Genomic DNA, 57671 nt, shown 5'->3' with positions numbered 1-57671 from the left:
GCAGGCAGAAGCACTGCTGGCTGCACGCAGGACCGGGCTGCAGCGAGCATTGTCCAGACGATCAACCGACCTGAACCGACTCAATCGCCTAATGCTGCGACCAGCAACTTCAGAGATCGATATTGAGCAAGAGCGACATGCATTGATTCACCTGCCATCGATGCAAAAAGCAGTGGAGCTGGCTGAATTTCACAGACCCGAACTACGGGTATTACAAGCACAGATGGAAGCAGCTGAAGCACGGCTGAACATGGCCCGCGAAACCGATGATGTGCAACTGGATGTAGTAGCCGAAGTAGGAACCCGTTCGCTTGATACCAGTGCTGCGACTGCTGCCGCGCGCGGATTTACCCCCCGCAATCATTACGCTGCCCTGTCACTGGAAATGTCCGATGTTCTGATGCGTAACAGTGTGAGTGCTGGCATACGCAAGGCAGAACTGCAACGTCAACGTATTCAGTCTGAACGCATCAGCAAACTTGAGACAATTAAAAGTGATCTGTCAGCCGCCATGACCGCTATTACATCCGGCCGACCTGTTCTCGAAGTCGCCCGCTTTCAAGCCAATGCTGAAAAACGTAAATACAATGCAGAGATCAAGCGCTACAGGGCCGGTCGCTCCAATACTGCAACGCTGGTGCAATTTGAAGGTGAACTGCGCAATGCAGAACTCAATGCGGAACTTCAGGCACTGACCCTGCAGCTGGCCGCACGCCAACTGGCATGGGCACAAGGCACACTGCTCAGTGATCTGGGCTTAAGCGAACAGCAGACAGGCCAATAATTATGAAGAGTATCATTGCATTTTTTGTTAAACGCGGCGTACTGGTTAACCTGATTTCCATCATCCTGCTACTTGGTGGCATCTATGCTGCCATGCAAATGCAACGTGAAGCATTTCCCAGTGTTAACTTTGATGTAATCGCTGTCTCCGGTGCTTATCCCGGAGCTGCTCCCCGGGAGGTTGAACGACTCATGGTGGCTCCTATTGAGCAGGAGCTGAAAGGTATCGATGGCATCAATGTCATTCGCTCAACGGCTTATTCCGGAACCATGCAGATCACCATTGAGGTTGATCCAAACTTCAAGGACCGCTCACGACTGGTATCCGATATCCAGCAAGCCATCAATCGCGCAGACCTGCCGGTAGATTTGCCTGCTGACCCGATGATTATGGAAGTGAAATCGGAGCAAACACCTGTGCTCACCTTCTCTATTTTCGGCGACTTTAAAGAACTTGAACTCAAAAAACTGAGCAGCAGCATTGAGGATGATGTGCGCACCATCAGCGGTGTTGCCAATGTGTTTGTGCAGGGAGATCGAAAGGAAGAGATTCGTATTGTCCCGAATCCTGAGGAAATGCGCCAGAATCGAGTCTCCATTAATGATGTCGTAGCGCTGATCAGAGGCTGGAATGTCAATGCTCCGGGCGGTCGCCTGAAAGCACATGATGGCCAGCGTATCATTCGCATCACCGGTGAGTTTGTATCTGCTGAAGATGCGGGCAACCTTGTCATTCGTGCCAATGAACATGGTCAGGCCCTGTACCTGAAAGATGTCGCAGAAGTTACACAGACCCTGCAACGACCATACCGTTATGTGGCCGCCCGTGGTGATCCTGCCATCACCATGATCGTCATCAAAAAAGGCGATGCCGATATCATTACGCTTGTGGATAGAGTACGTTCTTATCTGGACACCATCCCTGAAAAATATGGTGAAGGCGTACATGTCAGTGCCTATAACGACTTCTCCACTATCACCCGCCTGCGTCTGGGTGTGTTGACCAACAACGGCATGATCGGACTTGTACTGGTACTGGCCCTGTTGATGCTGTTTCTGCGCCCGGCTGTGGCACTTACCACCGCCTGGGGACTACCGATCATTTTCTTCTCCGGTATTGCCATACTCTACTTCTCCGGTATCACCCTTAACCTGCTCGTAATGTTCGGCTTTATCATGGTGCTCGGCCTTATGGTGGATGATGCGATTATCATCGGCGAGAACGCCACCTATCACATGGAGCGTGGCCTTTCGCCCGAAGATGCTGCCATCGAAGGCACTTATGAATTGATCGGTCCGGTAACAGCCACGGTTTTGACTACTATCGTGGCCTTCCTGCCTCTGATGTACATGGATGGTATCATCGGTAAATTCATAGCCTCCATTCCCATCGTTGTCATTGTACTGCTGGCCTTTTCGTGGTTCGAGGCGATTTTCATTCTGCCCAACCATATCCGGGATGTTGCCAACCCGAACAAACATCCGAAAGAACGTGCCCTGTTTATCTGGATTACAGGCATTTACACCTGGATTCTCGAAAAGGCAGTCAAACTACGATATCTGACCATTCTGCTAACCATCGCCGGATTGCTCGGCAGCTTTGCGCTGGCCAGTACAATGAAATTTCAGCTCTTCCCATCGGGTGCTGAGACAACATTTTACCTTCGCGTAACCACTCCTACCGGCACCACACTTGAAGAGATGCGGGACCAACTGATCAAACTGGATGTTGAAGTTCGCAAGCGCATTGATCCTTCTATTCTTGAAACAACCACAATGATTGCCGGTGAAAACAGTGCTGACCAGCGCGAGGCACTGAAACAGATCGGAGATCGATTCGGCTTTGAACGCATCATCCTGATCCCATTCACCCAGCGTGATATCAAAGCCTATGATGTCATGAATGTGCTTGAAAAAGAGATTCCTCCGCTATTTCCAAATATGGAAATCAGTTTTGCCATGCAGAAACCGGGCCCTCCTGTTGGCCGCGCCCTGCAGGTTGAAATAACAGGTGGTGATGAGGCGACAATGACAGGTGTGGCCCAACGCCTTATTGCCTTACTGGAAAGTGTAAAAGGCGTGTATGCGGTAGAGAGTGACCTTGAACCCGGTGACCCGGAAATTCGCATTGTCATGGACCGCAAACTGGCCGCTTATGCAGGTGTCGACCTGGCCACTGCCGGCACCCATATTCGTGCAGCTTTTGATGGTCTGCGCGTATCCACCATTAAACGCGGCAAAGAAGAGATCGATGTGACCATCCGCTATCCGGAAAAATCACAACGGGACATCAACACATTGATGAAGTTGGAAATCCCTAATAAACGCGGTGGTTTGGTACCTCTGCATCGCATCGCGCACCTTGAAAACAAGCCGGGCACCAGCAGCATTCGTCATAAAGATGCACGCCGTGTCATTAATGTCTCTGCTGAAGTGGACCAAAAAAACATGACCTCGAAAGAGATCAATGAAATTGTAAACCAGCGCAAGGCCGAATGGCTTGGCGAGGATGCCAGGTTTGTCAGCATTAACCTTGGCGGTGAAGAAGAGAAAACACAGGAGTCAGTACGCGGTCTGATCTTCAGCTTTGTCTTCGCTCTGCTTGGTATTTTCGCCATTCTGGCTGTGCAGTTCAATCGCGTCGGTTATCCGATTCTGGTCATGCTGGCAATCCCGTTCGGAATCATTGGCATCGTTGTCGGATTTTTCCTGCACGGGGCGCCACTATCATTCATGGCCATGATGGGCTTTGTCGCACTGACTGGAGTTGTGGTCAACTCGTCACTGGTCATGGCTGTGTTTATTCAAAGGCAGATTCTTGATGGTGTGCCATGGCGGGAAGCCATTGTTGAAAGTGGTAAACGCCGTCTGAGAGCCGTACTGCTCACTGCTATCACCACTGTGGTTGGCCTATTGCCAACTGCATATGGCTGGGGTGGCCATGATCCCTTTGTCGCACCGATGGCACTGGCACTATCCTGGGGCTTGATGTTCTCCACTGTAATCACACTGTTTTCAGTACCGGCAGCCCTTGGTATTGCCATGGATATCAAACATAAACTACAGCGACTATTTGGAAAAACGGTTACAACGAACTGACCTGTTCATAGCTTTCCTGCTTCGCCAGTCGTTTTCGAATAATACGGCTCAGGAGGACAGGACACACTCAATGGCTTATTGTAATAGCAGTACATTGTCCTGCACGCTGGCTCTGGCCAGCGTGCTCTGTTTATCATAACCACTCATAAAAATGACCTTTGCATACGGATCAATATCCATGATACGCCTGGAAGCATCGAAATAGAGTGCACACAGGAAGATCAGAGTCGGTACAAGAGCAACAACAAACACATCTTTATAAAAAGTACTTCTCTCCTTTTCGTCTTCTGTGCTCTCTAGCATTCGGAGGCTCCATACTGGAAAACAACAACTCGTCTGAGTGCTTCCCCGCATCGTCCATAAAACATGTATATTGATAAGGCTCAAGCAAACTTCTAGCTAAACAGTGATGCAGCCACTCACCCCTGTCGTAATACCCGAGGGAAACAGTGGGTTATATTAAAGATTATTAATGAGCCGTTCACCAATGCCTAACAGGCAAGATATAAACTTACGCATGTCTGGTGTCACCCTCCTCCCCTCCCTCCCACGGCATCAGACACTGTTCAATAAAAAGGCTCCGCTTATGCGGGGCCTTTTTGGTAAGGAGTCGAAACAACATGATTACCATCACAGCCTTAACTGATCACCCGCTCATACCAAGCGCTGCATCATCAAGGAATTAAAGTCCATCCGTTCAAAACCGATAGATTGGCATTAAGGTTGCTTATACAAGGACTAGAAAGCAGAAGTGAGTACTACGGAGGTTAGCATGCAGGCGTATCTGAAAATCGAAGAAAGTTATGCTACGCAAGATAATTCACTGCGTTCTGACCTGATGGGAGTCTCATTATTGGCCCTGTTTATCTCACCCTGGGCAATTATTGGCTTGGCACTGTCAATTTTTGGAGTCAGCTTTGTGACACCTGTCATCGTAGCTGTCTGTATGGGCATCATTATTGCCGCCATCCCACAGGCACTGCAGCAGTTCCATCCCAATCCTGAAAAGGATATGATGTAAGCAACAGTTAGATCTGGCACCTCCCACTTCCCACACTTCCCCACAGGGTGTCGGATCTAAAAAAGGCCCTGCATAGCAGGGTCTTTTTCGTATCTACGGATTAGATCAACGTCGAAGCATCAGTGATGGCCACCTTCATCTGCAAGTTCCTGAGAGAATTCGGCCTTATTCTTGCCAATAACGCCTAGCAATATGGCTGAATAGATAAAGGTGGAAAGCATGATCACGCCAACCACAATGGCCTTGAACATTTCCAGGTGCTCAAAACCAGCCGGAATCATCATCAGCATCACAACCGAGAGGCCACCCTTGATACCCGCAAAGGTCAGCACACCCCACCAACGGAAATTTACATTAGTCATTTTATCTGTCTGATTGGTAATAATTGCAAACTTGGCCATCATTGCAGCGCGAATGACTGTCGTGGCCAGGAACATTACCATAATCTCGGTGCTGTATTTCCATAGCAGATCAATATCAACAATTTCAGCCATTGCGACAAACAGCATGGTGTTCGCAACGATAGCCAACAACTGCACATCTTCTTTGGTACGCAAATGACGATCACGCTCTTCTACAGTAGCTTTAATTTTCTGGATTGCAGTATGCACCAGAGAGCGTGACGTTTTTTCTGATGCCGATTCACGTTCCAGATACTGCTCCTCCTTTTCCAGACGCATATCATCATAGGCAACCGATTTGGATAAAAAGTGGTGCACTGTCACAGTTGAAAAAATACAGGCCAGAATACCGGACAGATGCATATGGGAGTGACCACCAAACAGATTAAGAATCACGTAGAAATGTTCAGAAAGTTCAAAAGCTCCATAACCAGTCAGGATAAGTACCAGCAATTCAGCAATACGATTTTCAGTTGTTTTCATCGCCATCAGACCGATATATCCGACCAGCACACCTAACACTGCCGAACCGCCAACCACAACCAGACTGGTTTGCGCCACGTAACCAAAGGTAATGTCTCCACCATCAAGGGCATAGAGTCCGATAAATACAAATACAATCAGTGCAGTCGCATCGTTAAACAGGCTTTCGCCCTCACAGAGAATTTTCAGCCTGTGCGGCAGTTCAAATTTGGAAAAGATACTCACAACCGAGACCGGATCTGTGGCCAATACCATGGCAAACAGCAGAATAATGGCTGCAAACGACAGATCATACTGACCAAACAGTGTATCGCCAATCAACAGGGCAGTTATCACCGATAGCGAAACAGCAACTACAGCCAGATAAAACAGGCTTAAACCATGCTCTTTCAGATCTTCTACCTTAAGTTCCAGCGAATCCCCGATCAGCAGTATGGGCAGTAACAAAATCACCAATGCTGCGAAATGCTCAGCATCGCCAGTGAGCATAAACAGGTCACCAAAGAGAAGATGAAAAGCGAAAGAGAGTCCGATCAGTCCGACAGGCGACGGGATTTTAAGCTTATCCTCACACTGCAACGCCAAAAATAAGATGGCACAAATCGATAACACAGTAATAATCATACACAGCTCCTCGTGTGTTTCATAACTGAAAACATTGTAGAATATAGGTATAAAGCAAGTCTCGGGCCAGCAATCTTCATACAAACTGGCGCTATGACTCATATCCTGTTGCAATACGGCAATGGCTGTATCGGCAGATCAATTTCACTCCGCTTCAGATGCGAACAGGGTCAGTAAATGGCAACAGCATCTGTCTCTGCAATTGCCCTCCTCTCAAAGCGGCTGCATCTGGCTACATGCCTGTTCTGTCGGGGAAGTTGCTTCGATTGCACCCTTATATAAAAAGCTGGCCGAGCAAGGCTATTCCATGCATTTAACTGTCGTTACTGCTACTGGTTTTGCACATGCCAAACGACTACTCGGATCAGATATATCAATCTCATACCTGCCCTGGGACATTCCCGGCACCATGGCCCGACTGGTAAATAAACTCAGACCCGCACTGCTGCTGCTTGCCGAAACCGAATTCTGGCCCGGTATGCTACTGGCCTGCAATAAGCGCAATATCCCGGTCATCGGCATCAACACCCGTATTTCAGACCGTTCTTTTCCGCGTTATCAGGCTACACGTTTTTTCTGGTCTCGCTGTTTGAAACCTGTAGCCATGTTTCTCGCCCAGAGTGCTATCGATGCAGAACGACTTGTTGGCATGGGTGTATCAGCCGACCGTGTTCGGGTGGTTGGCAACCTGAAATATGCAGTATCAGCCCCCACAGTAGATGCCGGAGCTTTACGCCTGAAAATTGACAGCAGCTGCAATCGACCAATTCTACTCATCGCCAGCACGCATGAGGGCGAAGACCGTGCTATCCTGAATATGTGGCCAGTCTGGCACGCAGTATGCCCTGATCTGTTGACCATCATTGTTCCTCGTCACCCTGAACGCTTTGATCAGGTTGCCAACCTTATTCGGGAGCATGGACATGGACTATCGAGATGGTCGCAACATGAGCAGCATGATAGTGACTTCATACTGGTCGATGCCATGGGCATACTGGGCGAATTATATAGTGTCGCTGATGCCGTGATTATTGCCGGCAGCCTGAAAAATATTGGCGGGCATAATCCGCTGGAGGCAGCCGTATGTGGTCGCGGTGTAGTGACAGGCCCCTTCGTGCAGAACTTCCGGGAAATCATGGATCATATGCAGCAAGACAATGCAGCGATCATTGCAGCAGATAATCAGGAACTCGAGCTGGCCATCTCGCGCCTTTTGCAGCACCCCGATGAGTTAAAACAGCTGCATGCGCATGCGGCCCTGTTCATTCAGAATAAAGCAGCTGTGCTGGAATCCACGCTGGAATTCATTTCGGCCTATCTTCCTGACTCCAATACATCCGATGTCTAAACTACATAGTAAAATTGAGAATATCTGGTGGTCAAAACATCAACCGCCCCTGCCTCTACGCCTGATCGAACCCGTATACAGCGCAATTAGCAACAGGCATCTCAGGCAACGTGCTGCACAAACTGTCCAACCTCCATTACCATTGATTTCTGTTGGCAATATCACTGCCGGCGGCAGCGGTAAAACACCCTTTGTACTGTGGCTGGCTGCTGCATTGCAAAAAAAGGGTTTTAAGCCGGTTATTATCTGTCGTGGAGATGGCGGCAATAATAGTAAGCCCCGTATTGTAGAAAGTAACATGTCGGCCTTAGACGTTGGCGATGAAGCACGCATGCTTGCCGAGCTTGCCAGTAATACGGTAATTGTCGGCTCTGACCGCGTCGCTGCAAGCCAGATAGCAAAAGATTTCGGTAACATCATCATCCTTGATGATGGTTTTCAGTATCGCCACCTCGCTCGTGTATGTGATATTGTACTTATCCCTGCCGAAGGTATCGGTAACGGCCACAGAATCCCTGCAGGCCCCTTACGTGAAGCCGTCACAGCTTTGTCCCGCTCTGACCTGATTGTACGAACAGGCAGCAGAGCAGCCCTGCAACAGTGTGAAAAAATAAGCCCTGCACAAGAGTGGCACTGGTTTTGTGAAACTGGAGATCTTATTGATGCCATGGACAGTGGTGCAGAACCTCCGGATACTGTGTATGCTGCAACATCTATCGCCCGCCCTGAACGCTTCCTGAACAGCCTGTCTGCCAGCGGTCTGAGAGTAAGTGGTCACGTTATTTTTCCGGACCACCACCAGTTCACTCGTCAGGAGATCGATCAACTGCAAACCAAAGAGCATGTAGCAATCACAGAAAAGGATGCGGTTAAACTGAAGCCTTTCTGGCCCAAAGATAAACCATTGTGGTTACTAAAACTCAAGGGCTTTGGCGAAAGCGGCTTATTGGATGCCATTATCGGGAAACTTCCCCGGCCATAAAAAAAAGCCGCCCTCTCTGCTATCAAGCAAAGGGAACGGCTTTTTTATCGATGTGTTGATAATCTAGAAAAGAGACAGGGCCTTTTCATTCGTAGTAACTTCATAACCTTCGCGTACTGAACTGAGCCAGCGGGCAAAACGTACCTGCCCCTTGGCCTTCACAGCTTCTTTGGTGATGGCCTCTTTCTGAGTATTGTAATCATCCTCGGAGGGTGCAATCACCTGATCGACATGTACTACAGCAAAACCTTGTGGCACAGCAATGGATTGATCTACCCAGCTGCCCTGAGCTGCTTTGAATCCATTACCAAGTACAGCACTGGTCAACCAGGCTGCATCATCACCAACGCCAGTACTACGTACAGGTTTAGAGATAAATTTTGCCTGACCAAACTGCTGGGCCAGTTCATCCAATGATTTTCCGCTCTGTTTGCGAATCTCTTCAGCCACTTCGAAGGCTTTTTTATTGGCAGCATCCTGCTTGGCATCTGAATAAACCTGACGGGTTACTTTGGCAAACGGCAGCACATCGGGGTCAATACGCTGAACAACTTCAATCGCGATAAAACGCCCGTCATCAGTTTCGATAATCTCGACAGCCTGACCGGGCAGCGTTGCAAATGCTTTCTGTCTGATCTGCTGGTCTGACAGTCCCGGCTCAACAATTGCTTCATCCATGCTTACTGCTTTTGAGCTCAGCATTTTCAAATCTACTGCTTCCGCAGCAGCTTTCAGGGAGTCTTCCATACCCAGTGCTTCATCCAGATCCTGTGACAACTTATAAGCTTCCTCAGCACCTTTTGCCAGGAGTAGCTCGTCCTTGATTTTACCCTTCACATCTTCAAAAGGAGTCACTCTCGCTGGACGAATATCATCGATTCGAATCAGGTGATAACCGAACTCAGTTTCTACAATATCACTGGTGGTACCCTTATCCATGGAAAACACAGCAGCATCAAATGCAGCAACCATCATACCCTGTTTGAACCAACCCAGCTCGCCACCTTTTACAGCCGTCGCCGGGTCAGCCGATATCTCTTTGGCGATGGCAGAAAAGTCTTCTCCAGCCTTAATGCGCGCCTGAGCCGCTTCAATTTTTTCACGTGCAGCAACCCTCAGCATCTCGGAATCCGACTCGTTAACGCGCACCAGAATATGACGGGCTTTACGCTGTTCCGGCTCAGAGAACTCGGCTTTGCGTTTTTCGTACTCTGCAAGAAGATCTGTCTCATTAATTACTGCATCAGCAGCCAGGGTACGAGGGTTGATTTCAACGGTATTCACCTGAACACGCAGAGGTGACTGGTAGCTGGCTTTATTGGCTTCATACCAGGCTTTAGCAGTCGCATCGTCCACTTCCACTTTGGACAGCAGGCTAGCAGCATCAACGACAATTGAAGACAGTACGCGCTGCTCAAACTTCTGGTTAAAAAGATCACGAATTTCGGCTTCACTAACGTATGAAGATTGAATAAGTGATTTCTCCAACGCATCAATCATAATGGTCATGCGCACATCATTTTCATAATCCTGCGACGAGCCAAAACCCATATTACGGGTTAGAATCTGATAACGTTTTGGATCAAATTGCCCTGCTGACTGAAATGCAGGGTCTGTCTGCACAGTAGCCAGAACAACGGATTCCGGTGCTGCCAATCCAAGTTTGGCCGCAACATCCAGCATGATTTTACGATTTATCATCGTCTGCAGAGTCGTCTCTTTCACATTCAACGAATCCAGCAACTCACGGGAATACTGCTTACCCAACATTGAGCGATAGGCATTGAGTTGGCGCTCGTAAGCAACATAGAACTCACTGCCATCAATCGGCTTCTCATTGATTGTAGCGACCGGCTCAGCATTGCCGCCAGTAAAGTAGTCACCCACTCCCCACAGTACAAATGAAAGTGCGATACCGGTAAGAATGACTTTTGCTATCCAGCCTTGCGCGTGATTACGCATCGATTCGAGCATGATAAACCTCTGTATTTAGAGTCAGGGAATACGGAACGTCTTGTAAACTTTCCCCATAATTTCAAAGACTGGGGACGCTACCGAAGCAAGCAATTTAGAGCAATGGGGTTGCTCTAAATTGTGCGATAGTGCAAGTAGTCCAGGGCAATGGGTGTTGCCCTGTTTAACGCGATAGTGCTAATAATCCAGGGCAATGCCTGTCTCCCTGTTTAACGCGATAGTGCAAATAATCCAGAGCAATGGCTGTCGCCCTGTTTGACTCGATAGTACAAACAATCCAGAGCACCAGAATCACCCTTCATAGTTCGACAACAAAAAAAGGCGGCCCAATCGGGCCGCCCTTCTCTATACATCAGTAATAAACGACTGATATAAAACCAACTCAGAGGAGTGGTTTTACATACCCATGCCGCCCATACCACCCATGCCACCCATATCAGGTGCGCCTGCGGCTGCACCAGCAGGTTCAGGGATATCTGCAATCATTGCTTCAGTTGTGATCAAAAGGCCGGCAATAGAAGCAGCATACTGCAGTGCAGAACGGGTAACCTTGGTCGGGTCAATAACACCCATCTTCACCAGATCGCCGTACTCTTCTGTCTGCGCGTTATAACCGAAGTGACCTTCACCGCTAGATACTTCATTCACCACTACAGACGCTTCACCACCACCGTTGGTAACGATCTGACGCAGAGGCTCTTCAATAGCGCGGCGAATAATCTTCACACCGGTATCTTCGTCATGGTTGATTCCGGATACATCAGCCAATGCAGTGCGCGCACGAATCAGTGCAACACCACCACCGGCAACGATACCTTCTTCAACAGCAGCACGGGTTGCATGCAACGCATCGTCAACACGGTCTTTCTTCTCTTTCATGGCTACTTCAGTTGCTGCACCGACTTTGATCACTGCAACACCACCAGCCAGTTTGGCCAGACGTTCCTGCAATTTTTCTTTGTCGTAGTCAGAAGTGGAGTCTTCAGCCTGCTTGCGAATCAGCGCAACACGAGCTTCGATGTCTGCACTTTCGCCTACACCGTCAACAATGACAGTAGCATCTTTGCTGATCTTCACGGTACCGGCAGTACCCAGATCTTCCAGAGTCACATTTTCCAGCTTCAGACCAAGGTCTTCAGAGATAACCTTACCACCGGTCAGGATAGCCATGTCTTCCATCATCGCCTTACGACGATCGCCGAAACCAGGCGCTTTGACAGCAGCAACATTTACAACACCGCGAACCTTGTTCACAACCAGAGTAGCCAGCGCTTCGCCTTCGATATCTTCAGCGATAATCAGCAGAGGTTTACCGGTACGTGCAACAGCTTCCAGAACCGGAAGCAGTTCACGCATATTGCCGATTTTCTTCTCAAACAGCAGGATGTACGGGCTGTCCAGAGATGCTTCCATACGCTCTGTATCAGTTACAAAGTAAGGAGAGAGGTAACCGCGGTCGAACTGCATGCCTTCAACAACGTCCAGCTCTGTTTCCAGGCCTTTCGCTTCTTCAACAGTAATGACGCCTTCTTTACCAACCTTATCCATTGCATCTGCAATGATCTGGCCGATTTCGGTATCACCATTGGCAGAGATAGTGCCAACCTGAGCAATCTCTTCCTGATTCTGAACTTCGTTGGACAGCGATGCCAATTCAGCAACAACAGCAGTCACCGCTTTATCGATACCGCGTTTCAGGTCCATAGGGTTCATGCCGGCAGCTACAGCTTTGATGCCTTCTTTGGCAATGGCCTGAGCCAGAACGGTTGCAGTCGTGGTGCCGTCACCTGCAATATCCGCAGTTTTGGAAGCCACTTCTTTTACCATCTGTGCGCCCATGTTTTCAAACTTGTCTTCCAGTTCGATTTCCTTGGCAACAGAAACACCATCTTTAGTGATATTCGGTGCGCCCCATGATTTATCCAGAACAACATTACGACCTTTGGGGCCGAGAGTTACTTTTACTGCGTCAGCGAGTTTGTTTACGCCGGTCATCATCTGAGCACGTGCGTCTTCGCCAAATTGAATGTCTTTAGCCATTCTTCAATCTCCTAATTCATCTATAATCTTAAAACTTTATTTATACCGACTATCCTTCCATACATGGAAGGTAGCCTTCGATAATTATTGAAGCTGAAATCAGCCTTCAATCACGCCGAGGATGTCGTCTTCACGCATCATCAGGAATGCTTCGCCATCAAGTTTGATTTCTGTACCGGCATAAGTTGAGAAGATGACAGTATCTCCCTCTTTCACGTCCAGCGGACGCACTTCGCCATTTTCCAGGCTTTTGCCTTTACCAGTGGCGATTACTTTACCCTGGACTGGTTTTTCTTTGGCAGAATCAGGAATGATGATACCACCGGCAGATTTTTCTTCCTCGTCCAGGCGACGGACGATTACGCGATCATGTAAAGGACGAACCTTTGTTGTCATCGTTGTTTCTCCTTCAATATTAATATTGGAAACTGTTATATAGGAACCGGATCAAACCGATTCAAGTCCCTTTATGGGGCCGAATTAAATGCTATTCAACCCCCCTCTGTATTATTTTTTAGCACTCTGACAGAGGGAGTGCCAATAGTGGGAAGAAGCCCCTGGCTGTCAACCGTTCCGGATTTATCAGGATGCTCTGAATAAATCTATGCATCAATCTGGCGCAAAAGATGCTATGCTAGTTAAGAAGAAGGAGGTGCTTAAATGCTGAAACATCCCGGACCATTGGCTCCGCTATGCATGACCGCCGCTTTCATCACCCCACCTGCATGGGCAATCTGGTTTCTGATTGCCGCCTGTCTGATTATCACCATCGTCATTTTTAAGCTGATTGGCCTGCCTCACTAAGAGAGACCAAATCGCCAATAGAGTTGTTAAAGTGTCGCTGCGCCGTAGATGGCCAGTACTAGTGTCATAAGTACGGAAAACCCGACTACGCCGATCACTGCCCATTTGACATATCGATACCATGTAAAATCACTGAGTTTCTTGCCTGTTTTTTCCTGCCAGTTGGTTACAAGCACCACAGAAACAAGAATGGCAAATACGAGAAAAAGACCAATTGCATTATTCATGGGCCCACCCTAAGCAAAACTTCGAGCAGTGGAAATGCTAAACATTCAAAGGTTAAATATTCTTAGCAAACGATTCATCTACACTTAAGTCAAACTTTTTAACCTATCTCCCCATTGAACTGAGGAGTGTGAATATGCCGCAATCAATCAAAGTATGGGACATACTGGTGCGACTGTTTCACTGGTCACTGGTGCTGTTCTTCATCCTTGCCTATCTTACAGCTGAAGGCGACCTGGAAACCATGCATGCATGGGCAGGATACACGATTGCCGGGTTAATCGGATTTCGCCTGATCTGGGGGCTGATCGGCACAAAATATGCCCGCTTCTCCAACTTCATATACCGTCCTGCCGAAATCAGGACTTATCTTCGCAGCCTCATGACACGACATTCGAAGCATTATCTTGGCCATAACCCTGCCGGTGGTGCCATGGTTGCCATGATGCTGGTTGCACTCGTCCTGGTTACATGGACCGGACTTGAAACTTATGCGGCTGAAGGCAAGGGACCGCTGGCAAACAGCAGCATCTCATTGCAGATACCTGCAGCTCATGCAGACGGGTGGGAGCATGGTGACAATCAGAGCGATGAGTTCTGGAAAGATGTGCATGAATTCACCGTCAATATGATGCTGATGCTGATCCTGATACACATTGCAGGCGTGCTGGTTTCCAGCCTGCTGCATGGTGAGAACCTTCCGCGTGCAATGATCACCGGCCGGAAATCAATTCAGGATTCTGATCAACAGCCCTAGAAGAACTGCTCCAGAAGCAGCTGGTAACGCTTGCATGTTTGCTTATCGAAACAGGCAAAAATAATCTGCTGAGGCTCACCATAAACCTGCTGGAACTCCGAACATGTTTTGACCGCAATGCGTGCAGCACGCTCAATCGGATATCCATATACACCGGCTGAAATTGCAGGAAATGCAACTGAACGTGCATCTTTTGCACATGCCAGTGTCAGGCTATTTAGGTAACAACTAGCCAGTAATTCCGCCTCACCGCGATCACCACCATGCCAGACAGGGCCAACGGTGTGCACTATCCAATCAGCTGGCAACTCATAAGCCGCAGTGATCCTCGCTTCACCGGTCGGGCAGCCACCAACAGTGCGGCACTCTGCAAGCAACTCAGGGCCGGCAGCGCGGTGAATCGCAGCATCAACACCGCCACCACCCAGCAGACTGGAGTTTGCCGCATTGACTATCACATCTACCTCCATGGTCGTGATATCAGCCTGAATCGCTCTCATGCTATGCATAAACCCAGTTTAGCAGTTGTAGCCGGATACGAAAGTCACTCGCAATGATTCCTTGTCTGCGTATGCTTCCAATCTAACTCTATACACCAGCACTTGCTCAGGAGGTACACATGCAGCTTGCACTCAGCACTTGGCAAGAGATCGAGGCCTATCTTGAACACTCTACCGGCATAATTATTCCGATCGGTTCAACCGAACAACATGGCCCCAATGGGTTGATTGGCACGGATGCAATCTGTCCGACCCGCATCAGCGCTGGCATTGAAGAGCAAGCAGATATACTGATCGCCCCGACTATCAACTACGGCATGGCTCAACATCACATGGCCTTTGCAGGAACGGTAACACTCAGACCATCCACACTGATTCAATTGGTAACGGACGTGATCACATCGTTACAGCAACACGGATTCACCCATTTCTATTTTATCAATGGCCACGGCGGCAATATTCCACCAGTGACCACGGCCTTTTGTGAGATCTATCATGCCGCTGGAAAAAGCGTTGGCCCTGCGCCTCGCTGCCGTTTAGCCAACTGGTGGCGCAATGATCACATCACTGCACTGGCAGCTGAACTCTACGGTGATGCTGAAGGACATCACGCCACAGTCAGTGAAGTGGCTCTAAGTTATTTCGCCCACCCTGAAGCAGTAAAAAATGTATCCATGAGTCCTGACATTGCACCCAATGGCGAGATTTACGATGCGGCTGACTACCGGCTCAAGTTCCCCGACGGGCGCATAGGCTCCAATCCTGCTTTAGCTACCGTTGCTGATGGTGAACGTTTCTATCAGCTTGCAGTCGATGCCCTGCTTGCTGATTATAAAACATTTATTTCTGGAGCAAGCTAATCAGAGCAATTGCAGTTGCTTTAATGAGTGCGTTAGTAATAAATTAAGAGTCCATCACTGAAACTATTGGAGCTGAATCGCTCCGGATTACTGGAGAGTATTATGAAATGGCTGGATGAATTACCCTGGATTGCCCTGCTCGCTATTGCCGTACTCATGGCCATGTTGCCATTTCAACCGGAACCTCACCTTGTCGAAAAGCTAAGGATGTTGGCTGATGGCTCACTTGCCAAACCACTGGATATCTTTGATCTGTTCTGGCATCTCCTGCCTTCCATCCTCCTGGTCGTGAAATTTGTTCGCTCCAGAAAACAAGTCGATTCATGAGTGGATGGGGTTGCCCGCATGAACAGAACGGGCAATGCAAGCGTGTGCCGGGCAAATCGTGTGATCCAGGCATGAAAGGCTGTACGCTGTTCGGTAAATTCACATTCAGCAGTGAAGCAAAGAATATCTCTCGTCGCATCCGGGATGGTGATACCGACAAAGCTGACTAACAGCTTATTCCTTTTCAGGGCCGCGTGCCGTCAATTTAAACAAGTAAGGTTTCAGCCGTGCTTTGAATGCCTGATAGAAAGGTTTCCCCAACAAGAACAGGCTGACAATAAAGCTGACTTCGGCAACCACCAGACATGTTGTGACAACGATCGTGATCGTGGCTGCATCTGTATCAAGCACAAATGGCACAAACAACATAGCAGCCCATAATATCCATGATGCCCAGAACAGAGAAAGCCCCAACACACGTTTAAACTTCAACATTGCAGGCCCTTGTTACGCGTCCAGCTCCCGTCCTGAGTCGAAAAGAACCACACGCACAGGGTTATCCAGTCCTTCCAGTGGCAACATCGTTTCATAATGAGCCACTCGATCTCGTTTGGCATTGGTTTCCGGATGTTTGGCAATCAGAAACGAGCATATATCACAGTACTCTTCAACAGAGATATCATAGGTACCAATTCGGCGTCCCAGCGCAACAATCTCTTCCTTATCAGCTCCAATCAACGGGGAGAGAAGAGGCAAATCAGCAGCATCATAAATCGCGCTGATATTGGCCAGTGTCTGACTTGCCACCTGCCCCAGTGAATCACCCGTCACCAAAGCCTGGCCTCCCTGCTCATGAGCAATTTTGGCAGCAGAGCGGATCATCTCGCGCTTGTAGATTATCATACGATACTCTGCTGGCACATGGGCAATAGCATGGCGCTGAAACTCTTCCAGATCGATCAGATAAAGTTTCACCCTGCCCTGATAGCGTGAAAGTTGACGGGCCAGATCCCTGATTTTAGCAAAATCACGATTGATCGTGCTGTTGTAGAGATGAACCAGAACTACCTGCATACCTCGTTTCATCATGGAATAGGCAGCGACAGGCGAATCGATTCCGCCGGAAAAGAGTACAACACCGCGCCCGGAAGTCCCTACAGGCAGGCCGCCGATACCAGTGATTTTGCGCGTATAGATATATGCAGCATACGCACCCACTTCGACCCGTACATCAATCTCCGGAGCATCCAGGTTCACTGTCAGGTTCAGCTGGTTCTTCAAAAAACCACCAACCTCAAAGTTCAATTCCGGTGACAGAATCGGAAAACCCTTATTGCTGCGTTTGGATGTAACCCGGAATGGTTTACCCGCAACATCAGGCCCGAAATCAGCGAGTACAGCAGCTTTTGCTGTTTCCTGCATAGCTTCCAGATCAAGTGCACACTCATGTGCCACTGAGAAATTACGGATGCCCGGCAACAGGGCCAGAAGATCAAGTAATTCGTCACTGATGGATTCAAGGTCGGCTGTCATGCGGCCATGTTCGCGATGAAAACCGCCGGGCTTAAGTACAGGTTTAACCACACGTTTGATGTTTTCAGCCATACGGCGCTCAAACGTGGCACGGTTTTTGCCTTTTAAAGAAAGCTCTCCGAAATGAAACAATAGTTTTGGCATGGCGCAGAAACCTAGCCGGTTGAATTAGAAGATACAGTGATTTGATGAATCATCTTTTGCTGGAAGAGAAACAGGAGTACAAGTGATACTTGCCGAGACATACCATATCACGCTTGTAGTGGTATCCATTCTGACAGCTATCGGTTCATCCTTCGTTGCCCTGTCCACAGTGCCGCGCATTCACTCAGCGATTTCCAGCAAGCACTCATTCGCCTGGATTGCTATCTTTGGCTTAAGCTTGGGGGCCGGTATCTGGGCCATGCATTTCATTGCAATTCTGGCGCTGCAGTTACCAATCCCGGTACATTTTGACATTACACTGACCATATTCAGCCTGTTGCTGGCCGTGGGTGTCACTGCTGTTGCTATCTCTCCACTGAGATCGGGTGGCAGCCTGCACCTGTTCAGCCCGAAAACCCTGTTTATCGGTATCATGATGGGCCTGGGTATTGCCGGCATGCATTATTCCGGTATGGCTGCAATGCGTTTGAATGCAACCATGCAGCATCATTCACATATTATTTTACTGGCTGTAGTGATCGCCATTGTTGCCTCAACCGCTGCGCTTCTGATCGCCAATCAGCTGCGGGATACTCGAATATTCAATCAACTGGGTGTCAAAACTATGGCTGCCATAGTGATGGGTTTCGCTGTATCTGCCATGCATTACACAGCCATGTATGGCATGGACTTTATAGCAAGCGATACTCTGATTCATTTTGAATCAGTTATTGACCCCCTCATCCTCGCCATATTTATTATCATCATCGCTTTTTTGATACAGGGCGGCATCATTATTGGTGCCCTGTTTGATGAGGCCTATGCCATGTCTGAGGAAACAGCCTCCGAAATGAAGCGCAGGGCAGACATCAGCAAGGCTTTGTCAGACATCCTCTCTGTTGCCATGCATAAACAATCACTGGAATCGATGATGGAGAGGGTATTGGACATTATCCTGTCCGTCGAATGGCTCGCACTTGAAAAGAAGGGTTCAATCTTTATTTCCGACAGCCGAACAAATACCCTGTCCATGCTTACCCAGCAGCATCTTCACCCTGAATTATTAAAGCAGTGTAAAAAGATACCATTCGGACATTGTCTATGCGGCAAAGCTGCGGAAACCCGCAATCTGATCTACAAGAACTGCATTGACCACGAACACGTTATCCGCGTGGATGGAATGACCGAGCATGGACATTACTGCATTCCTGTTATGTCTCAGGGAGAAGTACTGGCCGTGATTAATCTCTATCTGTCACCCGATCACCAACAGTCTGCGGAGGAAATATCATTTCTCAGCACAGTTGCCGATGCAGTAGCACCCATGATTCTGAACCACCGCCTGGAGGCTAAGTCACTGAAAATATCCTCCGCCATTGACCAGGCAGGAGAAGCTGTACTCATTTCTAATTACAACGGTCTGATTGAGTATGTGAACAAGGCATTCACTGAGATTACCGGCTATAGCATGCAGGAGGCCCTGGGCCAGAAACCTTCCATCCTGAAAAGCGGCAATCAGGATCAGTTATTTTACAAGCAGATGTGGGACACCATCAAATCAGGAGAGGTCTGGCAAGGGGAAGTGATTGAGAGGCGTAAAGACGGAAGTTTTTATCCTGCGATGCTTACCATATCTCCAATCCGGGACTCTGAAGATAAGATTACCCACTTCGTTGGTATCCATGAGGATTTAAGCGAGCACAAGAGTCTGGAAGCCCAGTATCGTCAGGCACAGAAAATGGAAGCGCTCGGTACTCTGGTCGGAGGTATTGCACACGATTTTAATAACATGCTGGCTGGTATGATCGGCAACCTTTATATCATCAAGGGCAAAGTGAAAGAAAACCCGGACATACTCGAAAAGGTTGAACGGGTAGAAAAGGTCGGTTTTCAGGCGGCAGATATGATCAAGCAAATGCTGGTTTTTGCTCGCAATGATGATGTGGAGCGGCATAAGCTGTCACTAAGTTCGTTCATCAAAGAGGCTTTCAATCTGCATCAGATTGTCATTCCGGAAAACATCCAGCTCAACAGAAACATTAGTGGCTCCAACCTCTTTGTGTTGGGTAATCCTGCCATGCTTCAACAACTACTGCTTAATCTCGTGGGTAATGCTGCTGACGCGCTGGCTGGCGTTGAAAATCCAACGATTAATTTCTCACTCAATGAACTAAGAGGCAGCGAAGAACTCTGTCTGAAACATGCCAAGGCCAAAGCTCACAGTAATTATGCATACATCCATATCAGTGATAACGGTGCTGGTATAGAAGCCGAACATATCGAACATATTTTCGACCCATTTTTCACCACCAAAGAAGTCGGAAAAGGAACCGGCCTTGGTCTGGCTATGACGGCAACCATTATCAGCTCACACAATGGTTTTGTTGAGGTGGAGAGCGAACCGGGTCGTGGCACGGATTTCCATATTTATATCCCACTATGCAATCATGAGGAACAGAAACCTTTAGCCGCGGACTCAGCAATGATCGCTGACAGCAAAGGAGAAACACTCCTGATCGTCGATGATGACGAAACGCTCAGAGACACCACTGCTGAAACATTACAGCTGCTGGGTTATCGCACACTGGTCGCAAGTAATGGTCGTGATGCTGTTGAAATTTTTCAGGCCACTGCTGTTGACGCTGTTATTCTCGATGTGGTCATGCCTGTCATGGGTGGTCCGGATACAGCCAGAGAAATGTTAAACCTTAACCCTCATACAAACATCATTTTCGCCACAGGGTATGACAGGGAGAATGCACTAAAAGATGCCAAAGACCTGGAGAATACTCCAGTGCTCTCCAAACCATTTGAAATTAATGAACTGCACCGCACCATTCGTTTACTGCTGGATTAGAATCATAACAGGTGCTGATGATTCGGGGCCTGTTTACACTAATGATGATAACGTCGATTCGGGGCCGCAGCGACAACACCCGAATTAGCGTAAACAGCCCCCTAAACTATGACTGCCTGAACATGCATCCAGTCATAGTTTTTTGTACGGCCAAGGCTCACCCAACCTTCGGCCTCCCAGAACTCCCACCATTTGTCATATTCCGAACTGGAAAATGAAGCTCTGTCTCGCCCCCACTTCAATTTATTATTTGCGGAATCATAGTCGAGAGCAATGCCCCAGCTATGTGTTGAGTAGCTGCTACCACCACGTTTTTTCCGAACATTCAGACAACCACCCCAGAGATCGAGCCTGAGTCGTTTGATCTCATCCATGCCATAATGATCAAGCACTTGAGTTAGTACTCTGCACAGACTGTCCCGCACCTTTTCATGACAATAAAAACTATGAATGACTTTTCTTTTATCCCAGGCAAGGCGGTGCGGATACGGTAGTTGAAGTCTCACCTGATTTTCACCGACTTTTCCGTAAAACTGGTCCAATTCGCTCTCAGCAGGCCAGTTGTTTGGATTCCTCTTTTCTGGGTTTTCGTTATCGCGCCATGGGGAGGGTAATTCACCAAATTGAATGACATGTTTAAGCTGATCAAATGCAAACTCGGTTTGTGGCCCCCAGTAGCCATCCACTTTGCCTACTTCAATGCCCTTGTCCCGACACATAATCTGGATAAAGGCAATCACCTTCCTTGAATTCGGCCAGCCTGTGGAAACCCCATCAATTGAATTTAATGCAGTCTTAGTTTTGGTTCCGATGATACCATCAACAGTACCGACACTTATTCCACGCCTATTAAGCTCCGCCTGAACTATTTTAATTCTATCTTTCATCAGTCCCTCCCCAAGTATTTATGGTTCTTGCCTTAGGTAAGCAGATATATTGGAAGTAGGGTATCCCATAAATATGGGACAAGAGAATTATCAGCTAGAAAGTGCTTCCTGTTTTGCTTCAAGTTCCTGCCAGCGTTCGTACGCCGTTTCCAGTGCTGGTTCGAGTTCACTTAAACGCTTTTGATCATTCTGGAAGGATTCAGCATCGGTGGTGAAATAGTCCGGGGCACAGAATCGCGCCTCGATTTCTGATTTCTCGTCTTCCATCGCTTCGATTTGGACAGGCAATGTATCAAGCTCGTTCTGCTCTTTATAGGTGAGTTTGGTTTGTTTCTTCGTAGATTTTGCAGGTGCGACACTTGTAGCCTTTTTCGCATCCGTTTGTTTCTGAACCTCCTGCTCTTCCAGACGGCGTGTTTTCCAGGCCAGATAATCGGAGTATCCGCCTTCAATTGGGATGATCTGACCATCACCTTCAAAGGCCAGAACACGCGATGCCACACGGTCCATAAACGCCCGGTCATGACTGACAACAATTACCGTACCATTATATTTCGCCAGTGCCTGCTCCAGCACCGTTAAGGTACCAATATCCAGATCATTGGTCGGCTCATCCAATACAAGCAGGTTGGCTGGATCCAGTAACAATTTGGCCAACATCAAACGACCACGCTCCCCACCGGAAAGTGCTGCAACAGGCGCATTCAGACGTTCTTTATCAAACAGAAAGTCCTGCATATATGAGATAATATGACGCGGCTCATGACCTCCGATATGCACATAATTGCCACCCTGTGGCAACAGAACCTCTTTCAACTTCAATTTTTCATCCAACTCCCGCATCTGGGTCAGAAAAGCCGGTGCAAGACGCACGCCATGGCGTACACGGCCACTATCGGCACGCAACTCACCAAGCATCATCTTCAACAGTGTGGTTTTACCAATACCGTTAGCACCGACAAAACCAACACGATCACCGGACATTATCTTGTGACTGAATGATTTGCAGATCACCGTATCATCAAAGCTGTGTGACAGTTCAACGGTTTCGATCAGCATCTTTCCGACTTTAACTCCGGATGAAACGCGCAGTTCCACATCACCACTTCTCAGCCGTCTGCCGGCACGTTGTTTTCGCAGCTCTTCCAAGCCGCGCACGCGACCTTCATTACGGGTACGACGTGCAGGTATCCCCTGCCTGATCCAGCGCTCTTCACCAGCCAGCATTTGATCAAATTTACGACGCTGACTCTCTTCCACTGCCAGCATCTCTGCCTTTTTCTCCAGATATTCTGCATAGGAGTATGGAAAATGGGTCAAATGCCCGCGATCGAGTTCGATAATCTCTTCGGCTACAGCATCAAGGAAATATCTGTCATGGGTAATAAATATAACTGAACCCGGGAATGCAGCGACAAAATCCTCTAACCATTCAATCGATTCAATGTCGAGATGGTTGGTTGGCTCGTCCAGTAACAATACATCCGGTTCAGCCACCACCGCACGCGCCACCGCCACCCGTCGCAACCAACCACCGGAGAGTTCTCCCACATCACGGTCCGGGTCCAGATGCAACTTAGTGATAGCAGTTTCAATGCGATTGTGGAATTGCCATGCTCCGGTTCGCTCCAACTCAGCCTGCAGTTCATCAATCCGTTTCAACGCATAATCAGAACTATCGGTCTCCAGAGCATGCAGAGCCAGATGATAATCTTCCAAAGTTTGAGCTATGGCACCCAAACCTTCCGCCACCACATGAAACACCGATTGACCTGCAGCAAAGTGCGGTGCTTGCGGCAGATAGGCAACCGTCACCCCTGTACGCAGTGTCACCTGCCCTGAATCGCACTCCACTTCACCCGACATAATCTTTAACAGGGTCGACTTACCTTCCCCGTTTCGACCAATCAGACCGATGCGTACACCACGCCCAATACTCAAACAAACCCCATCCAGCAGCACCTGAGGTCCGAAAGCTTTATCGATATGGTTTAAGGTCATGATTGGCATGAGCGAAGCATAACCGTGAAATGAAAAAAACGCCCTGCAATAATACAGGGCGTTTCATGTCATGGCATTGCCTGTGCCGGTTGAGTCGTTCAATTTAGGAAACCCTGAAAAACTACGTCCATATAGTTTTTCAGCAGGCCATGCGTGGACTGCAAGGATTCACTGAATTTCTCTGAGAATCCTTAATTATTGCAACGACCTGATCCAGGACCACCGCGTCCAAAGCCACCTTTTCCTCCCTTGCGGAAGTTTTTCTTCAATTCGGCAGCTTTTGTGCGCTGTTCCGGTGTCAAAATCGCGTGGATTTCAGCACGTACTTCAGCACGATGTACAGTCATCTGCTTCACCAGATCGGCTTTTTCATCGGCCAGTTTTGCCACCTGCTTGCTGTACCCCTTAGCGCCCGGATCAAGTTTCTGCATTGCATCACGGTTATCCTGCATTGCATCACGAATGATCATACCGGCACCGCGATTATCCCGATGAATCTGCTTGAACTGCTGTCGTTGCTGGTCGGTCAGATTCAATTCATCGGCCATACGCTCCATTCGCTGCATGCCGCCACCGCCACCCGGAGGAAATGCATACGCCATATTGGCAAAGCTCACTGCCAGCATGGCTGCCACAGCAAAGCTCAGTACAGTTATCCAGTTTGATGGTTCTTTATATGTTTGGGTCATGATCTACTCCTGATGTATTTCTCTGCACGTTTCTCACCGCGCAGATCGAATGCTCTTCTTTTCTCTGCAAAGCGGATCACAGGATTTGAAAAAGATGTGCCTGAATATGTAAAGAAAGCGTAAAAGCGGCTTCCCGCAGGTCATTTTCGTGGCAATATAGCGTTATGACGATTCTGTTAATTGATGACGACCGTGAACTGTGCGAACTAATGGGTCGTTTCCTGAGCTCCGAAGGCTTTGAAGTAGAGGCGGAGCATGATGGTCTGTCCGGTCTGGAAAGACTGAAGCAGGATAGCTTTGAACTGGCCGTGCTTGATATCATGATGCCGGGTAAGAACGGCATGGATCTGCTGCGTGAACTGCGTCAGTTCTCAAGCATGCCGGTGATTATGCTCACCGCTCGCGGTGAAGAGATGGATCGCATTATCGGGCTGGAACTCGGAGCCGATGATTACCTGCCCAAACCGTGTAACCCGAGAGAACTGGCTGCGCGTATCAGAGCTGTATTGCGCCGTAGCAGTGAACAACAGAACAGCGGTGATATACAGGACAATCGATTCGGAAGCATTGAGTGGCAAGCACAGTCACGCACTGTGTTTGAAAATGGACAGGCTCTTGAACTCACTGCAACGGAATACAATATCCTGGCGGCACTCATGCAACATGCCGGTGAAGTGGTCAGCAAACATGAATTGAGTCAGACCGCACTCGGAAAACGCTATGGCCCGTTTGATCGAACACTGGATGTACATATCGGCCACCTGCGAAAAAAACTTTCTGAGACAGTTAATCACGAACCGCGTATCAAAACAGTTCGCGGCATTGGCTGGTTATTTGTTCCTGAGTAAGTCATGAGACTATACTGGAAAATATTTTTTCTGCTCATGCTCACCCTTCTGGTGACTGCAGGACTGTCCGGCTGGCTGAGTCAAAAATGGCTGATGGAAAATCAGGCCATTGAAGCACGCCTGAATACACTGACAAGCATGGGTGAAACAGCTGTCAGCCTGTATGCAGACGAAGGTGCTATTGCCTATCGACAATGGCAAAGACATGCCTCGCGCAGCCAGCATTTCCAGGCTGTGCTGATTGATGCTGAAGGCAGACATGTACTGAACCGCCCAATCCGAAGACCTCTACAACCTCTGCTGGAACAGGTGCAACGTGAGCAAAAGAAAATCACCATGATTAATCCACCCAGACTGGGGGTCGCACTTCCGATTATGCATGAGGGACAGCAATACTACTGGCTGGCTGGCACCCACCTCTCTCCGGACATCATGAAACAAGGTGGCAGGCAGATGTTGCTGATCAGAGTCGCTATTGCCCTGCTGGTTATATTACTCATCAGCTGGCTGTTAACGCGCATGTTCACACAGCCCATTCGTCAGTTAAAGCAAAGTGGCAAACAACTTGCAGCAGGAGATTTTAAAGCCAGAGCTCCATCAATTGTTTCCAGTCGCAAGGATGAACTCGGCGATCTTGCAAGAAGCTTCGATCATATGGCCGAGGCGCTCGGCAGCCTGGTAAACAGTCACAAACAGTTGTTACGGGATATCTCGCATGAATTGCGCTCACCTCTTTCCCGTTTGCAGGTTGCTCTGGAGTTGGCCCGCAATGAAGCTGATGACAAGGCAAGTGATGAACTTGATCGTATCGAGCTGGAGGCTGAAAGACTTAATGAGTTGATTGGTGAGGTATTAACACTTGCCCGTTTTGAACAGGGTGCGGTACAGGCTGAAAACAAACCGCTGCAATTGCACGATCTCATCCAAACCGTTCTGAGCGATGCTGCATATGAAGCAGAAGCTTCGGATAAACAAGTTTCTCCGCTTCAAATCGACACATGTATAGTATCCGGTGACCCGTTATGGATTGGTCGTGCTCTAGATAATGTTATTCGCAATGCCATCAGACATACAAGGGAGCATGGCAGTGTTGAAGTTGCATTGCTGTGCCAGCCCACTGAAGCTGTGATCACTGTTCGTGATTTTGGTGAAGGCGCTGATGAATCGGTATTGTCAGATCTCTTCGAGCCTTTCTTCAGGGCTTCTGAAGCGCGAGAACGTCATCATACGAGTAGCGCCAGCGGTTACGGCCTCGGTCTTGCCATTGCCAAGCGGGCCATTTCAATGCACCACGGCACAATACATGCCCGGAACCATCCGGAGGGAGGGCTGGAGATACAAATCAGCTTACCAAAACTATAGAGGCTTCTGCACTCAGAGTTTTTCAACCGGTAATCCTGCAGCCATATAGACATACGACCAGAAGCAAGACTCTCGAACAAAGTAATGCGTGTGTTGGTGATAGCGAACCAGCAAACCTCCACTACAAGATTTTACCATAAAATTCAGGTTTCCAGCGAAGCGATCTGCGATTCTTTGTGCACGGATGCTTTCCATAAGCACCTCCTGCCGGGGATATTTGGCTCCACCGGCCATTTCATCTCTTTGTAGTTATATATCGCATAATTCGTGCCACATATAAGTCCTCATTATCAATTAGTCTGGAGGATCCTGGATAAATAACAGTGATACTATTTCCTATGCAATGGAACTATTTACCATTGCATAGAAATATCTCCAATCTCTGTAAGCATTTGCACTATAAATCGACCATTCACTGTAACGGGCATCCGGTCAGCCTCCTTTCCCCCTCCCTTGACTCTGGCCGGATGCCAAGGGTTTGCACCAACAAAAAGAGGAGACCATCTGCTACAAATGGCCTCCTCTTTAAAGTCCTGGGATAGTTAGACAGCTAGACCAGTGAACTCAAACGTTTGATACCTGCCACCATCTCATCTCGTTTGGCTTTGGCCTCGTCAAGATCAAGCCTGACCTTGGCAACTACCGCTTCCGGCGCATTCGCGCAGAATCGTTCATTAGCGAGCTTGCCTTCGTTCATGGTGATATCTTTATCAAGCTTGGCGATGTTCTTCTCAAGCCTGGCCGTCTCCTCAGCAACATTGATCAGCCCTGCCAAAGGGAGGTAGACCTTTGCCTCAGCCAGCGGTGCAACAGCAGCGCCTTCAACTTCCGTATCAGCATCCTGCCATGCCACCGACTCCAGCTTGGCCAGAGAGATCAACAGCTTCTGCTCAGCCTCAAGATCGGCCCGAACTTCAGCATCACATGCAATGACCGCAGCGATGCGTTTACCCGGATTCACATTCATCTCACCACGCACAGAACGGATCGCAGAGACCACCTCCATCACGCGGTTCATACGCCTTACAGCCTGATCATCAGAGACATAACCCTGTGCCCAGTCATCGGTCACCAATCTTGCATCCGGACCGTGAAGCTCCTGAAACAGGGTTTCAGTAATGAACGGGCAAATCGGATGCAGCAGACGTAACCAACCATCCAGGGCCGTCAACATCACGACCTGAGTCTCGGCCTTGGCCGCTTGATCATCACCGTAAAGTGCAACCTTGGCCGCCTCCACATACCAGTCGCAGTAATTGCCCCAGATGAAGTTGTACAGCGTACCAGCCGCCTCATTAAAACGGTAATCTATCAGTGCTTTCTCTACATCTGCAGCACAGCTGTTGAGTTCACTGAGGATCCAGCGGTTCACATCCAGTTCCGGCTGAATCGAGGCATCCGGTTTGGCATCTCCCCGATTCATAAATACGAAACGAGCGGCATTCCAGATTTTGTTCATGAAGTTACGGTTGGATTCAATGCGTTTGATATCCAGCTTCACATCGCGACCCGGTGTTGCCATATGCGCCAGCGTAAAACGCAGCGCATCAGCGCCGTAATCACCGATAATCTCCAGCGGATCAATCACATTCCCCTTGGACTTGGACATCTTCTGTCCCTGCGCATCACGAATCAGTGCATGAATATAGATATCCTTAAACGGAACCTTATCAGTGAATTTCATGCCCATCATGATCATGCGGGCAACCCAGAAGAAAATGATATCAAAACCGGTGACCAGCACATTGGTCGAATAGAACTCTTCCAGTTCTTTGGTGCTTTCAGGCCAGCCCAGAGTGGAGAATGGCCACAGACCAGATGAAAACCATGTATCGAGAACATCTTCATCCTGACGGATATTTTTAGATCCACAACCGGCACAGCATTCAACCGTTTCACGACTTACCGAAATATGATCACAGTCTTCACAATACCAGGCAGGAATCCGATGACCCCACCAGAGCTGACGGGAGATACACCAGTCCTGAATATTGCGCATCCACTCAAAATAGGTTTTTTCCCAGTGTTGCGGCACAAACTTGATATCACCGTCTTCTACGGCAGCAATGGCAGGCGCTGCCAATGGTTTGATATCCACATACCACTGATCGGTCAGATACGGCTCAATCACAGCATGCGAACGATCGCCTCGCCCAACCTTGTGCGTATGCTCTTCAATCTTGTACAGCAGTCCCTCTGCTTCGAGGTCAGCCACCATACGTTCGCGTGCTTCATAACGATCCAGACCGTGATACTGCTCAGGGATGAAATCTTCCTTAGCAATGTGGGCACGATTGGTAAAAATGTTCAGCAACGGAAGATCGTGACGTTTACCGACATCGTAATCGTTAAAATCATGCGCCGGGGTAATCTTCACGCAGCCTGTACCGAATTCGGGATCGACATACTCATCAGCAATCACAGGGATCGTACGATTACACAGTGGTAGAATCAGCTGCTTACCGATCAGAGCTTTATAACGTTCATCATCAGGGTGCACTGCAACCGCACCGTCACCCAGCATGGTTTCAGGACGTGTGGTTGCAACAATCACGTGCTTGGATGGATCGTCCGCATGCGGATACTGAATATGCCAGAAGTGGCCCTGTTCCTCTTCATGTTCAACTTCAAGGTCAGAAACTGCTGTCTCAAGTACCGGATCCCAGTTTACCAGACGTTTACCGCGATAAATCAGTCCCTCTTCATACAGACGTACGAAGACTTCACGAACAGCATCAGACAAACCTTCATCAAGTGTAAAACGTTCACGACTCCAGTCACACGATGCACCTAGGCGTTTGAGCTGCGAAACGATAGTTCCGCCGGATTCTTCTTTCCACTCCCATACCCGGTCAAGAAAACGCTCACGTCCAAGATCACGGCGGTGTACACCTTCCTTATCGAGAAGCCGCTCGACAACCATCTGTGTTGCAATGCCGGCATGGTCAGTACCCGGCTGCCACAGTACCGATTTGCCTTTCATACGTTGCCAGCGAATCAGCATATCCTGAATAGTAAAAGTGAATGCATGCCCCATATGCAGGCTGCCAGTCACATTCGGTGGAGGAATCACGATGCAGTATGCATCGTCGGATTTGTCTCCGCTGATGGTTTTCGGGCGAAATGCATCCGAATTCAACCACTGGTCATTGATTGCAGGTTCAACCGCCTGCGGGTCGTAAATTTTAGCAAGCTCGTGCTGGCTCATGGAAAATCCTCGGTACCGGTTACAGATTAGACGGCCATCCTACGGTCTGCTACCCATCGGGCAACCAGTGAATATCCGTTTAAAATGGAACCCGCTGTGCTTTACAGAGAAATGCCATGAGTGAGCGACCAGCTTTGAAATAGTCGCAGACGATATCTGCCAGATCTTCCTGCTCAATCAGGGCCGGTGCCAGATCACTGATTCCGATAAAATCTTTACGTTTGATATCATCAATCACCGGATGCGTTTTATCAAAACCACGTGGTGCGGTTTTCAGGCTATCCCCCACCAGATTGAACCAGCGGCTGAACTGGGCGTCATCACGAGCATGCAGCCAGAGGTCGGGCTCATTGGCCATCAGATCACGGATTTTATACAGGGCCTCCGATGGCGGATGCCAGGTGCCGACACCGACAAAACATTCAGCAGCACTAATATGCAGATAGTAACCCGGGGCGTGTACGTCCTTGCCTGCTTCGTGACGAAACTGGATCCCAATATTGGTTTTATACGGTGTTTTATCTTTGCCGAATCGCGTATCACGATAAACCCGCATCAGCGAACCACCCATTTTTCTCGCATCGGCTCTGAAATGCGGTGAGATTTCCGGCAACTTCACACCCACAGCCTCGATCAAGGCCAGTGCAGGACCGCGCACCACTTCTTCATAGCGCTGCTTGTTATCATTAAACCAGTCGCGGTTATTGTTCTCGGTAAGCTCTTCCAGAAAAGCGAATGTTTCAGTAGAGAAATAGTTCATTCAGGCTCGCCCAAAATCAGCTGCAAATTTTCCAATCCACTCAAGTGATGCCTCCTCGAATGAGATATTGCGTCCCTCTTTCGACTGCTGTTTCTGATAATTCTTTATATGACACACCTGCTGCACCATTTTGATACGGAAAGCTGTCTCTTCATCACGAAACATCACACCAACCTCAAAACCCTTACCGTTTTCGAACGGCCGTTGCCAGCACACCACGCAAGGTGCATCGAATGGAGGATCAACATAGGGAATCCTGACTCTTAATACCTTACCCGCCTCGATAAACACATTGGTTTGGAAAGAGAGGCCGCCCTCACTCAGGTCGGACATCGGTGCATACTCGGCAGACTCATGCTGTGGATAAACCTGAATCGGTATATCGATCGGATGGCGGTAATACTGCCTGCGCTCGTCATCCATACTCAAACTGCTCACGATTTCTTCCCCAGATATTTAGGATCCAGACCCATCTGCCTGTAAGTGCGAAAACGCTCACGTGATGCCTGTTTAAGGCCTTCATCCCAAGCATCAACAAAATCAACCAGGTGAGCAAAGCCGGAAATATCAGGAGGCACTTCCAGGCCGCCGTTTATTATTACTGCCGGCTGGTTATCACGCACAATCGATGTTGCCAAAAGAATTGGCTGGACTGCATTTTTTTCAACATCAGTGTCTGCCAAACCATGGGCCAGAAAAGATTCGGGATGTATCGTCCACAAACGTTCATTGAGTTGGGCGGCAAAACCGTCATTCGGACAAAGAACGAGTACAGACGGTGTTAGCCGGCCTCGTCTGAGAAGCAACTTTGCGATGCCTTCAACACGATCCGGCTGCTCAAGTAGTTCAAAGTGAACCTTCATCTCATCACTCATCTGCCGACCTCTGTTTCCATACCTGTGCCAGTATCACTAGCGAAGCTACAGGTAAAATCAATGCCAAAGACTGCGCAGTAGCTGGCTGTACATGATAGCCCAGGCCGAGCACAGCAGCCTGAACCGCCACGATCACCGCCGGAACCTTCCATGCCCATGCTGATTCCAGCCATGTTTCAACAGGCAACCTTTCAGATGCCTTCCAGCACAGCCACATCGTCACAACACCAATTGTGAGGCCCGTAGCAACATCTACGGGGAAATGTACTCCGCCATATATTCGGCCAATCGCCGCCAGGACAAACAGTATCGCAACACTCCAGCTGCGCCAGTCAGCACGACTCCAGATGAGAAAAGCCAGCAAGACCATCACGCCATCGGACGTTGAGTGGCCGGAAGGAAAGCTGTGCGATGTCAGACTATGCCCCAGCACATGCACATTCTCGAGTACTGCGGGTGGGCGTGGCATATCAAACAGACGTTTCAGCAGCTGTGCAAACAGGCCTGAAACAATAAATGCAACCACAGAAGCAATGCCCAGCCTCAGCCGGAACAGCATCAACAGTGAGCAGAGCAGGGAAATAACCAAGCCATCACCCAGGCCGCTGATGGTGCCGAAAAATATATCACCCAATGGTGAATGGGCGTCATTAATCAAACGAAATAGATCATGAGAATCTGTAGCCTGCTGCATCAGCAGGAGACTACTCATCTCTGTCTGAGGATTCTATAGAGTCATGTGAGAAGGAGTGGTAATCCGGGAAAACCTGACCAAGGCACAATCAGAGGCTCCAGGTCACATCACTGAGTAGATAAAATCGTTGTAATCGATGATGCCTTCAGCAGCCATCTTCAGGGCTGATGCTGATTTCGGCTGCATACCGCTTTCCACGGCAACCTTCTGCAGGTTCTGACCAGTCACACCATCATGAATGGCCTGCCTTACCCTCTCGTTGACCACAAGAAACTCATAGGACATCACACGTCCGGCATATCCGGTCTGATTGCAGTGATCACAACCCACGGCTTTATACAGCTTTTCAGGCACTTCAAAACCAAGGTCTTTGACTACAGTAAATGCTGGATCGCCCTGATCCAGTTCAGCCCGGCAATGCGTACACAGCTGTTTAAGAAGATTTTGACTGATCACCCCTAGCAGGGCTGGCGCAATCAGGTAATTCGGAATGCCCAGGTCATTCAGACGGATAATCGTATCCACTGCAGAGTTGGTATGCAGAGTGGAAAACATCAAATGTCCGGTAAGGGCTGATTCAATACCGATTTCTGCCGTTTCCGGATCACGCATTTCGCCAATCATAATAATATCAGGATCATGCCTGAGCACATTTCGAAGGATGCGGGCAAAGGTCATGCCGATTTTGTGATTCACCTGGATCTGATTGGCCCCCTGAATTTCAGACTCGACAGGATCTTCAATGGTCAGAATATGTGCAGGCAGATGAGAAATTGACTTCAGTACGGCAAATAGTGTGGTGGATTTACCAGAGCCCGTCGGACCGGTTACAAGCACCAATCCATAAGGCTTCCGCGCCATACTTGAAAGTTGTTTCATATCATCGTCGCGCAAGCCCAGAACATCAAGTTCAACAGCCATATCCTTATTCAATACACGCAGGACCAGCGACTCACCGAATGAGTTGGGAATACAGGACACACGAAATTCGTAACTCTGCTTACCATCGCGCAATATCAGTCGTCCATCCTGAGGCAGGCGTTGTTCAGAAATATCCATACCGCACAAAATCTTGATGCGTGCCGCAATCTGTTTATGCAGACTTTTTTCCAGCGCATTTTCTGACAGTAACTGCCCGTTGAGGCGATAAGCCAGCGTAATCTTTTTGGCCTGGGGTAATATGTGAATGTCAGATGCTTTTTTATGCAGACCGTTTCTGATGATACGATTAACCAAACGAACAATCGGGGCATCTTCTGCTGACTGGGTCATCTGTAGTTCAGAAACAGGCTCATCTTCTTCCTGATCATCATGATGCAGGAATTCGCAGGCCAATTCATCTTCCACCAGTTCCTCTTTCAGGTAGTTATCCAGATAACTCTTCAACTGCGACGCCTTAGCCAGCACCTCATGCACTTTTTTACCCGTTTTAAAGCTAATAGTGTCATATGCTTCCAAGCCCATAGGGTCTGAAAGGGCAATCGTCAGAGCATGATCGTCAGTTTCAACCGGCAAAATCCGGAACTTTTCAATGACATCACGACCAATTTCCATACCAGCCATGGGATTAATGTCATAATCATCCAGATCCACGGTGGGTAAACGAAACTTTTTAGCCAGGGCAGATAAGAGCTGATCCTCGGTAATGACCTGAGAGCTAATTAGAATTTCTCCGATTCTTGATCCACGTACCTTCTGTTCTTCCAATGCATATTGCAGGTCTTGTTCATCGATCAAACCTGCCTCAATCAATAATTCCCCAAGTCGCATCTTGCGTCGGCTCTGCATTTTCAGTGCAGAACTGATATCCGAATCCTTGACCTTACCCTTCTCCATCAGGATATGACCGATCGGTTTATCTGTCTCACCCAACTGGTGTTCGAGAGCCTGCTCCACGTCTTCTGTGGTAATCAGATCCTGATCGACAAGCAGGTCACCCAACTTCATCTGTTGTAATTGCTGCATTTCCAGCGCCTGGTCAAGCTGATCTTCATTCAACTTGCCCTGCTCTTTAAGGATATTTCCCAGCGGCATCATTGATTCAGCCTGTTTGTCCAGTGCTTGCTGAACATCCTCGGCTGATAAAATTTCCTGATCGATCAGCAGGTCACCCAGGCGCTCGGGCTTTTCCTGATAGCGGATACCCTGATTATAAAAAAAGATACGCTCATACGGAAGGCTGCCATCGCTGCCGATAGCAAAAAAACCGGGAGCATTAGACATCACCGGTGAGGCGAGAACATGGAATGTTTCAAGATTTACCGTAGTGACTTTCAACTCATCCATATGCAGTAGTTTGGATGGGTGGTCAGGCGTTGCATCAGTGCCATGATGCATCCCGATATACACTATTTTACTGGCGTCCAGCTTTCTGGACACATCATTCGGCTGATCATGCTCATGAAAGTGCAGTCGTCTCATAATGGGGGAGAAACCGAGAAGGTCTCCTTCCAGAGTCTCTCCGTTAATCAGGTTGATCGTTACCCGCTGATAACGACTGCTTAATGCTTTAGCTTTATCCACTGGCTATCTCCTGACACCGGTCATTATTCATTTGCCATGTTCCTCAGCACTTCCTTCACCAAAACAGGCCTGCCAGACATGCGTTGGCAACAGGTGACAAAAACTTTCCCATCGTTTTTTGTCCGATGATTCGCTCATACTATTGATGAGATCATTTCTATCTTCAATACGTCCGGTCTCATGATACAGCTGAGCTCGAAGTATAGATATGCGCAGAGAATTTGGTGCGAGAGCAACGGCCTCATCCAGCAAGCTTTCAACCTCTTCGTATTTACATTGGCCGAGACACTCTTCAATTTTATTGATTTTTGAATCCACTGCATCCAGTGCCTTGTTCGGTACAGGCTGTAGAGGCTGAATTACATCCTCATTTTCTTTAGCACTCTCTTCTTTCACCTCTGACTTTTCAGTTTTCTGACGATGCTCAACAGGGCTTTTCTGTTTTGATTTTCGTATAAGCATGCCGATAATCAAACCGGCCACAGCCGCCAATAAGAGAAAGAATGATATCATCCAGAAATCATCAGATGATTCTTTGGGTTTCTGCGCATTGAGTTTGAGAAGTTTCACATCCGCTTTGATTGACTTCACATCTGCCTGTAAGCCATCCATGGATTTACCCAATGTCGCCACGGTTTCATTCAGGTTATCCATCTGCAGTTGACCAGACATCATCTGCTGATGAATAGATTCGAGTTTCGCATTGGATGCCTTACTCACTTCATCCAGAATCTGTTCAGCCATTTTCTGGCTTGTCGCAGCATCCGCCAGATTGATTCTTCCGGAATAGTGAAGTTCCTCTGTTTGTGCCGCTACTTTATCGCTACCAGCCGGTATTTTTGCAACAGGTGGGGCAGACACAGCAGCTTTCGGTTTGTGTAACAATCCAGCGAGTTTTTTCATTGCTGTAGCTGATGCATATTTTTTAACAACTTCTCCCGATGGAACTGTCAGCCACGCACCCTGTTTCAGATGGTTAATATTGCCACCGAGAAAACTGCCGGGATTCTGTTCATACAGGGACAGCATCACCTGCCTGTTGGAATAGCGCTTATCTTTTCTCAGTCGGTATGCGATTTCGCTGAGATTATCTCCGGCACGTACAGGGCCGTATCGCCAAATCCGGGTCCAGGCTGAATCATCAACAGTTTCCTCAGAGCCTGGTAAAACGGATGTCTGCAATTCCGGCAAACGTACGGGCAAAACGCTCGGCAAAGATCTGTTCATCGCAGTCATTTCAACGGGATCCAGCAGTAGTTGATAATGACGAAAATAGGTACCACGCCCTGCTTTATTAGCCTTCAGAACAATGGAAAGGATGGGCAAACGAATGACAGCAATAGAACTCAGGGCAATAACGGGTGATCTCGAATGTTTATTTTCAATCATCACCTTGATCAGATCATAACTCTCATGCCACGGTAAGCCCATCTGACGATATTCAGAACCTGATGCCAATTCAACCTTGATTTGATCTATATTTTCGGAACCTGACAACACAATGGGAACCTGGGCTTTTAGCCTCTCATTCAGATGGCTGTTTAATTCAAGCGTGCCAAAACCGAGCGCATACGCATGGACCGGAAGAGCAAACAGCACAACAGCAAACAGCCATTTCATTGACCGGGCCACATGCTTCAATATCTGAAAGTTCATCCGTCTTCTGAACAACTCGAATCTCCCATACCACCCCCTTCCCCTGAATGGATATCATCATGCCATACCGGCAATCTTTATTACGATACGCAAAAACAGTGCCATTTTTTATGGCATAATTTTGACTTCGCTCCAGACACAGTTGTTCAATGGGATAAATACAGGTCGCTAAAAGGAAGACTCCGATCTTCCTTTTGTTATCGAATGGTCAGTTGGCTTTCCGCTGCAGATAATCAAGCACCAGCCGCACGCCGGCACCTGTGCCGCCTTTGGCTGAAATCTCCGTACCTTGCATATTCCAGGCAGTACCTGCGATATCCAGGTGAGCCCAGGGAATATCATCAACGAAACGGGAAAGGAAACATGCAGCTGTGATGGTTCCCGCTTCACGACCGCCTATATTTTTAATATCAGCTATCTCGGACTTGATCTGTTCCTGATATTCATCATACATGGGCAGTTCCCAGACTCGGTCATAGGTATAATCACCCGACAGCTTAAGCCCCTTCTTTAACTTTTCACCGGTGCCCAGCAAGCCTGTTGCATGAGAGCCGAGTGCAATCACGCATGCGCCGGTAAGTGTCGCAAAATCGATAATTTCAACAGGTTTCTGCTCCGCAGCATATGCCAAAGCATCGGAAAGAATAATACGTCCTTCTGCATCTGTATTAAGTACTTCGATATTAATGCCTTTATAACTGGTGATAATATCACCGGGTTTGTATGCCGCAGCACCAAGCAGATTTTCAGTGGCTGGAATCACGCCAAACAGATTGATCGGCAGATCCATATCAGTGACCGCCTTGAAAATACCCAGCACCGCTGCAGAACCGCACATATCAAATTTCATCTCATCCATCTGTGGTCCCGGCTTGATTGAGATGCCCCCGGCATCAAAAGTCAGCCCCTTGCCAACGAGTGCAACCGGCGCGTCATTCTTTTTACCACCCTGATAATCCAGCACGATAAAACGAGGCTCTTTCGCCGAACCCTGATTAACAGCTAGCAGTGCAGTAAAACCGGCCTTCTCAATCGCCTTTTTATCCATCACATTCACTTTCAGCTTTTTATGTGCCATTGATGCTGCCTGATCACCGAGGAATTCAGGCGTACAGACATTACCCGGTTCATTTGCCAGATCGCGGGCAAAGTTTGTGCCTGCAGCAATGGCACGTGCGCGTGCAACCGCCGATTCTGCCGCATCCAGATCACGGCGGGATGGCACCATTAAAACTAGAGAGCGCAGTGCGCGCTTGTTTTCATCTTTTTTACTCTTGTACTTATCGAAAGTGTACAGCCCCAGCCATACCCCTTCTGCAAGGGCCTGTATTTTTTCTGTGATCGATGCACCACGCACAGCCAGTTCCGGAAGATAAAGGGACACATCCCTTGCCCCGCCCTTGTTCAGTTCACGTGCGACTTTGCTACCCAGGACTCGCAACTTCTGCAGCGTCAGCTTCTTTTCATCACCAGCACCGACCAGCATCACACGCTGGCTGAATGTACCTTCCACATCATAGAGCAACTGGCTTTCGCCAAATGCACCGGACAGATCAAACTTGCGCAGGAATGATGGTAATGTTTTGTCTGTAGCCTCCTGCAGTGCCCTGCCGGATTCAGTCAGTTTACGCCCATCCAGAAGTGGCAGAACTACCGCATCATCACGCTGTTTATGGGCATGCCCGGCTTTAACAGAAATTTCAATCATGAAGAACCTCTTGCTTAGATATATGTATGCTTACCGTTTTGAATGATTTGGTCGAACTCTCAATCTCTCCAGAACTCCGGCACCAGCAGCACGAAGAAAGTATAAATCTCAAGGCGGCCAAGAACCATGCCGAAGATAAGCACACCCTTGGCCATCTCCGGCAAGTCTGCATAAGTACTCGCAGGCCCCACCTGACCGAAACCCGGACCAGTGTTGGTAATACAAGCAGCTGCTGCAGTAAAGGAGGTCACCATATCCACGCCTGTAAAAGCCAACAACATGGCAATGATGATATAACAGACGAGAAACAGGACCGCAAAACCCCATAATGCTTCAGTAACATTCGATGAAATGCGTTGGCGCCCCATCTTGACATGGATGATGCCATGCGGGTGCACCAGTCGATGGATTTCACGCATACCCTGGCGAAACAGCAGTAGAATACGTACTACTTTCATGCCACCACCGGTAGAACCCGCACAGGCACCGACAAACATCGTCATCAGCAGCAGCATAGTCGCACCGGGTGGCCACAGGCTGTAATCACTGACAGCAAAACCGGTTGTTGTTGCAATGGATACAACATTGAACACTACATGTATGGCCTCATCCTGCCCCGTCCAGACAATCATCGCGCTGATCACTACCACCAGCACGATTATCCAGAGGATATACGTCCTGAACTCCTCATCCTGAAAGTAAGCAGACAAGGAGAAACCACGCAGTGCGGCAGCAAAATGAAGGGTGAAGCTTACACCTGCCAGAATCATAAACAGAATTGCTACCAGTTGTAGTGGGATACCATGATAAAAACCGAAGGAAGCGTCATGCGTTGAAAATCCTCCAATCGCAATCGTACACATGGCATGATTGATCGCATCAAAAGGTGTCATACCTGCAGCCCAATATGCAAGTCCGCAAGCGATGGTCATGCCAAGATAGAGATACCAGAGCAATTTGGCTGTCTCGGTTACACGAGCAGTCAACTTATCTTTTACCGGCCCCGGTGTTTCCGCTTTAAACAGCTGCATGCCGCCCACACCGAGCAGCGGCATAACCGCCACTGCTAATACGATGATCCCCATACCACCCAGCCACTCCTGCATGGAGCGCCAGAAAAGAATAGAGTGAGGCAGATTATCCAGACCGGAGAGTACCGTTGCACCGGTTGTTGTCAGGCCCGAAGTGGATTCAAACATCGCATCAACAACGGAAGGCAGTGTGCCTGTTGTGACGAAAGGGACTGCCCCAAGCAGAGCAAGTATGAGCCAGGCCAGCGCCACAATCAAAAAACCATCGCGATGACTTAACTGCTCAGGTGCCTTGCCACCGTAGCGCATCATTAACCAACCCAAGATAATCACAATGGCACCGGCTTCGAGGAACTCGACAAGGTGTCCTGCATCGTAATACAACGCCACCAGAGCCGGAATCATCATGCTGCAACCATACAGCGCAACAAGGATGCCGATGGTCCAGATTACCCCCCTTAAATGCATTTAGAAAAATTCCAGATGTACTTCAAACAGTTTCTCTACATCGGCAACGGAAGCGCTGGTTGTCACAATCAAAACGTGATCATGTGGTAACACTTCAACCGTACCATCGGGTACAATGATCTGACCCTCACGCAGAATTGCTCCTATCACCGTATCTTCCGGCATCGACAGGTCTTTCAACGGTATATTCAGAATTGCACTTGTCTCCAGTGCTTCAGCTTCCAGTACCTCAAGGTTCCCATCAGCCAGAGAGGCCATGCCGTGAATACGACCTTTACGCACAAAACTGAGTATGGATGCCACCGTCGACAGGCGTGGAGAAACCGTCACATCAAGACCGATCTGACGCACCAGTTGTGTATAGATTGAGCGGTTCACCAGAGTAACCACATGCGGTACGCCATAGCGTTTGGAGATCAGACTACTGAGGATATTCGTTTCATCATCATTGGTCAGAGCAAGGAAATCATCCATCTTATCAATATTTTCTTCTTCCAGCAGCTTCTGATCCAGCGCGTCACCATGAATAACAACAACATTGCTGAACTGATCGGACAGCCATTCTGCACGTGCAGCATTGAATTCAATTAATTTGACCAGGGCACCTGCTTTCTCCAGTTCCCCGGCCACCTTGTAACCAATATGTCCGCCACCGACCATCATAACATTGCGGCCTTTTGGAGAATGACAGGTCAGATCCAGTATCTCCATCAGACCATCAAGTTGCTTGCATGACACAGCCACATATATGCTATCGCCTGCGAGCAGTACGGTATCCCCTTTTGGCACACGCCAGCGCCCGTTATGTTCATGAGCAACCACATAAACATGCAACTTGCCCATCACCTCAGGCAGCTCCTTCAGGGACAGGCCGGCCAGTAGACTTTTAGGTCGAACTACAAATTCTACCAGTTGGATCGCACCATCAAAAAATTCCCGTGAGTCCAGGGCGCTGGATACATTCAATCGTCCCATCACAACCTTGGCTGCTTCACCTTCGGGTGAAATAATCACGTCGATGGGCAGGTCATCCCTGCCAAATAATTCCGGATGCGATGCATAATCTGACTCACGTACACGCGCAAGCTTGGTAGGCACCTTGTACAGCGAATGCGCCACCTGACAAGCCAACATATTGACTTCATCATTGGTCGTTACAGCGATCAGAAGATCAGCATTTTCAGCCCCGGCCTGTTCCAGAATCGAAGGCTGGGCGGCCATGCCGCAAACTGTTCTCACGTCCATCGAGTCTGCAATGACCTGTAATCGATCAGTATCCTGATCTACAACCGATACATTATTACCCTCTGTCGCCAAACGGCTGGCAATATGAAAACCCACCTCGCCGGCCCCGAGAATCACAACATTCATACAGACTCCTTGTCAGGCGGCAGAAGCCCGAATGCCTTGATCTTGCGATGCAACTGGCTGCGTTCCATACCAATATCTGCAGCAGTACGGCTGATATTCCACTCATGCTTGTCCAGATGCTGGAGCAAATAAGTGCGTTCAAAAATTTCACGTGCATCATGAAAGCTATCGGCATCCACACTTGCCATGTTCTGTAACTGTGCTCCCGTCTGCGATCCGGATGCCTGCATATTCTGGGTTGTCGTCTGATCCGGTGGCAGCATATTTATCTCTGTCATCTCTTCTCCCGGCATGAGAATATGACAGCGCTCGATATAATTGCGTAATTCACGAACATTACCCGGCCAGGCATATGCTTTCAGCCGGTCCAGTGCCTGATCAGAAAATCGTACCGCTTCACCGCCAAGTTCTCTGGCCTGTTCAGTTGCCAGAGTTTCAACAATCAGTGGGAGATCTTCACTGCGCTCGCGTAAGGATGGCATACGTATCGAAACCACATTCAAACGATAGTAGAAGTCCTCTCTTAATTGCCCGTTCTTCAAAGCCTCATCAAGTTCCTGTGAACTGGCTGCAATCAAGCGAACATTGCTTGGCAGGCGGGCAGGGTTACCAAGGCGCTGAACAACTTTCTCCTGCAACACCCGCAAAATTTTGGCCTGCGAGCTTAAGCTGAGTTCGGTCACCTCATCAAAAAAGAGTGTTCCCTGATGGGCTGCCTCAAAACGCCCCCGTTGTGCATGCAGAGCACCTGTAAAGGCACCTTTTTCATGTCCAAACAGTTCGGAGTCCATACGATTCGCAGCCACACTGGCTGTATTCACTTCAATAAACGGAGCACTTTTTCGTTTCGAGGCTGCGTGCAGCATTTTAGCTGCGACAGCTTTACCTGTTCCATGTTCTCCGAGTATAAGCACCGGACTATCAGACAGAGCCACGCGATTAATCAGCGCTTTGACTTCAACAATCGCTTTACTGTTACCAATCAGTTCCTTTCGACTCTGATGTGATTGTTCCTGACGCTTGAGATCCTTGTTTTCCTGTTCCAGATGACGTTTCTGTACGGCATTACGCACCAGAATCAACAAACGATCAAAGGAGAGTGGTTTCTCCACAAAATCAAAAGCTCCTTGCCGGGTGGCACGCACAGCCGTATCAATCGTAGCGTGTCCGCTCATCATAATAACTGGCAGGTTCACATCCATCTGCTGGATACGACTGAGTGTCTCAAGGCCATCAATTCCGGGCATCCAGATATCCAGTAGCACACAATCCACCGGCTGCTTACGCAAACGGGCAATCGCCTCTTCTCCGGAAGGTGCACAAACAACCAGATAATTCTCATCTTCAAACAGACCCTGAAGAGAATCGCAAATAGGCTGTTCATCATCCACTATCATGATTCTTGCAGTCATGATGCCTCCTCTGTTTCCAGACATTGTCTGGGCAAACGCAGACAGAAATGTGTCGGTTTAGCATTTGATATCAGCTTCAACTCGCCCCCGTGATCTTCGGCAATCCTTTTAGCAATTGCCAAGCCCAGACCTGAACCACTGGCCTTGGTTGAATAGTATGCTTCAAACAGTTGCGAAACCGAAGCGGAATCAATGCCTTCTCCATCATCCTCAACATGCCACTCTGCATGATCTTCATTCACTCGTGAATACATGCGCACTGTTTTGCCACTGGTACTTTCCGTCGCGGAAAGAGCATTATCCATCAGATTTATCAATACCTGACGCACCTGATCAGGATCGCAATGACATGTCCATCCTGCATCAACAATGCTTACGTCAATACGTTTGTAACCATTAAACAGCTCTTCCATCTCTTTTAACAAGCCATCGACTGAAACATCGCGCATTTTCGGCTGCGGCATTCGGGCCAGCGTTGAAAAATCAGCAATCAGACGCTGCAATCGTTCCACCTGAGTAATGATTGCCTGGGTACAGACATCAAATACGGTTTCATCATCAACCTGAGCCCGGAATCTGCGCTGCAATCTTTCAGCTGAAAGCTTGATAGGTGTCAACGGATTCTTGATTTCATGTGCCAGACGACGGGCAACTTCAGCCCAGGCCTTGTTTCTCTGTGCCTCAGCCAGATCAGAAATATCATCAATCACCAGCAGATAACCCGAAAATGAGGTGGAGGCTGTTGCACTCAAACGGGCACCTCGCGCCAACAGATGCACACTCTTGCCATGCGGCAGATCTACATCAAACTCCCGCTGCAGGTGATCTTCCTGTTGATGTCTCAGCTCGTCATAAAAATCACCAACATCATGCAAGCTGCCCTGACTAGCCTGCAAAATATCCACGCTTGGCACCCAGTTGCCCGGCAAATGTAAAATATCACGCACAGCCTGATTGAGCAGTCTCACCCGCCCTTCCGCATCCACCAGGATCACACCGGTGTGCAGATTGGCAAGCAAGGATTCAAGCACATATTGCCGCTGCCTGGAATTTTCCAAAGCTTTGGTCAGATCTTTCTGAGCCTTCTCAATCGCTTCTACATTCAATTTCAGACGATTGGCCATTTCGTTAAATGATCGTGCCAGTGACCCCAGTTCATCCTGTGATGACTCGGAGATCACCACGTCCAGATCACCTTCAGTCACACGTCGCAATGCCTGCGCCAAATCTCCGATCGGAGCGGTCAATCTGCGTGCAAATAACAGCCCGAACAGGCCGGCAACCAGCAAAACAAGCAGCGTAACGAATAGCATGGCATGAGTGAATGTCGCAGCAATCGATTGTCGGTTGTGTTCAAGCTCGCGGTAATTGCGATAATCCGACTCCACAGCGCGGGCATTCTGAATCACACCGGCCGGAAGATTCATCTCCACACGTAAAAGACCGACCACAGATGCTGCACCGATCAAAGGACCATACGCTACAGCGACTTCACCATCCTTGCGTGTAACTAGCTCAGTAGCCACGCGCCCCAGACGCATGGACAGACGTGCTGAATCTGATAGCGGAGCTGCCTGCAGTGAACTGAGTTCCCCTTCTTGTACACCACCGACCAATCTTTCATTGATATCGAATAGTTCTACTTTCTGCCAATCTTCCACTGCCCTGATTTCAGCCAGGTAATTATTTATCGAACGGTAATCAAGGCTGCCGCTGGCAGCAGCTACCAGTGTTGCATCGGAAATATAATTGAACATGTCACGCTTCATATCTGTTTCGACACGCGCATAAAATCCCTGCGCCAGATTCAAGGCCCGATCCAGCAGTGTATCTACCCGCACATCGAACCAGACGTCCATGCCTCGCTCAACCATCTGGGATGCAGCCAACTGAATAACAGCTGATGGAATCAGCAACATGCCTACCAGCCCTATCACCAGCTTGGCTCTTAACCGTGAACCGGCTGCAGGCTCTGATCGCTCTCTTAATAAACGTACGCCGTATTGAAGCAGCACCAGGGAAAGTACCAGCATCAGAATCACATTGATCCAGGCCAGCAAACCGCCGTCTGCATCTTTTTCTGGCCATAACATCACCGTAATCATCAGCAAAACAGCAGACATGATTAAAGGAATCAATCTCATAAAACCAATCCGGCTCATGGCTGACTGAATTCCTTATTCAATTCCAGATCAACCGACTCCCACAAACCTGCCCACCAGGCTTCATTGATCTCCCCGTGTTTGATGGCCACTACCACAGACATCTGATACATCTCATGATCAAGCAACAGACTGCGATCCAGCACAGAGAAATTTTCCAGACGTGAAAGAAAATGATAAACCTCAGCCATTGAATAAACGCGTCTGGAAATACCACTGGTCTCATCAATCAGCATCCAGCTCCGGGAAAGCAGATCCGGATTTACACGATGAGTCACCACAATCTCGGCAATTTTTTTGTTCAGCCAGTAGTCCCGCAGCTTGCTCACCTTAATCTTCCATACCGTCGTGACTGGAATCCCATCCTTCAGCAGGTGGGAAAATGCTTCTTCATCTTTGTTCAGGGTGGCATCGCAATATACGATCTGCTGATCCATACGAATCTGCATGTCACCAGTTTCCTCAGCATATGCAGTGGACAAGGCAGTCAGAAGAACAACTACCAGAACAGATAGAAACTTTAACTGTTTACATTGCAAAACATGCTTCATCACGCCGGAGTGTAGCAGTAGATCACAGCTTATTCGATGGGAATCTGAACCGTGAATCAGCCCGGCTCAGCCCCTGAATCAGTACGCACCTCATAAAGATCAACAGCCTTCTTTTTTCCCTTAAACAGCTGCGGACCAAGAAACGAACAATATCGATCTTTGCTATGGCCTGAAATATCCGCAACAACATGCTCAGTCATAAGCGCTTGAAACGGCAAGGCAATACCACACAATCGTGCCGCGGTATTCGCGACATCACCAACGACCGTGTACTCCCATCGGTCTTCATCACCCAAAACACCGAATAGAATCTTTCCACTATTGATACCAAAACCCACCTTGCATGGCAGTAACAGTCCTTCATGTTCAGGCAAGAGCTTGAGCAATTCTGCCACGCATGCCAATGCGCGTTCACTCTTCCCCTCACCGGCAAAGCAAGCCAGCAGGCCATCACCAAGAAATTTATTCACGCTGCCACCAAACGCATGAATACTTTTCACCTGTATTGCAAGGCTGGCATTGATGGCTGCATACACCTCCTGCGGCTCATACAGCTCAGCCAGTTCGGTAAAACCGCGCATATCACTGAAAACAACGGTCATATCCTGCTCCAGGGCAAGATCGTGAGGGAATTTGGCACCATACTGATCTATCAACGCAATTGTTTCGCGTGGCAAAAACATTTCAACCGGCAATATGGCGTGGCTGCTGCTCATCTGTAACTCCCGAACATCCCGAATAAATGAAGGTCAGCAATAGCTATGCCAATTCCAATCCCGGAAGCAAACGGATAGATTACATTCATGCACATATTTACTATGAAGCAAACCCGGTTTACGCATGCTTATACAGTCAGCAAAACTGATTTGAATCAATATGGAATCATGCATGGAGGGCGGCTGCTCACGCTCTGCGATGAAAACGCATATTGCGCTGCTCAAAAACTCACCCAGCATATATGCCTGACCCGTGCCGTGCACCGAACTCAATTTCACCGCGCTGCTCATCCGGGTGAAGAGATTATTTTCTCTGCCACTGTTGGTCTCACAGGCAGAACCAGTATATGGGTTGCTGTCGAAGTGAACTCCGCTGTAGAAAACCAGTCTATCATGGATGCTGTATTTGTATTCGCAGCTATCAATGATAACAAACAACCACAGCCGGTGCCGGATATTTTGGCTGAAACGGATACAGAAAAGCTGCTGCAGAAACGACTTCAAGCTTTGCGCGACCAGATTCAGAATATTCCGTAAACGACGACTTATTTTCCGTGACCAGTGTAAAAAGAAAAAGGCCCCGGCAGATGCCAGGGCCCAGTATCCGGCACGAAACACTAGGGAGGGGAGGGAGGAATAGTGCCGGACAACGCGGACAATAGCCGTGGTGTCTTAATGAATGGGTTAACTACGGGTTAAAAGATGTTCATGTTGAGGGGGAGTGATTCAAGCTCTTCAGCCTGAATACCTGTTTACGAATGAAGTGAGTCAACGCTGGCGAACATCGTCTCTTTGGCTTATTCTGAGACTTGAGTTCAGCTTCATGGCATAAGTTCGAACTGCATTCAGAGGAGTCAGGTCAATGAATCGTCTTCTGTTTATTGAAATCGTGGTACTGGTAATCATTTACGGGATCATCTCATCTTTGATTTAATCAATGGGAAGAGAACTGTTCATTCCCTCCAATAAACAATAATTGATTTCACCATTTCAGGGGGATTGGATTATATCGACAATGCTGCAACAGCAGCATTGCACGCATTAAGCGCCCTGTAAGGGTGAGTTCCATAAGCAGACATAAAAAAAGGGCCCACAAGGGACCCTTTTTTTATGTCTGGCTGGGGGACGTGGATTCGAACCACGATTGACGGTGTCAGAGACCGCTGTCCTACCATTAGACGATCCCCCAATGAAGAGGCGCGCACCTTAATAATATCAGATGAGTTCGTCAAATGTTTCGCGAATCATACTGATGTTTCTCTTGAAACCACGCGTGCAGTTGCAATTACAGCACCCAAAGTGCCCACAATGCCACCACCGAAAAGCAGCGGCAGCAGCAATACCCAGGCGTTCAAATCTACCTGCATAGTGGCCATCCAGCCACCAACACCAAGGACTACCGGCCAGAGTAATAACCAGGCTAGTACGCCTGCGCCTGCGCCCAGCAACATACCCTCAAGGATAAATGGCGTACGCACAAACCACTCTTTTGCACCAAGTAATCGCATCAGATGAATCTCATCTGCACGCGCCAGTAAGGTCATACGCAGGGTATTAGAGATAATTAAAGCCATGGCTATAGCAAGGATCAATGAGGCAAACCAGGCCAGATAACTCACCTGTGAGAGCAGATCATGTACCTGGGCCAGATTCACTTCATCCTCATTGATCTGAGCACCAAAACGGCGAGCTGTGTCGCGTATATCAGCAAATAAAAACTCTGACTTCTCATCCGTTAAAGACAGTTCAAATGTAACAGGCAGCCGCTTAACCAGTTCATGCTGCTCCAGTCCACCACCTGTGAGCCACTCCTGCATCCAGCGGGCAGCCTCCTCTTGTGAAATTCGCCGTACCGATGAAACCTGGGCAATAGAAGCAAGTTCCTGCTCTAAAGATTTAGTGATATCGGACTTTTCTCCATCAATATAAACGTGGATATGGATATCATCCTGCCAACTGCCAACCCACTGGCTTGCAGCCTGCATGCCAAGCCATAATGTACCCACAGCCCATAGCGAAATACATACGATAATCAGGGCCAGTATCTGATGCACTCCGAACGGCGGCAGGTTGAAACCACCGGGAAGTCTTGGATTAATTTTATCGGGAATCATTTCAGTACTCACTGTAATCCCCCGCCAATGATCCTGCATGCAGTTGCACAACACGACCCGGATGTGATTTCAACAGGTGCAGATCATGGGTAGCCATAATCACAGTTGTCCCCTGTTTGTTTAAATCCATCAGATAATCCAGAACAGACCTTGCCGTCTCGACATCCAGATTGCCCGTCGGCTCATCGGCAAGAATGACTGCAGGGTTCGCGGTCATGGCACGGGCGATGGCCACACGCTGCTGTTCACCACCGGACAGGGCTTCCGGATACGACCACAGTCGATCCTCCAGACCCACGTATTGCAAAACTTTGCGCACACGAGGAATCAGACGCTCAGTTTTCCAGCCCTGAACCCGCAGTGGCAGAGCCACATTCTCAAACACGCAGCGTGAAAACAGTAACTTGTGATCCTGAAAAATAATGCCGGTGCGACGTCTGATATCACGAATCCGGCTCTCACTTGCATCACGCATATCAATCTGCTGTGTCACCAGCAATCCGGAGCTCGGGCGTACACCACCATACAACATTTTCAGCAATGAAGACTTCCCTGCCCCACTCTCGCCAACCAGATAGACGAATTGCCCTTGTTCGATATCCAGCGTTAAACCTGAAAGCGCTGTTTTTCCGGTCGGGTATCGCAACATCAATCGTTGCATATGTATAAGTGGCTGCTCTGAAGACATGCGGAAAACGGTAACTTCGAATCCAGTGAATGTCACCACATGCAAACAGAACGACTGGATTCCCACAGATGCAGCTGACAAACAGTACATAAGCATTCAACATGCCGCCATGCAGATTCAATGTCCTCAGTGCCACAACCAGTGCAAAATTGATACTGACAACGCTGAATCGATGATACTTTGTCATCGTTGCGGCAATAAATTCACCCCTTCCCACCAGGCCGAAAAGAATCAGACCCACACTGAAAATAACGTCTCTGCATGGCAATACAGCGAAAATACATTCGCTACTCCGCCTTTTGTTAAGTCACTGGCAAGTTCAGCAATGAACGGCTTTCAACCACAGGGCGAGACTGTACAAGACACGAATTCCGTTCCCGATTCAGAGCTGAGAATAGCGCCACCGCAGCGCAGTACGGTACAGCTGTGGCCGTGGTTACTGGTGATGCTCATTGCCACCATTTTCGCAGGCTTCCTGATACAGCAAGACAAATGGCTGGATAATCGATGGTTCAGAAGCACGCTGATAAACCTGAATTTACCCGTTCAACAACGAGATAAAGACTGGCTCATCGTACCTGAAAGCGTGCAGCCTGAATGGGTGGTTCGAACTGACGGCAGTAAAGTTCTGCTCATTCGGGGCAAACTGAGAAATCTGCTTTCATGCGAACTACTGGTACCCGAAGTAGAAATTACCCTGTATGCAAAACATCAACCCGACCAGATACTGGATACACTGCAACTACCAATCACAATGCAACCGGATGAACATGCCATCAAACAGGTTCCATTCATTGCGCCTGATGCAGACAGCATGCCTGTCGGGCCGCTAAGCAGCCGTGACTTCATCCTGCTTCTGCAATCACTACCTGATAATGTCGGGGATTTCACATTGTCGGCAAAAGCCCTGCAGGGCTAATCACCTGCTCGCCAGCCTAAGTCCGACTGACGCCTACAGTTTGATAATATCCCACAAGATGGCTGCGCGCACGAGCTCGGCACTATTATTCAAGTAGAGCTTCTTCATAATGCTTGTGCGATGTGCACCCACTGTTTTGGAACTGAGATGTAGCAGGTCCGAAATTTCCACAACTGATTTACCTTCAGCCAGCATGGTAAGCACTTCAAATTCACGATCTGTCAGTACACTGGCCGGGTTTTTATTCTGAAGTATCTGTTGCGTCTCAGTATGTAGTCGCTCTTCAATATATTGGCTGCCTGAACAGACTTCACTGATAGCTGTTTGTAATTCATGGAATGGTGCAGATTTTGAGACAAAACCTTTCGCCCCCAACTTGAGCGCTCGTGCCACAATAGGCGGATCATCATGCAGACTCAGGACAATGACATGTATATTTTCATCTCTGGCAACAAGCCTGCGCAGAGTTGCCAAACCACTGGTGCCGGGCAAGGAAAGATCCAGCACAATAACATCAGGGTTATGCTGCATATATTTTCTGCAGGCTTCTTCCCCTCCGGATGCTTCAGCAACCACCTCAAAATCATCACTGGTTTCCAGTAACTGTTTGAAAGCCGCACGAACCATATCGTGTTCATCCACCAGTAGAATTGAAACCATCACTTGCCACTCCATCTCTGTTTAAACTTGAGCGCCAATATAAACAGCAATAAGCCCCATTTTCACTAAGGATTATTCTTGTTTATACCATCCCGGTCTTTAATGATCCTCCGTTTCTGCCTGTAAAAGACAGGAACAGTCCATGCATGATGATAATACACCTCGCTTGAAACTATCCATCATAGGGATGAATCCTCGCAATCATGGTAATTGCCTGCGCCGCGATACCTTCCTTGCGCCCAACATAACCGAGCCACTCAGTTGTCGTTGCTTTTACGCTCACTTCATTTTCAGAGACAAACAGTATTCTCGCCAGGTTACTCTTGATGCGGGCAATATGCGGTGCGATTTTCGGCTCCTGTGCAATAACCGTGATATCGACATTTCCAACAGCCCACCCCATACGCTTGAGCTGCCCCACAGTAAGCGATAAGAATAGTGTACTGTCGGCATTTTTATATTGCGGGTCAGTATCCGGATAATGAAAACCGATATCATTGAGCCCTGCGGCCCCCAGCAGTGCATCACAAAGCGCATGGGTCAAGACGTCAGCGTCAGAGTGTCCGACCAGACCTCTGTCATACGGAATTTCGATACCACCCAGAATCAGCTTTCTGTTTTCGCCGAAAGCATGCACATCAAAGCCCTGACCTATGCGATAATTCAGTTTCATGGTTTACATCCCCCTCATCATTTTACTCACACCAGAAAGCCCGGCTATCGGTCGCAATGCCCCGGAGCAGCGCACTCACTATTCAGATGCGCTTCCAGCCAGTTCATATCTTCGCGCGTGGTAATTTTTCGATTATTCACATCACCCTGGCTGATATAAACATCAAAACCTGCAGCTTCCAGCAGCGATGCATCATCGGTATGCAGATGCAATCGCTCCGCCTCCATCGCAATGGCTTGATCAAACCACACCCTTCTTGCCACCTGAGGCGTCTGAACTGCGCGAAGAGTATTGCGCGCAGGCGTCTCAATCACTTTGCCAAGCTCATCCACACGTTTAATCGTATCATGCACCGGCACACCGGGTACTGCCGCACCATATTGGTTCGCCGTTTTAAAAACATCAGCTAAAAGCCTGACAGAGGGCAACGGACGGGCGGCATCGTGAACTGCAACAAGGTCCACTGCTGCGGGCAAGCCTTCAAGCCCTCTCTGCATGGAAATCGAACGCGCCGAACCACCTGCAACAGGATCAAGCAGAGTAAACGGGAAAGATAACCCGGCCACCAACTCTGAAAACCTCATATCCCCTTCGGAGACAACCGGCTGTACAACAGTGATATGTGGATCAAGAGCCAGATGATCCAGAGTATGCAACACCAGTGCCTTGCCATGCACCTGAACATACTGTTTCGCAATCTCTCCACCAAAACGGCTGCCAGAGCCTGCAGCAAGCAATAAAACACCAATATTCATAAGCATCGATTGTGCGCCTTTCGAAGATATGGTCAATGATGATTGAAGTCCTGTTCTGCGCGACAGCATTGCACTAGCGTTGTGCATCGGATATAACCCTGCCATCATGTGTTTATGTCCTACTCAGCTTTCATTTATCCCCTGTTAAGGAAGTAAAATGACCTCGACGATTTTTTTCTCATCTGCTGGCCTGATTTCACTGATTTGTGCTGCCATAGTCTGGCGTGGCTCTTCCCAGACACAATCAGATCGCAGCAACAGTGCCAACACGATTGTCGGATTGATGGCTGTTGCCATTGGCCTGAATATCTGGGCTATCCATTTGGTAGATTCGGTTACGGCTGAGGGTATCAACTTCACCCTGGCGACAGGAGTAGCTGTTTCTACACTCATCGTGCAATGTATTTATACTTTGGGTGTCATCCGGCATGGCATTCAGGGACTCGGACTATTTCTACTGCCTGCCACAGCAATTCCGCTGTTTATTATCCCTGTGCTTCCCGAAGCGCATGCTGCCAACTGGGTACACACATCCAGCCTGCTTGAAACCAGCCATCTGCTTCTTTCACTGATATCCTATGCCGTACTGACACTGGCGGCCATTCATGCACTCATGCAGATACTGCTGGATCGTGCACTGAAGAAAAAACGTATGTCAAAAATGATTCAGGCTCTGCCTTCACTGGTCAGCATAGAACGTCATATGATGGCACAAGTAAAAGCCGCCACCATACTCATAGCACTGAGCATTTTAACCGGACTGGTATGGCAGTGGGTCGAATATCAACACTTTGCCCTGTTAAATCACAAGGTGCTACTAGCTATTTTCACTCTTGCAGTACTGATTACGCTAATGGTTAAACGTCAACAAGCCAGTTGGCCGACGCGTCTGGCCAGCCGGGCAGTACTAACGGCATATACACTGCTCATGCTGGCTTATTTCGGTGTGAAACTGATCACATCGTGGGTCAACTAAGGGACTGATCACTTCCCCATGGACATCGCAGGCATTTCCCTTCCCCTTGCAATCGGTACTCTGTTCTTCCTGCTTTTGCTATCTGCATTTTTTTCAGGCTCTGAAACAGCACTGACACGGGCTCGCCGTGCAAAATTACGTGTGCGCCGCGAACAGGGTGATCAAGGGGCACAAAAAGCTGAAGAGCTGCTTGAACAGCCTGAACGTATGTTATCAACCATTCTGCTGGGCAACAATTTCGTCAACATTGCCGCGTCTGCTTTGGCAACCGCCCTGTTTGTCGCCAAATTCGGCGAGGCAGGCATAGTTTATGCCACGATTGCCATGACTGCAGTTGTACTTATTTTTGCCGAGATTTTACCCAAGACCATCGCCGTTGCCCACGCTGAAAGTATCGCCTGCAAAGTTGCAAGCCCCATGCGCAGTACACAGAATTTGCTTGCCCCGCTGGTAAGTATGTTGCTCTCGGTTATCGCCATGCTCAAACGTATTCTGCGCGTACCTGAACAGGCAGACACACCGTTAACCCATAAAGAACTGGCTAGCATGATTGATATGAGTGCAGAGTCGGGCGTGCTCGATCAGGCCAGAGAACAGATGCTCAACAATAGCCTGACTCTGCATGAAGTCGCGGTAAAAGCCCTGATGACTCCGCGTAAATCCATGCGCCTTCTCGATGGCTCACTGAGTGTTGCCGAGTCCTTGCGCAAAGTTACAAAATCACCGCACTCCCGCTATCCGGTATATCTGGATGAGCCGGATAATCTGATCGGTATTGTCCACCTTCGTGACTTGCTAAAACTGAAAGCTCCCGCTATGCGCCTCTGCGATTCGCTGATATGGAAAAACCCACCCTATATTCCTGCTTCCAAAAATGCGTTGGCCCAGTTATTTGAATTTCAGGCCAACCATCAGCATATGGCTATTATCGTCGACGAGTTCGGAGATATTGAAGGGCTGGTAACGCTGGAAGATATTATCGAAGAGATTGTCGGTGAAATTCATGATGAATCAGATGTCCCGCCACAACTGGACATGTGGCCTCAACCTGATGGTTCATTGGTCACTTCGGCCACTGTTGCACTGCATGATATCAATCAGGAGATCGATGCCAATCTGCCGGAAGAGAGTGCAACCACTATCGGTGGCCTGATTGTCCATATTCTTGGCGATGTGCCTGAAGGGCGTCTCTGCATGAGTCTCGGCAATATGCGCGTTGAAGTATTAAGTATCAAAAGCGCCCGGATACACCGTGTTCGCCTGATCCCAATTCACGACGACACATAAAAAAGGCCCCCGAATGGAGGCCTTTTTACATACTGCTCTAGTCTTACTTCAATGACCTCAGATACGCGACAACATTCTGTGCATCAGCCCCACAGACATTTTGTTTGGCCATTTTTGTTTTTGCGCCTGAATTCCCGGTCAGTGATTTGACCGCAGATTTCGAGTCACACACCCACGCTGTCAGTGCAGCATCATCCCAACTGAATGTCGCACCTTTCAAGCCACTGCCATATTTAAATCCGGCAGCCTTACCTGCGACTCTGCCATGGACACCAAACAGGTTCGGACCAACCTTGTTCTTGCCCCCGGCATCAAATGTATGACATGCCTTACATTTTCCGGCCTTGGCAGCGCCGGCAACTGCATCACCTGCTGGTACAACAGGAGCCTCCACTACAGGGGCCGCAGGGGTTTCTTCTACGGGTGCAGGTGCCACAGCTGCCGGTGCAGCAGGTGTTGGCTCAACAACAGCTGGTGCCGCTGGCGCAACTGCGGGTGCAGCAGGCTGGGCCGGGGTTTCCACGGCTGGTACTGTTTCTACAGGTGCCGGAGCGACAGACATCTCAGGTTTAACTTCATCTGCCACTTCAACAGCCGTATCTTTAACCGTATCTACTGCTTCTTCAGCAGCCTGAGTTGCTTCATCCGTCACAGTTGCTGGATCGGCCGGTTCAGAAGCTATCGGCCCCTCTACAACTGGCACGATAGGATACTCTTTTTCCTCATAATTATTACAGCCGGTTAATGCCAAACCAAATGTAATAAACATCATCAGTATGATTTTCATATTGTCCCCCTATTGAACATACGATAGTACATTATAGGCAGGGTTTAGAGATATTTGAATAGATTTGTATTTTTTCAAACTTTCAATCAGCGAAAAAAGAACAAGGCAGCCAGAGCAATCAAGGCAATCGGAATCTGGAAATCATACAGTTTCTTTTCCCAACCCTGCACTTCCGGGAACTCAACTTGTTGTACATCATCATGAAATATAGCAGACATAACTTCCTCCTTTAGCGTTCTTGCCCCTTACAAGCACAAGTTTACTGAGCAGGGGAAATTCAGCTGTGAGTAAGATCACTTCAAGGCTAAAAGAGAAAAGATCCGGCATTTTGCCGGACCTTTTGTGAATGCAAATCGTACCAATTAGATAAACGCTGTTGCAGCTCCGGCCACACCAATAATTGCCACCAGTGCAATAAGAACGCTCCAATTATCTGATTTTTTCTTTTTCATTTGAAGCCCTCCATATCAGTCATTACCTACGGCTGTTTGCTATCGCAACATTTTTCAGCTGTAAAGTTCAAATGAGGCCTTTCCACCCAATTTTCACAGTTTAGGCTATAATATGTAAACAACAGCGCATATTCAGGGGGTGTCATATGAATGAACTATGGTTAAGGCGCTTTCAGCTCATCGCTGGCCTGCTGTTTATACTCCTGCTGGTCGTTACATCCGAAATGATTTTTCACAGATAGCTTGAAGCATCACAGTAATGACAGGATACAAAAAAAGGACCCGCATTTCTGCGAGTCCTTTTTAATATGGCGCTCCCTGAGCGATTCGAACGCCCGGCCTTCTGATTCGTAGTTAGTGTTTTTATTATATATCTGTTGGTAATATTAATTTTTTAGTGTCTACTTTTATGTCTACTATTTGATAAACGTCGCCGAATGCCTACTATTCGTCTACTGATTCCCTGATACGGAGATAGGCGTGAAAAAGAAAATAACTCAGAAGTTCATCGACTCCCTCACCAACTCGACTGGAAAGGATATGTTTGTTCGTGACACGGAGCTCCCGGGGTTCGTGGTGAAAGTATCTAAAGCTGGGCACAAGACCTTCTGTGTTGAGGCACGAATTAAACAGGGCCCAACTCGGCGAATTACGATTAGCCCCTGCGCTCGAATATCACTACGAAAAGCCCGCGACACTGCCAAAGAACTGTTGGCGCAGATGAGCAATGGTATCGACCCGAGAAAAGAGGCCCAAGCTATACAAAAGGCCAAAAAACTTGAGGCTGTTAAAGACATTACCTTGGAAGCAGCTCTCAATGATTATTTCGAACTAAGGAGAACAAAGCCCAAAACAGAGGTGGATTACCGCTCTGCAATCAACAACCATCTCGCTGATTGGCTCAAGCGTCCTCTACGAGAGATTACCACGGAAGAACTCCTCAAAAGACATCGCCATATCGGAGAGTCAAAAGGGAAAGAGGCTACCGCCAACCTGACAATGCGAGCACTTAGAGCCATTTTCAACAAAATGATTCAGGTCTATAAAATTATGGACGACAACCCAGTTAATGCCGTTCAATCAGAGATGTATCTCATCAGGCCAAGAGAACGGTTTGTTTCACTCGACCTGCTAACTGACTTTATTGATGAACTTCTCAAGTTGAAGAATCAAGTGGCTCGAGACTACCTGCTAATGACACTGCTCACTGGCTTACGTAGAAACGAGATGGCACCATTGACTTGGTCTCAGATCGATTTCAAAAACAAAATATTCACTATTCCCGGAGACCAAACCAAGAACCACAAAGACCATCACGTTCCGCTCGCTCCCCTGACCTACCTCATCTTATGCCATCGAAAAAAATTTAACTCAAAAGATGGCCCGTATGTTTTTCCAGCAAGCAGGGGCAGAGGCCACATCTCCGAGCCAAAGAGCTCGCTCGCTAAAATCGAGGCAGAAACAGGCGTACATATCACCACCCACGACCTACGCCGAACCTTTGCCACGTATCAGGATGAAATGGGCGTCAGCAGCGAAACGATCTCCAAGCTACTCAACCACAAGCTGAAGTCCGTTGCCGAGCGACACTACATTTTACGACGAAAAGACAGGTATCGAGCCGAACTTAAGGGCATCTGCGACTATATTGAATCATTAACAAGCTTTGAGAAACACGAGCAAGGTGAAACAATATCTATTAACTGGCTCAAAGAGTTTTACGTAACCGAGCTCACTGACACAGACTATGACTCAACCTGGTTGGTCGAGAGAACTAATGAAGACTACACCGAGATCGAGTAGCTCAGAGCCCTCACAAAGCAGCCCGCCTCTTCGTGGCGTCACATTGCTTGAGCACAACAACCATTAAACATTCTCCAGCTGAACACTATTTATGAACAAGCGCGGTCGATCTGATCGCGCCGTCCAATACTTTTTACAGAAAAAGGAGAACAGCGAATGAAAAAAATACTTGAAGACATTGAGAATGCGCAAGACAAACTACTCAGCTCACCACGAGATAAGAGCGGAACGAGAGAATGCCCGCTTTGTGATTACCCGTTGATCGATGGGTTATATGACTCAGAAACGAATGAACACTACTACTGCCGACTTATCCAAAAAGCACGACAGCGAATCGAAGAAATAAAGAAGGAGGGAAACTTTGAGCCCGCCAACGAGTATGAAACGCGCCTGAGAGAAATAGAGCAGGTGACAAACAAGGCCTTTAATCTTTCCCCCAACGACCGAAGCCGCTTCAATATGGGCGGAAATAATGGGCCGAAAATCTGAGGCTATTTCTTTCGTCTCGTTACTTGTTTCTTGTGAGCGATGCGCGAAAGCGCATCGCTTTCCATTTCGCGGGATTCAGGCTTGCTATCCACGGGCTTGTAGCCATCGGCAACCTCAGCAACTGGATTCCCATATCGCGGTGAATGAACATCGCCACGCATAAGCTGCTCTGCGACCATCGCATTCACCCCCACAAGCGGTAGCTTCTTGCTCTTGTCCAGTTCGGCCACCGACAATTTCAGATTATTTTCGTCAGCCATATTCTTTTGATAACGCTTCAACGCTTGCAGGTCTGACTTGTTATTCAGCGTTCAAAATTGACCCCCCTGTAGTATCCCCAGCTAATGATTTAGTTGGAGGAAAAAACAGGAGTGATCACAGTGGAAACGAAAGCAAAAGTAAGGCGGGATTTTTACGTCCATAAGAAGAGCATCAAACAGATTG

The 57671-nt window shown here is 48.4% G+C and carries 54 protein-coding genes and 1 tRNA gene (1 of these 55 running past the window's edge); 19 read left to right on the top strand and 36 right to left on the bottom strand.

The window, feature by feature from the left end; translation table 11 throughout:
* A protein-coding gene (locus MMIC_RS08845; RefSeq protein WP_072660105.1) for a TolC family protein crosses the window boundary here: on the top strand, nucleotides 1-784 show its 3' portion. It extends 695 nt beyond the left edge of the window; the window shows 784 of its 1479 coding nt (coding positions 696-1479); its start codon lies beyond the left edge, outside the window; its stop codon occupies nucleotides 782-784.
* Nucleotides 785-786: 2 nt separating this feature from the next.
* Nucleotides 787-3882 (top strand): efflux RND transporter permease subunit, encoded by a 3096-nt coding sequence (locus MMIC_RS08840; RefSeq protein WP_072660104.1) that lies wholly within the window; start codon nucleotides 787-789, stop codon nucleotides 3880-3882.
* Between the two features lie 75 nt (nucleotides 3883-3957).
* Here MMIC_RS08840 and MMIC_RS08835 read toward each other — a convergent pair whose 3' ends face one another.
* Nucleotides 3958-4185: a hypothetical protein gene (locus MMIC_RS08835; protein WP_072660103.1), complete on the bottom strand. Its 228-nt coding sequence runs from the start codon at nucleotides 4183-4185 to the stop codon at nucleotides 3958-3960.
* Between the two features lie 469 nt (nucleotides 4186-4654).
* Between MMIC_RS08835 and MMIC_RS08830 the strand changes: the two genes are divergently transcribed.
* Nucleotides 4655-4903, top strand: coding sequence for a hypothetical protein (locus MMIC_RS08830; RefSeq protein WP_072660102.1), 249 nt, complete (start codon nucleotides 4655-4657; stop codon nucleotides 4901-4903).
* Between the two features lie 119 nt (nucleotides 4904-5022).
* Here MMIC_RS08830 and MMIC_RS08825 read toward each other — a convergent pair whose 3' ends face one another.
* The gene (locus MMIC_RS08825) at nucleotides 5023-6411 is read right to left on the bottom strand and encodes a cation:proton antiporter (RefSeq protein WP_072660101.1); all 1389 of its coding nucleotides are present in this window, start codon (nucleotides 6409-6411) and stop codon (nucleotides 5023-5025) included.
* Nucleotides 6412-6532: 121 nt separating this feature from the next.
* Here MMIC_RS08825 and MMIC_RS08820 point away from each other — a divergent pair, with 121 nt between their 5' ends.
* Both MMIC_RS08820 and lpxK read left to right on the top strand, forming a co-directional pair.
* Nucleotides 6533-7759, top strand: coding sequence for a 3-deoxy-D-manno-octulosonic acid transferase (locus MMIC_RS08820; RefSeq protein ID WP_072660100.1), 1227 nt, complete (start codon nucleotides 6533-6535; stop codon nucleotides 7757-7759).
* A complete protein-coding gene (lpxK, locus tag MMIC_RS08815; protein WP_072660099.1) occupies nucleotides 7752-8741 on the top strand; it encodes a tetraacyldisaccharide 4'-kinase in 990 nt (329 codons plus the stop codon). Before MMIC_RS08820 ends, lpxK begins: the two co-directional genes overlap by 8 nt.
* Nucleotides 8742-8804: 63 nt before the next feature.
* Here lpxK and MMIC_RS08810 read toward each other — a convergent pair whose 3' ends face one another.
* The 3 genes from MMIC_RS08810 to groES form a co-directional block, all read right to left on the bottom strand.
* The gene (locus MMIC_RS08810) at nucleotides 8805-10715 is read right to left on the bottom strand and encodes a SurA N-terminal domain-containing protein (protein WP_072660098.1); all 1911 of its coding nucleotides are present in this window, start codon (nucleotides 10713-10715) and stop codon (nucleotides 8805-8807) included.
* Nucleotides 10716-11111: 396 nt separating this feature from the next.
* Complete coding sequence (gene groL, locus MMIC_RS08805) at nucleotides 11112-12755, bottom strand: chaperonin GroEL (RefSeq protein ID WP_072660097.1); 1644 nt, start codon at nucleotides 12753-12755, stop codon at nucleotides 11112-11114.
* A gap of 99 nt (nucleotides 12756-12854) precedes the next feature.
* Nucleotides 12855-13151, bottom strand: coding sequence for a co-chaperone GroES (gene groES / locus MMIC_RS08800; RefSeq protein WP_072660096.1), 297 nt, complete (start codon nucleotides 13149-13151; stop codon nucleotides 12855-12857).
* A gap of 264 nt (nucleotides 13152-13415) precedes the next feature.
* Here groES and MMIC_RS12735 point away from each other — a divergent pair, with 264 nt between their 5' ends.
* The gene (locus tag MMIC_RS12735) at nucleotides 13416-13559 is read left to right on the top strand and encodes a hypothetical protein (protein ID WP_171966493.1); all 144 of its coding nucleotides are present in this window, start codon (nucleotides 13416-13418) and stop codon (nucleotides 13557-13559) included.
* Nucleotides 13560-13585: 26 nt separating this feature from the next.
* Here the strand turns inward: MMIC_RS12735 and MMIC_RS08795 are convergent, their stop codons facing one another.
* Nucleotides 13586-13786, bottom strand: a complete 201-nt coding sequence (locus MMIC_RS08795; protein WP_072660095.1) for a hypothetical protein — start codon at nucleotides 13784-13786, stop codon at nucleotides 13586-13588.
* 134 nt (nucleotides 13787-13920) lie between these two features.
* Here MMIC_RS08795 and MMIC_RS08790 point away from each other — a divergent pair, with 134 nt between their 5' ends.
* The gene (locus tag MMIC_RS08790) at nucleotides 13921-14541 is read left to right on the top strand and encodes a cytochrome b/b6 domain-containing protein (RefSeq protein ID WP_072660094.1); all 621 of its coding nucleotides are present in this window, start codon (nucleotides 13921-13923) and stop codon (nucleotides 14539-14541) included.
* Here the strand turns inward: MMIC_RS08790 and MMIC_RS08785 are convergent.
* Complete coding sequence (locus tag MMIC_RS08785) at nucleotides 14538-15050, bottom strand: O-acetyl-ADP-ribose deacetylase (protein WP_072660093.1); 513 nt, start codon at nucleotides 15048-15050, stop codon at nucleotides 14538-14540. The two genes, MMIC_RS08790 and MMIC_RS08785, sit on opposite strands and share 4 nt — an antisense overlap.
* A 110-nt stretch (nucleotides 15051-15160) precedes the next feature.
* Between MMIC_RS08785 and MMIC_RS08780 the strand changes: the two genes are divergently transcribed.
* The 3 genes from MMIC_RS08780 (at nucleotide 15161) to MMIC_RS12730 (ending at nucleotide 16398) form a co-directional block, all read left to right on the top strand.
* Complete coding sequence (locus MMIC_RS08780) at nucleotides 15161-15901, top strand: creatininase family protein (RefSeq protein WP_072660092.1); 741 nt, start codon at nucleotides 15161-15163, stop codon at nucleotides 15899-15901.
* Nucleotides 15902-16003: 102 nt separating this feature from the next.
* Nucleotides 16004-16228 carry a hypothetical protein gene (locus MMIC_RS08775; protein ID WP_072660091.1) on the top strand — a complete coding sequence of 75 codons (225 nt, stop codon included), beginning with the start codon at nucleotides 16004-16006 and terminating at the stop codon, nucleotides 16226-16228.
* Nucleotides 16225-16398 carry a hypothetical protein gene (locus MMIC_RS12730; RefSeq protein ID WP_171966492.1) on the top strand — a complete coding sequence of 58 codons (174 nt, stop codon included), beginning with the start codon at nucleotides 16225-16227 and terminating at the stop codon, nucleotides 16396-16398. The genes MMIC_RS08775 and MMIC_RS12730 overlap by 4 nt, the downstream gene beginning before the upstream one ends.
* A 4-nt stretch (nucleotides 16399-16402) precedes the next feature.
* Here MMIC_RS12730 and MMIC_RS08770 read toward each other — a convergent pair whose 3' ends face one another.
* On the bottom strand, nucleotides 16403-16663 hold the full coding sequence (locus tag MMIC_RS08770; RefSeq protein ID WP_072660090.1) for a transporter suffix domain-containing protein: 261 nt from the start codon (nucleotides 16661-16663) through the stop codon (nucleotides 16403-16405).
* A gap of 12 nt (nucleotides 16664-16675) precedes the next feature.
* Nucleotides 16676-17845, bottom strand: coding sequence for a tRNA uracil 4-sulfurtransferase ThiI (thiI, locus tag MMIC_RS08765; RefSeq protein ID WP_072660089.1), 1170 nt, complete (start codon nucleotides 17843-17845; stop codon nucleotides 16676-16678).
* Nucleotides 17846-17927: 82 nt separating this feature from the next.
* Between thiI and MMIC_RS08760 the strand changes: the two genes are divergently transcribed.
* Complete coding sequence (locus MMIC_RS08760) at nucleotides 17928-20702, top strand: MHYT domain-containing protein (RefSeq protein ID WP_072660088.1); 2775 nt, start codon at nucleotides 17928-17930, stop codon at nucleotides 20700-20702.
* Nucleotides 20703-20803: 101 nt separating this feature from the next.
* Here the strand turns inward: MMIC_RS08760 and MMIC_RS08755 are convergent, their stop codons facing one another.
* The 3 genes from MMIC_RS08755 to MMIC_RS08745 all read right to left on the bottom strand — a co-directional run bounded on the left by MMIC_RS08755 (nucleotide 20804) and on the right by MMIC_RS08745 (nucleotide 24279).
* Nucleotides 20804-21589, bottom strand: a complete 786-nt coding sequence (locus MMIC_RS08755) for a M15 family metallopeptidase (protein WP_072660087.1) — start codon at nucleotides 21587-21589, stop codon at nucleotides 20804-20806.
* 90 nt (nucleotides 21590-21679) lie between these two features.
* The gene (locus tag MMIC_RS08750; protein ID WP_227819443.1) at nucleotides 21680-23599 is read right to left on the bottom strand and encodes an ATP-binding cassette domain-containing protein; all 1920 of its coding nucleotides are present in this window, start codon (nucleotides 23597-23599) and stop codon (nucleotides 21680-21682) included.
* A 182-nt stretch (nucleotides 23600-23781) separates the two neighbouring features.
* Nucleotides 23782-24279 (bottom strand): Spy/CpxP family protein refolding chaperone, encoded by a 498-nt coding sequence (locus tag MMIC_RS08745; protein ID WP_072660086.1) that lies wholly within the window; start codon nucleotides 24277-24279, stop codon nucleotides 23782-23784.
* Between the two features lie 164 nt (nucleotides 24280-24443).
* Here MMIC_RS08745 and MMIC_RS08740 point away from each other — a divergent pair, with 164 nt between their 5' ends.
* Nucleotides 24444-25127 carry a response regulator transcription factor gene (locus MMIC_RS08740; protein WP_072660085.1) on the top strand — a complete coding sequence of 228 codons (684 nt, stop codon included), beginning with the start codon at nucleotides 24444-24446 and terminating at the stop codon, nucleotides 25125-25127.
* Nucleotides 25128-25130: 3 nt separating this feature from the next.
* Entirely contained in the window at nucleotides 25131-26489 is a 1359-nt protein-coding gene (locus MMIC_RS08735; RefSeq protein WP_072660084.1) for an ATP-binding protein, read from the top strand.
* A 12-nt stretch (nucleotides 26490-26501) separates the two neighbouring features.
* On the opposite strand, the gene MMIC_RS08730 is transcribed toward MMIC_RS08735, so the two are convergent.
* The 15 genes from MMIC_RS08730 to MMIC_RS08660 form a co-directional block, all read right to left on the bottom strand.
* On the bottom strand, nucleotides 26502-26684 hold the full coding sequence (locus MMIC_RS08730) for a hypothetical protein (RefSeq protein WP_143144928.1): 183 nt from the start codon (nucleotides 26682-26684) through the stop codon (nucleotides 26502-26504).
* A gap of 355 nt (nucleotides 26685-27039) precedes the next feature.
* On the bottom strand, nucleotides 27040-29697 hold the full coding sequence (locus MMIC_RS08725) for a valine--tRNA ligase (RefSeq protein ID WP_072660082.1): 2658 nt from the start codon (nucleotides 29695-29697) through the stop codon (nucleotides 27040-27042).
* 79 nt (nucleotides 29698-29776) lie between these two features.
* Nucleotides 29777-30457 carry a DUF2461 domain-containing protein gene (locus MMIC_RS08720; protein WP_072660081.1) on the bottom strand — a complete coding sequence of 227 codons (681 nt, stop codon included), beginning with the start codon at nucleotides 30455-30457 and terminating at the stop codon, nucleotides 29777-29779.
* Nucleotides 30458-30895 (bottom strand): PilZ domain-containing protein, encoded by a 438-nt coding sequence (locus MMIC_RS08715; protein WP_227819442.1) that lies wholly within the window; start codon nucleotides 30893-30895, stop codon nucleotides 30458-30460.
* Nucleotides 30892-31332, bottom strand: coding sequence for a DNA polymerase III subunit chi (locus MMIC_RS08710; protein WP_072660079.1), 441 nt, complete (start codon nucleotides 31330-31332; stop codon nucleotides 30892-30894). Before MMIC_RS08710 ends, MMIC_RS08715 begins: the two co-directional genes overlap by 4 nt.
* Nucleotides 31325-32044, bottom strand: a complete 720-nt coding sequence (locus tag MMIC_RS08705) for a phosphatase PAP2 family protein (RefSeq protein ID WP_227819441.1) — start codon at nucleotides 32042-32044, stop codon at nucleotides 31325-31327. Before MMIC_RS08705 ends, MMIC_RS08710 begins: the two co-directional genes overlap by 8 nt.
* Before the next feature lie 84 nt (nucleotides 32045-32128).
* Nucleotides 32129-34549 carry a type II/IV secretion system protein gene (locus MMIC_RS08700; RefSeq protein ID WP_072660078.1) on the bottom strand — a complete coding sequence of 807 codons (2421 nt, stop codon included), beginning with the start codon at nucleotides 34547-34549 and terminating at the stop codon, nucleotides 32129-32131.
* 27 nt (nucleotides 34550-34576) lie between these two features.
* Complete coding sequence (locus tag MMIC_RS08695) at nucleotides 34577-36169, bottom strand: FimV/HubP family polar landmark protein (RefSeq protein ID WP_171966491.1); 1593 nt, start codon at nucleotides 36167-36169, stop codon at nucleotides 34577-34579.
* Between the two features lie 244 nt (nucleotides 36170-36413).
* Entirely contained in the window at nucleotides 36414-37913 is a 1500-nt protein-coding gene (locus MMIC_RS08690) for a leucyl aminopeptidase (RefSeq protein ID WP_072660076.1), read from the bottom strand.
* Between the two features lie 59 nt (nucleotides 37914-37972).
* A complete protein-coding gene (locus MMIC_RS08685; RefSeq protein WP_171966490.1) occupies nucleotides 37973-39412 on the bottom strand; it encodes a TrkH family potassium uptake protein in 1440 nt (479 codons plus the stop codon).
* Nucleotides 39413-40783: a Trk system potassium transporter TrkA gene (gene trkA, locus MMIC_RS08680; RefSeq protein ID WP_072660075.1), complete on the bottom strand. Its 1371-nt coding sequence runs from the start codon at nucleotides 40781-40783 to the stop codon at nucleotides 39413-39415.
* Nucleotides 40780-42195 carry a sigma-54-dependent transcriptional regulator gene (locus tag MMIC_RS08675; RefSeq protein ID WP_072660074.1) on the bottom strand — a complete coding sequence of 472 codons (1416 nt, stop codon included), beginning with the start codon at nucleotides 42193-42195 and terminating at the stop codon, nucleotides 40780-40782. Before MMIC_RS08675 ends, trkA begins: the two co-directional genes overlap by 4 nt.
* Nucleotides 42192-44339 (bottom strand): sensor histidine kinase, encoded by a 2148-nt coding sequence (locus tag MMIC_RS08670; RefSeq protein ID WP_072660116.1) that lies wholly within the window; start codon nucleotides 44337-44339, stop codon nucleotides 42192-42194. The genes MMIC_RS08675 and MMIC_RS08670 overlap by 4 nt, the downstream gene beginning before the upstream one ends.
* Before the next feature lie 14 nt (nucleotides 44340-44353).
* Nucleotides 44354-44908: a DUF4390 domain-containing protein gene (locus MMIC_RS08665; RefSeq protein ID WP_072660073.1), complete on the bottom strand. Its 555-nt coding sequence runs from the start codon at nucleotides 44906-44908 to the stop codon at nucleotides 44354-44356.
* 56 nt (nucleotides 44909-44964) lie between these two features.
* Nucleotides 44965-45624 carry an adenylate/guanylate cyclase domain-containing protein gene (locus MMIC_RS08660; protein WP_072660072.1) on the bottom strand — a complete coding sequence of 220 codons (660 nt, stop codon included), beginning with the start codon at nucleotides 45622-45624 and terminating at the stop codon, nucleotides 44965-44967.
* 87 nt (nucleotides 45625-45711) lie between these two features.
* On the opposite strand from MMIC_RS08660, the gene MMIC_RS08655 reads away from it, so the two are divergent.
* Complete coding sequence (locus MMIC_RS08655) at nucleotides 45712-46161, top strand: acyl-CoA thioesterase (RefSeq protein WP_083530538.1); 450 nt, start codon at nucleotides 45712-45714, stop codon at nucleotides 46159-46161.
* 578 nt (nucleotides 46162-46739) lie between these two features.
* Here the strand turns inward: MMIC_RS08655 and MMIC_RS08650 are convergent.
* The 3 genes from MMIC_RS08650 to MMIC_RS08640 all read right to left on the bottom strand — a co-directional run bounded on the left by MMIC_RS08650 (nucleotide 46740) and on the right by MMIC_RS08640 (nucleotide 48426).
* Nucleotides 46740-46813, bottom strand: a tRNA-Gln gene (locus MMIC_RS08650).
* 55 nt (nucleotides 46814-46868) lie between these two features.
* Nucleotides 46869-47750 (bottom strand): cell division protein FtsX, encoded by an 882-nt coding sequence (locus tag MMIC_RS08645; protein ID WP_227819440.1) that lies wholly within the window; start codon nucleotides 47748-47750, stop codon nucleotides 46869-46871.
* Nucleotides 47740-48426, bottom strand: a complete 687-nt coding sequence (locus MMIC_RS08640) for a cell division ATP-binding protein FtsE (RefSeq protein WP_072660069.1) — start codon at nucleotides 48424-48426, stop codon at nucleotides 47740-47742. The genes MMIC_RS08645 and MMIC_RS08640 overlap by 11 nt, the downstream gene beginning before the upstream one ends.
* Here MMIC_RS08640 and MMIC_RS08635 point away from each other — a divergent pair.
* Nucleotides 48425-49345: a hypothetical protein gene (locus tag MMIC_RS08635; RefSeq protein ID WP_072660068.1), complete on the top strand. Its 921-nt coding sequence runs from the start codon at nucleotides 48425-48427 to the stop codon at nucleotides 49343-49345. The two genes, MMIC_RS08640 and MMIC_RS08635, sit on opposite strands and share 2 nt — an antisense overlap.
* A gap of 33 nt (nucleotides 49346-49378) precedes the next feature.
* Here MMIC_RS08635 and MMIC_RS08630 read toward each other — a convergent pair whose 3' ends face one another.
* The 3 genes from MMIC_RS08630 to ispD all read right to left on the bottom strand — a co-directional run bounded on the left by MMIC_RS08630 (nucleotide 49379) and on the right by ispD (nucleotide 51433).
* Entirely contained in the window at nucleotides 49379-50005 is a 627-nt protein-coding gene (locus tag MMIC_RS08630) for a response regulator (RefSeq protein WP_072660067.1), read from the bottom strand.
* A gap of 172 nt (nucleotides 50006-50177) precedes the next feature.
* Nucleotides 50178-50678 (bottom strand): 2-C-methyl-D-erythritol 2,4-cyclodiphosphate synthase, encoded by a 501-nt coding sequence (gene ispF, locus MMIC_RS08625; protein ID WP_072660066.1) that lies wholly within the window; start codon nucleotides 50676-50678, stop codon nucleotides 50178-50180.
* 44 nt (nucleotides 50679-50722) lie between these two features.
* Nucleotides 50723-51433 (bottom strand): 2-C-methyl-D-erythritol 4-phosphate cytidylyltransferase, encoded by a 711-nt coding sequence (ispD, locus tag MMIC_RS08620; protein ID WP_227819439.1) that lies wholly within the window; start codon nucleotides 51431-51433, stop codon nucleotides 50723-50725.
* Nucleotides 51434-51590: 157 nt separating this feature from the next.
* Between ispD and MMIC_RS08615 the strand changes: the two genes are divergently transcribed.
* Nucleotides 51591-52409: a cytochrome C assembly family protein gene (locus MMIC_RS08615; protein WP_072660065.1), complete on the top strand. Its 819-nt coding sequence runs from the start codon at nucleotides 51591-51593 to the stop codon at nucleotides 52407-52409.
* Between the two features lie 18 nt (nucleotides 52410-52427).
* Nucleotides 52428-53696 (top strand): HlyC/CorC family transporter, encoded by a 1269-nt coding sequence (locus MMIC_RS08610; protein ID WP_072660064.1) that lies wholly within the window; start codon nucleotides 52428-52430, stop codon nucleotides 53694-53696.
* A gap of 43 nt (nucleotides 53697-53739) precedes the next feature.
* On the opposite strand, the gene MMIC_RS08605 is transcribed toward MMIC_RS08610, so the two are convergent.
* Together MMIC_RS08605 and MMIC_RS12905 are read right to left on the bottom strand one after the other, a co-directional pair.
* Nucleotides 53740-54483, bottom strand: coding sequence for a c-type cytochrome (locus MMIC_RS08605; RefSeq protein ID WP_227819438.1), 744 nt, complete (start codon nucleotides 54481-54483; stop codon nucleotides 53740-53742).
* 86 nt (nucleotides 54484-54569) lie between these two features.
* Nucleotides 54570-54701 (bottom strand): hypothetical protein, encoded by a 132-nt coding sequence (locus MMIC_RS12905; protein ID WP_265331369.1) that lies wholly within the window; start codon nucleotides 54699-54701, stop codon nucleotides 54570-54572.
* Between the two features lie 714 nt (nucleotides 54702-55415).
* On the opposite strand from MMIC_RS12905, the gene MMIC_RS08600 reads away from it, so the two are divergent.
* Nucleotides 55416-56738, top strand: coding sequence for a tyrosine-type recombinase/integrase (locus tag MMIC_RS08600; RefSeq protein ID WP_072660063.1), 1323 nt, complete (start codon nucleotides 55416-55418; stop codon nucleotides 56736-56738).
* A 156-nt stretch (nucleotides 56739-56894) separates the two neighbouring features.
* On the top strand, nucleotides 56895-57227 hold the full coding sequence (locus tag MMIC_RS08595) for a hypothetical protein (protein ID WP_072660062.1): 333 nt from the start codon (nucleotides 56895-56897) through the stop codon (nucleotides 57225-57227).
* A 2-nt stretch (nucleotides 57228-57229) separates the two neighbouring features.
* Here the strand turns inward: MMIC_RS08595 and MMIC_RS08590 are convergent, their stop codons facing one another.
* Nucleotides 57230-57487: a hypothetical protein gene (locus MMIC_RS08590; RefSeq protein WP_072660061.1), complete on the bottom strand. Its 258-nt coding sequence runs from the start codon at nucleotides 57485-57487 to the stop codon at nucleotides 57230-57232.
* Nucleotides 57488-57671 lie beyond the last annotated feature (184 nt).

The organism is Mariprofundus micogutta (genome assembly GCF_001895085.1).
Lineage (GTDB): Bacteria > Pseudomonadota > Zetaproteobacteria > Mariprofundales > Mariprofundaceae > Mariprofundus > Mariprofundus micogutta.
This window is presented reverse-complemented; position numbering and strand designations above follow the sequence as displayed.

Bases quoted from the DNA above. Each gene is read 5' to 3' on its own strand.
- MMIC_RS08635 (WP_072660068.1), top strand. From the start codon at position 48,425: ATGCGGAAAACGGTAACTTCGAATCCAGTGAATGTCACCACATGCAAA.
- MMIC_RS08730 (WP_143144928.1), bottom strand. From the start codon at position 26,684: ATGGAAAGCATCCGTGCACAAAGAATCGCAGATCGCTTCGCTGGAAAC.
- MMIC_RS08695 (WP_171966491.1), bottom strand. From the start codon at position 36,169: ATGAAATGGCTGTTTGCTGTTGTGCTGTTTGCTCTTCCGGTCCATGCG.
- MMIC_RS08745 (WP_072660086.1), bottom strand. From the start codon at position 24,279: ATGACCCAAACATATAAAGAACCATCAAACTGGATAACTGTACTGAGC.
- groL (WP_072660097.1), bottom strand. From the start codon at position 12,755: ATGGCTAAAGACATTCAATTTGGCGAAGACGCACGTGCTCAGATGATG.
- MMIC_RS08795 (WP_072660095.1), bottom strand. From the start codon at position 13,786: ATGAATAATGCAATTGGTCTTTTTCTCGTATTTGCCATTCTTGTTTCT.
- MMIC_RS08785 (WP_072660093.1), bottom strand. From the start codon at position 15,050: ATGCATAGCATGAGAGCGATTCAGGCTGATATCACGACCATGGAGGTA.
- lpxK (WP_072660099.1), top strand. From the start codon at position 7,752: ATGTCTAAACTACATAGTAAAATTGAGAATATCTGGTGGTCAAAACAT.
- MMIC_RS08820 (WP_072660100.1), top strand. From the start codon at position 6,533: ATGGCTGTATCGGCAGATCAATTTCACTCCGCTTCAGATGCGAACAGG.
- MMIC_RS12735 (WP_171966493.1), top strand. From the start codon at position 13,416: ATGCTGAAACATCCCGGACCATTGGCTCCGCTATGCATGACCGCCGCT.
- MMIC_RS08825 (WP_072660101.1), bottom strand. From the start codon at position 6,411: ATGATTATTACTGTGTTATCGATTTGTGCCATCTTATTTTTGGCGTTG.
- MMIC_RS08640 (WP_072660069.1), bottom strand. From the start codon at position 48,426: ATGTCTTCAGAGCAGCCACTTATACATATGCAACGATTGATGTTGCGA.
- thiI (WP_072660089.1), bottom strand. From the start codon at position 17,845: ATGCCAAAACTATTGTTTCATTTCGGAGAGCTTTCTTTAAAAGGCAAA.
- MMIC_RS08770 (WP_072660090.1), bottom strand. From the start codon at position 16,663: ATGTTGAAGTTTAAACGTGTGTTGGGGCTTTCTCTGTTCTGGGCATCA.
- MMIC_RS08660 (WP_072660072.1), bottom strand. From the start codon at position 45,624: ATGAGCAGCAGCCACGCCATATTGCCGGTTGAAATGTTTTTGCCACGC.
- MMIC_RS08655 (WP_083530538.1), top strand. From the start codon at position 45,712: ATGCACATATTTACTATGAAGCAAACCCGGTTTACGCATGCTTATACA.
- MMIC_RS08595 (WP_072660062.1), top strand. From the start codon at position 56,895: ATGAAAAAAATACTTGAAGACATTGAGAATGCGCAAGACAAACTACTC.
- MMIC_RS08755 (WP_072660087.1), bottom strand. From the start codon at position 21,589: ATGAAAGATAGAATTAAAATAGTTCAGGCGGAGCTTAATAGGCGTGGA.
- MMIC_RS08750 (WP_227819443.1), bottom strand. From the start codon at position 23,599: ATGCCAATCATGACCTTAAACCATATCGATAAAGCTTTCGGACCTCAG.
- MMIC_RS08810 (WP_072660098.1), bottom strand. From the start codon at position 10,715: ATGCTCGAATCGATGCGTAATCACGCGCAAGGCTGGATAGCAAAAGTC.
- trkA (WP_072660075.1), bottom strand. From the start codon at position 40,783: ATGAATGTTGTGATTCTCGGGGCCGGCGAGGTGGGTTTTCATATTGCC.
- MMIC_RS08840 (WP_072660104.1), top strand. From the start codon at position 787: ATGAAGAGTATCATTGCATTTTTTGTTAAACGCGGCGTACTGGTTAAC.
- MMIC_RS12905 (WP_265331369.1), bottom strand. From the start codon at position 54,701: ATGTCTGCTATATTTCATGATGATGTACAACAAGTTGAGTTCCCGGAA.
- groES (WP_072660096.1), bottom strand. From the start codon at position 13,151: ATGACAACAAAGGTTCGTCCTTTACATGATCGCGTAATCGTCCGTCGC.
- MMIC_RS08720 (WP_072660081.1), bottom strand. From the start codon at position 30,457: ATGAACTATTTCTCTACTGAAACATTCGCTTTTCTGGAAGAGCTTACC.
- MMIC_RS12730 (WP_171966492.1), top strand. From the start codon at position 16,225: ATGAGTGGATGGGGTTGCCCGCATGAACAGAACGGGCAATGCAAGCGT.
- MMIC_RS08780 (WP_072660092.1), top strand. From the start codon at position 15,161: ATGCAGCTTGCACTCAGCACTTGGCAAGAGATCGAGGCCTATCTTGAA.
- MMIC_RS08605 (WP_227819438.1), bottom strand. From the start codon at position 54,483: ATGAAAATCATACTGATGATGTTTATTACATTTGGTTTGGCATTAACC.
- MMIC_RS08705 (WP_227819441.1), bottom strand. From the start codon at position 32,044: ATGAGTAGTCTCCTGCTGATGCAGCAGGCTACAGATTCTCATGATCTA.
- MMIC_RS08835 (WP_072660103.1), bottom strand. From the start codon at position 4,185: ATGCTAGAGAGCACAGAAGACGAAAAGGAGAGAAGTACTTTTTATAAA.
- MMIC_RS08675 (WP_072660074.1), bottom strand. From the start codon at position 42,195: ATGACTGCAAGAATCATGATAGTGGATGATGAACAGCCTATTTGCGAT.
- MMIC_RS08610 (WP_072660064.1), top strand. From the start codon at position 52,428: ATGGACATCGCAGGCATTTCCCTTCCCCTTGCAATCGGTACTCTGTTC.
- MMIC_RS08735 (WP_072660084.1), top strand. From the start codon at position 25,131: ATGAGACTATACTGGAAAATATTTTTTCTGCTCATGCTCACCCTTCTG.
- MMIC_RS08775 (WP_072660091.1), top strand. From the start codon at position 16,004: ATGAAATGGCTGGATGAATTACCCTGGATTGCCCTGCTCGCTATTGCC.
- ispD (WP_227819439.1), bottom strand. From the start codon at position 51,433: ATGAATATTGGTGTTTTATTGCTTGCTGCAGGCTCTGGCAGCCGTTTT.
- MMIC_RS08685 (WP_171966490.1), bottom strand. From the start codon at position 39,412: ATGCATTTAAGGGGGGTAATCTGGACCATCGGCATCCTTGTTGCGCTG.
- MMIC_RS08615 (WP_072660065.1), top strand. From the start codon at position 51,591: ATGACCTCGACGATTTTTTTCTCATCTGCTGGCCTGATTTCACTGATT.
- MMIC_RS08630 (WP_072660067.1), bottom strand. From the start codon at position 50,005: ATGGTTTCAATTCTACTGGTGGATGAACACGATATGGTTCGTGCGGCT.
- MMIC_RS08740 (WP_072660085.1), top strand. From the start codon at position 24,444: ATGACGATTCTGTTAATTGATGACGACCGTGAACTGTGCGAACTAATG.
- MMIC_RS08690 (WP_072660076.1), bottom strand. From the start codon at position 37,913: ATGATTGAAATTTCTGTTAAAGCCGGGCATGCCCATAAACAGCGTGAT.
- ispF (WP_072660066.1), bottom strand. From the start codon at position 50,678: ATGAAACTGAATTATCGCATAGGTCAGGGCTTTGATGTGCATGCTTTC.
- MMIC_RS08670 (WP_072660116.1), bottom strand. From the start codon at position 44,339: ATGAGATTGATTCCTTTAATCATGTCTGCTGTTTTGCTGATGATTACG.
- MMIC_RS08665 (WP_072660073.1), bottom strand. From the start codon at position 44,908: ATGAAGCATGTTTTGCAATGTAAACAGTTAAAGTTTCTATCTGTTCTG.
- MMIC_RS08790 (WP_072660094.1), top strand. From the start codon at position 13,921: ATGCCGCAATCAATCAAAGTATGGGACATACTGGTGCGACTGTTTCAC.
- MMIC_RS08725 (WP_072660082.1), bottom strand. From the start codon at position 29,697: ATGAGCCAGCACGAGCTTGCTAAAATTTACGACCCGCAGGCGGTTGAA.
- MMIC_RS08590 (WP_072660061.1), bottom strand. From the start codon at position 57,487: ATGGCTGACGAAAATAATCTGAAATTGTCGGTGGCCGAACTGGACAAG.
- MMIC_RS08710 (WP_072660079.1), bottom strand. From the start codon at position 31,332: ATGAGTGATGAGATGAAGGTTCACTTTGAACTACTTGAGCAGCCGGAT.
- MMIC_RS08830 (WP_072660102.1), top strand. From the start codon at position 4,655: ATGCAGGCGTATCTGAAAATCGAAGAAAGTTATGCTACGCAAGATAAT.